Origin of the sequence: Pseudomonas sp. NPDC086112 (genome assembly GCF_044746425.1) — a bacterium.
Classification (GTDB): Bacteria; Pseudomonadota; Gammaproteobacteria; order Pseudomonadales; family Pseudomonadaceae; genus Aquipseudomonas.
In genome coordinates this window covers 1-52,656 of the sequence record NZ_JBIVCD010000009.1, presented here as the reverse complement: position 1 = coordinate 52,656, position 52,656 = coordinate 1, and the positions used below count along the sequence as shown (strand labels likewise).

At 56.3% G+C, this 52,656-nt stretch carries 51 protein-coding genes; 12 read left to right on the top strand and 39 right to left on the bottom strand.

Annotated elements, in window-relative coordinates; genetic code table 11:
• On the top strand, positions 1 to 96 hold a 96-nt coding region (locus ACIPLA_RS09130; RefSeq protein ID WP_401173017.1), incomplete at its 5' end, for an alanine-zipper protein.
• Between the two features lie 123 nt (positions 97 to 219).
• Here ACIPLA_RS09130 and ACIPLA_RS09125 read toward each other — a convergent pair.
• The 3 genes from ACIPLA_RS09125 to ACIPLA_RS09115 all read right to left on the bottom strand — a co-directional run bounded on the left by ACIPLA_RS09125 (position 220) and on the right by ACIPLA_RS09115 (position 2,386).
• The gene (locus ACIPLA_RS09125) at positions 220 to 1,191 is read right to left on the bottom strand and encodes a L,D-transpeptidase family protein (protein ID WP_218397523.1); all 972 of its coding nucleotides are present in this window, start codon (positions 1,189 to 1,191) and stop codon (positions 220 to 222) included.
• Positions 1,192 to 1,430: 239 nt separating this feature from the next.
• A complete protein-coding gene (locus ACIPLA_RS09120) occupies positions 1,431 to 1,724 on the bottom strand; it encodes a hypothetical protein (RefSeq protein ID WP_008075246.1) in 294 nt (97 codons plus the stop codon).
• Positions 1,725 to 1,780: 56 nt separating this feature from the next.
• On the bottom strand, positions 1,781 to 2,386 hold the full coding sequence (locus ACIPLA_RS09115) for an arylesterase (protein ID WP_192344074.1): 606 nt from the start codon (positions 2,384 to 2,386) through the stop codon (positions 1,781 to 1,783).
• A gap of 10 nt (positions 2,387 to 2,396) precedes the next feature.
• On the opposite strand from ACIPLA_RS09115, the gene ACIPLA_RS09110 reads away from it, so the two are divergent.
• The 4 genes from ACIPLA_RS09110 (at position 2,397) to ACIPLA_RS09095 (ending at position 7,163) form a co-directional block, all read left to right on the top strand.
• A complete protein-coding gene (locus ACIPLA_RS09110; protein ID WP_007899869.1) occupies positions 2,397 to 3,080 on the top strand; it encodes an ABC transporter ATP-binding protein in 684 nt (227 codons plus the stop codon).
• Positions 3,080 to 5,584, top strand: a complete 2,505-nt coding sequence (locus ACIPLA_RS09105; protein ID WP_401172984.1) for an ABC transporter permease — start codon at positions 3,080 to 3,082, stop codon at positions 5,582 to 5,584. Before ACIPLA_RS09110 ends, ACIPLA_RS09105 begins: the two co-directional genes overlap by 1 nt.
• A gap of 45 nt (positions 5,585 to 5,629) precedes the next feature.
• Positions 5,630 to 6,127, top strand: coding sequence for a transcription elongation factor GreB (gene greB / locus ACIPLA_RS09100; RefSeq protein ID WP_123501220.1), 498 nt, complete (start codon positions 5,630 to 5,632; stop codon positions 6,125 to 6,127).
• Positions 6,128 to 6,299: 172 nt separating this feature from the next.
• Positions 6,300 to 7,163, top strand: a complete 864-nt coding sequence (locus ACIPLA_RS09095) for a hypothetical protein (protein WP_401172983.1) — start codon at positions 6,300 to 6,302, stop codon at positions 7,161 to 7,163.
• A gap of 14 nt (positions 7,164 to 7,177) precedes the next feature.
• On the opposite strand, the gene ACIPLA_RS09090 is transcribed toward ACIPLA_RS09095, so the two are convergent.
• The 3 genes from ACIPLA_RS09090 to ACIPLA_RS09080 all read right to left on the bottom strand — a co-directional run bounded on the left by ACIPLA_RS09090 (position 7,178) and on the right by ACIPLA_RS09080 (position 9,706).
• On the bottom strand, positions 7,178 to 7,486 hold the full coding sequence (locus ACIPLA_RS09090; protein WP_052964043.1) for a hypothetical protein: 309 nt from the start codon (positions 7,484 to 7,486) through the stop codon (positions 7,178 to 7,180).
• A 260-nt stretch (positions 7,487 to 7,746) separates the two neighbouring features.
• A complete protein-coding gene (locus tag ACIPLA_RS09085; protein ID WP_123723181.1) occupies positions 7,747 to 8,181 on the bottom strand; it encodes a DoxX family protein in 435 nt (144 codons plus the stop codon).
• A gap of 103 nt (positions 8,182 to 8,284) precedes the next feature.
• Positions 8,285 to 9,706, bottom strand: a complete 1,422-nt coding sequence (locus ACIPLA_RS09080; RefSeq protein ID WP_401173016.1) for a transglycosylase SLT domain-containing protein — start codon at positions 9,704 to 9,706, stop codon at positions 8,285 to 8,287.
• Between the two features lie 236 nt (positions 9,707 to 9,942).
• Between ACIPLA_RS09080 and ACIPLA_RS09075 the strand changes: the two genes are divergently transcribed.
• From ACIPLA_RS09075 to ACIPLA_RS09065, 3 genes are all read left to right on the top strand, one after another.
• Complete coding sequence (locus tag ACIPLA_RS09075) at positions 9,943 to 10,752, top strand: TatD family hydrolase (protein ID WP_038982195.1); 810 nt, start codon at positions 9,943 to 9,945, stop codon at positions 10,750 to 10,752.
• Between the two features lie 206 nt (positions 10,753 to 10,958).
• On the top strand, positions 10,959 to 12,440 hold the full coding sequence (locus ACIPLA_RS09070; protein WP_218397536.1) for a methyl-accepting chemotaxis protein: 1,482 nt from the start codon (positions 10,959 to 10,961) through the stop codon (positions 12,438 to 12,440).
• Between the two features lie 202 nt (positions 12,441 to 12,642).
• A complete protein-coding gene (locus ACIPLA_RS09065; RefSeq protein ID WP_008071687.1) occupies positions 12,643 to 13,011 on the top strand; it encodes an Mpo1-like protein in 369 nt (122 codons plus the stop codon).
• On the opposite strand, the gene ACIPLA_RS09060 is transcribed toward ACIPLA_RS09065, so the two are convergent.
• The 3 genes from ACIPLA_RS09060 to ACIPLA_RS09050 all read right to left on the bottom strand — a co-directional run bounded on the left by ACIPLA_RS09060 (position 13,012) and on the right by ACIPLA_RS09050 (position 15,130).
• Positions 13,012 to 13,809 carry an acyl-CoA thioesterase II gene (locus ACIPLA_RS09060; RefSeq protein WP_218397539.1) on the bottom strand — a complete coding sequence of 266 codons (798 nt, stop codon included), beginning with the start codon at positions 13,807 to 13,809 and terminating at the stop codon, positions 13,012 to 13,014.
• Between the two features lie 230 nt (positions 13,810 to 14,039).
• The gene (locus ACIPLA_RS09055; RefSeq protein WP_401172982.1) at positions 14,040 to 14,807 is read right to left on the bottom strand and encodes a CHAD domain-containing protein; all 768 of its coding nucleotides are present in this window, start codon (positions 14,805 to 14,807) and stop codon (positions 14,040 to 14,042) included.
• Between the two features lie 44 nt (positions 14,808 to 14,851).
• On the bottom strand, positions 14,852 to 15,130 hold the full coding sequence (locus ACIPLA_RS09050; RefSeq protein WP_123357718.1) for a hypothetical protein: 279 nt from the start codon (positions 15,128 to 15,130) through the stop codon (positions 14,852 to 14,854).
• A gap of 219 nt (positions 15,131 to 15,349) precedes the next feature.
• Here ACIPLA_RS09050 and ACIPLA_RS09045 point away from each other — a divergent pair, with 219 nt between their 5' ends.
• Positions 15,350 to 16,399, top strand: coding sequence for a patatin-like phospholipase family protein (locus ACIPLA_RS09045; protein WP_401172981.1), 1,050 nt, complete (start codon positions 15,350 to 15,352; stop codon positions 16,397 to 16,399).
• A 130-nt stretch (positions 16,400 to 16,529) separates the two neighbouring features.
• On the opposite strand, the gene ACIPLA_RS09040 is transcribed toward ACIPLA_RS09045, so the two are convergent.
• The 6 genes from ACIPLA_RS09040 to kdpF form a co-directional block, all read right to left on the bottom strand.
• On the bottom strand, positions 16,530 to 17,228 hold the full coding sequence (locus tag ACIPLA_RS09040; RefSeq protein WP_008006017.1) for a response regulator: 699 nt from the start codon (positions 17,226 to 17,228) through the stop codon (positions 16,530 to 16,532).
• A 48-nt stretch (positions 17,229 to 17,276) separates the two neighbouring features.
• The gene (locus ACIPLA_RS09035; protein ID WP_401172980.1) at positions 17,277 to 19,928 is read right to left on the bottom strand and encodes an ATP-binding protein; all 2,652 of its coding nucleotides are present in this window, start codon (positions 19,926 to 19,928) and stop codon (positions 17,277 to 17,279) included.
• Between the two features lie 143 nt (positions 19,929 to 20,071).
• Complete coding sequence (gene kdpC / locus ACIPLA_RS09030; protein WP_401172979.1) at positions 20,072 to 20,617, bottom strand: potassium-transporting ATPase subunit KdpC; 546 nt, start codon at positions 20,615 to 20,617, stop codon at positions 20,072 to 20,074.
• A 155-nt stretch (positions 20,618 to 20,772) separates the two neighbouring features.
• Positions 20,773 to 22,830 (bottom strand): potassium-transporting ATPase subunit KdpB, encoded by a 2,058-nt coding sequence (gene kdpB / locus ACIPLA_RS09025; RefSeq protein WP_401172978.1) that lies wholly within the window; start codon positions 22,828 to 22,830, stop codon positions 20,773 to 20,775.
• 10 nt (positions 22,831 to 22,840) lie between these two features.
• Positions 22,841 to 24,547, bottom strand: a complete 1,707-nt coding sequence (gene kdpA / locus ACIPLA_RS09020; protein ID WP_401172977.1) for a potassium-transporting ATPase subunit KdpA — start codon at positions 24,545 to 24,547, stop codon at positions 22,841 to 22,843.
• A gap of 8 nt (positions 24,548 to 24,555) precedes the next feature.
• Complete coding sequence (kdpF, locus tag ACIPLA_RS09015) at positions 24,556 to 24,645, bottom strand: K(+)-transporting ATPase subunit F (protein ID WP_007899818.1); 90 nt, start codon at positions 24,643 to 24,645, stop codon at positions 24,556 to 24,558.
• Between the two features lie 390 nt (positions 24,646 to 25,035).
• Here kdpF and eat point away from each other — a divergent pair, with 390 nt between their 5' ends.
• Together eat and ACIPLA_RS09005 are read left to right on the top strand one after the other, a co-directional pair.
• Entirely contained in the window at positions 25,036 to 26,400 is a 1,365-nt protein-coding gene (gene eat, locus ACIPLA_RS09010; RefSeq protein ID WP_008071671.1) for an ethanolamine permease, read from the top strand.
• Between the two features lie 143 nt (positions 26,401 to 26,543).
• Entirely contained in the window at positions 26,544 to 26,711 is a 168-nt protein-coding gene (locus ACIPLA_RS09005) for a DUF2897 family protein (protein ID WP_008006000.1), read from the top strand.
• A 242-nt stretch (positions 26,712 to 26,953) separates the two neighbouring features.
• Here the strand turns inward: ACIPLA_RS09005 and ACIPLA_RS09000 are convergent, their stop codons facing one another.
• The 15 genes from ACIPLA_RS09000 to ACIPLA_RS08930 form a co-directional block, all read right to left on the bottom strand.
• Positions 26,954 to 27,805, bottom strand: coding sequence for an urea carboxylase-associated family protein (locus ACIPLA_RS09000; RefSeq protein ID WP_401172976.1), 852 nt, complete (start codon positions 27,803 to 27,805; stop codon positions 26,954 to 26,956).
• 15 nt (positions 27,806 to 27,820) lie between these two features.
• Positions 27,821 to 28,474 (bottom strand): GntR family transcriptional regulator, encoded by a 654-nt coding sequence (locus tag ACIPLA_RS08995; RefSeq protein WP_401172975.1) that lies wholly within the window; start codon positions 28,472 to 28,474, stop codon positions 27,821 to 27,823.
• A 71-nt stretch (positions 28,475 to 28,545) separates the two neighbouring features.
• On the bottom strand, positions 28,546 to 29,820 hold the full coding sequence (gene fabF, locus ACIPLA_RS08990) for a beta-ketoacyl-ACP synthase II (protein ID WP_218397574.1): 1,275 nt from the start codon (positions 29,818 to 29,820) through the stop codon (positions 28,546 to 28,548).
• A 32-nt stretch (positions 29,821 to 29,852) separates the two neighbouring features.
• Positions 29,853 to 30,647, bottom strand: a complete 795-nt coding sequence (locus ACIPLA_RS08985; protein ID WP_401172974.1) for an SDR family NAD(P)-dependent oxidoreductase — start codon at positions 30,645 to 30,647, stop codon at positions 29,853 to 29,855.
• A gap of 358 nt (positions 30,648 to 31,005) precedes the next feature.
• On the bottom strand, positions 31,006 to 31,353 hold the full coding sequence (locus tag ACIPLA_RS08980) for a ComEA family DNA-binding protein (RefSeq protein ID WP_401172973.1): 348 nt from the start codon (positions 31,351 to 31,353) through the stop codon (positions 31,006 to 31,008).
• 194 nt (positions 31,354 to 31,547) lie between these two features.
• A complete protein-coding gene (locus ACIPLA_RS08975; protein WP_401172972.1) occupies positions 31,548 to 33,680 on the bottom strand; it encodes a glycosyltransferase family 61 protein in 2,133 nt (710 codons plus the stop codon).
• 5 nt (positions 33,681 to 33,685) lie between these two features.
• Positions 33,686 to 35,542 (bottom strand): hypothetical protein, encoded by a 1,857-nt coding sequence (locus ACIPLA_RS08970; protein WP_401172971.1) that lies wholly within the window; start codon positions 35,540 to 35,542, stop codon positions 33,686 to 33,688.
• A 176-nt stretch (positions 35,543 to 35,718) separates the two neighbouring features.
• Positions 35,719 to 36,462, bottom strand: coding sequence for an ABC transporter ATP-binding protein (locus tag ACIPLA_RS08965; protein ID WP_401172970.1), 744 nt, complete (start codon positions 36,460 to 36,462; stop codon positions 35,719 to 35,721).
• 11 nt (positions 36,463 to 36,473) lie between these two features.
• Complete coding sequence (locus tag ACIPLA_RS08960) at positions 36,474 to 37,274, bottom strand: ABC transporter permease (RefSeq protein WP_401172969.1); 801 nt, start codon at positions 37,272 to 37,274, stop codon at positions 36,474 to 36,476.
• A 109-nt stretch (positions 37,275 to 37,383) separates the two neighbouring features.
• Positions 37,384 to 38,457 carry a glycosyltransferase gene (locus ACIPLA_RS08955; protein ID WP_401172968.1) on the bottom strand — a complete coding sequence of 358 codons (1,074 nt, stop codon included), beginning with the start codon at positions 38,455 to 38,457 and terminating at the stop codon, positions 37,384 to 37,386.
• A complete protein-coding gene (locus ACIPLA_RS08950; RefSeq protein ID WP_401172967.1) occupies positions 38,454 to 39,413 on the bottom strand; it encodes a glycosyltransferase family 2 protein in 960 nt (319 codons plus the stop codon). The genes ACIPLA_RS08955 and ACIPLA_RS08950 overlap by 4 nt, the downstream gene beginning before the upstream one ends.
• Entirely contained in the window at positions 39,406 to 39,873 is a 468-nt protein-coding gene (locus ACIPLA_RS08945; RefSeq protein ID WP_401172966.1) for a MaoC family dehydratase, read from the bottom strand. The genes ACIPLA_RS08950 and ACIPLA_RS08945 overlap by 8 nt, the downstream gene beginning before the upstream one ends.
• A complete protein-coding gene (locus ACIPLA_RS08940) occupies positions 39,870 to 40,541 on the bottom strand; it encodes an acetyltransferase (RefSeq protein WP_401172965.1) in 672 nt (223 codons plus the stop codon). The genes ACIPLA_RS08945 and ACIPLA_RS08940 overlap by 4 nt, the downstream gene beginning before the upstream one ends.
• Positions 40,542 to 40,566: 25 nt before the next feature.
• Complete coding sequence (locus tag ACIPLA_RS08935; RefSeq protein WP_401172964.1) at positions 40,567 to 41,649, bottom strand: DegT/DnrJ/EryC1/StrS family aminotransferase; 1,083 nt, start codon at positions 41,647 to 41,649, stop codon at positions 40,567 to 40,569.
• A 223-nt stretch (positions 41,650 to 41,872) separates the two neighbouring features.
• Positions 41,873 to 43,867, bottom strand: a complete 1,995-nt coding sequence (locus ACIPLA_RS08930) for a polysaccharide biosynthesis protein (RefSeq protein ID WP_401172963.1) — start codon at positions 43,865 to 43,867, stop codon at positions 41,873 to 41,875.
• A gap of 242 nt (positions 43,868 to 44,109) precedes the next feature.
• On the opposite strand from ACIPLA_RS08930, the gene ACIPLA_RS08925 reads away from it, so the two are divergent.
• On the top strand, positions 44,110 to 45,138 hold the full coding sequence (locus ACIPLA_RS08925; RefSeq protein ID WP_401172962.1) for a glycosyltransferase family 2 protein: 1,029 nt from the start codon (positions 44,110 to 44,112) through the stop codon (positions 45,136 to 45,138).
• A 65-nt stretch (positions 45,139 to 45,203) separates the two neighbouring features.
• Here the strand turns inward: ACIPLA_RS08925 and ACIPLA_RS08920 are convergent, their stop codons facing one another.
• The 9 genes from ACIPLA_RS08920 to ACIPLA_RS08880 all read right to left on the bottom strand — a co-directional run bounded on the left by ACIPLA_RS08920 (position 45,204) and on the right by ACIPLA_RS08880 (position 52,223).
• The gene (locus tag ACIPLA_RS08920; protein ID WP_401172961.1) at positions 45,204 to 46,214 is read right to left on the bottom strand and encodes a glycosyltransferase family 4 protein; all 1,011 of its coding nucleotides are present in this window, start codon (positions 46,212 to 46,214) and stop codon (positions 45,204 to 45,206) included.
• Positions 46,214 to 47,173: a UDP-glucose 4-epimerase family protein gene (locus ACIPLA_RS08915; protein WP_401172960.1), complete on the bottom strand. Its 960-nt coding sequence runs from the start codon at positions 47,171 to 47,173 to the stop codon at positions 46,214 to 46,216. The genes ACIPLA_RS08920 and ACIPLA_RS08915 overlap by 1 nt, the downstream gene beginning before the upstream one ends.
• Entirely contained in the window at positions 47,170 to 48,093 is a 924-nt protein-coding gene (locus ACIPLA_RS08910; protein WP_401172959.1) for a glycosyltransferase, read from the bottom strand. Before ACIPLA_RS08910 ends, ACIPLA_RS08915 begins: the two co-directional genes overlap by 4 nt.
• A 56-nt stretch (positions 48,094 to 48,149) precedes the next feature.
• Complete coding sequence (rfbA, locus tag ACIPLA_RS08905) at positions 48,150 to 49,040, bottom strand: glucose-1-phosphate thymidylyltransferase RfbA (RefSeq protein WP_401172958.1); 891 nt, start codon at positions 49,038 to 49,040, stop codon at positions 48,150 to 48,152.
• Positions 49,037 to 49,930, bottom strand: a complete 894-nt coding sequence (gene rfbD, locus ACIPLA_RS08900) for a dTDP-4-dehydrorhamnose reductase (protein WP_401172957.1) — start codon at positions 49,928 to 49,930, stop codon at positions 49,037 to 49,039. The genes rfbA and rfbD overlap by 4 nt, the downstream gene beginning before the upstream one ends.
• Positions 49,927 to 51,003 carry a dTDP-glucose 4,6-dehydratase gene (rfbB, locus tag ACIPLA_RS08895; protein WP_192344042.1) on the bottom strand — a complete coding sequence of 359 codons (1,077 nt, stop codon included), beginning with the start codon at positions 51,001 to 51,003 and terminating at the stop codon, positions 49,927 to 49,929. The genes rfbD and rfbB overlap by 4 nt, the downstream gene beginning before the upstream one ends.
• Before the next feature lie 227 nt (positions 51,004 to 51,230).
• Entirely contained in the window at positions 51,231 to 51,470 is a 240-nt protein-coding gene (locus tag ACIPLA_RS08890) for a LapA family protein (protein ID WP_192344041.1), read from the bottom strand.
• 27 nt (positions 51,471 to 51,497) lie between these two features.
• Positions 51,498 to 51,794 carry an integration host factor subunit beta gene (ihfB, locus tag ACIPLA_RS08885; RefSeq protein ID WP_007899751.1) on the bottom strand — a complete coding sequence of 99 codons (297 nt, stop codon included), beginning with the start codon at positions 51,792 to 51,794 and terminating at the stop codon, positions 51,498 to 51,500.
• Positions 51,795 to 51,944: 150 nt separating this feature from the next.
• Positions 51,945 to 52,223 (bottom strand): hypothetical protein, encoded by a 279-nt coding sequence (locus ACIPLA_RS08880; RefSeq protein ID WP_008071618.1) that lies wholly within the window; start codon positions 52,221 to 52,223, stop codon positions 51,945 to 51,947.
• Between the last annotated feature and the right edge of the window lie 433 nt (positions 52,224 to 52,656).

Sequence of the window (52,656 nt, the reverse complement as noted above, 5' to 3'; positions counted from 1 at the left end):
GATGACGCGCGGGCGGCTGCTCAAAAAGCACAACAGACTGCTGACGAAGCTAACGAGCGTGCTCTGCGCATGCTGGAAAAAGCTAGCCGCAAGTAATAGTCCTTCGGGATTGTTATCAAGCCGACCCATTTTTTGGGTCGGCTTTTTTATTGCCCGCTGTTTCTGCAGGCCATAAAAAACCCGCCGACGCGGCCTGCGTCGGCGGGTTCCTTTAAAGCGTTACTGCTGCAGGTCGATCGGCGCACTCGTTACCATCGACGCCGATGCATTCGGCACGGCGATTTCCACCGGCAGGCCATCTTCAGCGGCAACCACGTCACGCACCACATCCCAGTTCATGCGCAAGTTGTTGGTGATGTCCTCACGCTTGAGCATCGCATTGATCACTGCGGTGTGCTTGTCGACCACCGAAGGGTTGCCCGAATCGTCCAGCGGCGTGTGCGCTTCCAGATAAACCTTGCCGGCGCTGAGGCCGAACTTGTATGGATCGTTGATGATCCGCACCGACGTCCCGACCGGCACCATGCTGGCCATTTCCAGCACGTTGTTGTTGAACATGCGGAAGCAGCCGTGGCTGGTGCGCATGCCGATACCGAATTTCTTGTTCGAACCGTGGATCAGGTAGCCCGGAGTGCCAAGCGTGAACTTGAACGGCCCCAGCGGGTTGTCTGGGCCGGCCGGCACCACGTTCGGCAGTGGATCGCCATCAGCGGCGTGCTCGGCCTTGATCGACGCTGGAGGCGTCCAGGTCGGGTTTGGCGTCTTGGCGGTGATGGTGGTATGGGCAATCGGCGAGCCCCAGCCTTCACGGCCGATACCCAACGGAAAGGTGTACACCACGTCCCGGCCTTTCGGGAAATAGTAGAGACGGTATTCAGCCAGGTTGATGACGATGCCTTCACGGGGGCCCGGCGGCAGGATGAAACGCGTCGGCAAGACGATTTCGGTCCCGGCGCCCGGCAGCCATGGATCGACCCCAGGGTTGGCCGCGACCATTTCCGAGTAGCCCAGATCGTAGGTGGTGCCAAGGTCGGCGAAGGTGTCTTCGTACTTGGCCTTGATCACTTGCACCTGGCCGATGATGTCTTCACCGGGAGGTGGCAGGGGTAGCTCCAATGCTGCTACCGGACCCGCGACACAGAGGGCGGCAAGAGACAGGCAGCGGGTGACGGCGGGAAAGCGCGGCAACATCCGGAAAATCCTTCGCATGATCGACAAGGGTATAAAAACGGGATTGTACACCGCTGCCCGTTATTTCGGGGAGGTCGAGAAGTGACAGGCGATGCAAGGCACTTGGGGGGCGCAATTTCCGCAAATGGATTTTTGCCCACACCCTTGAGGTGCATGGGGAGCCGCCTTCGCGAGCAAGCCCGCTCCCACACGTTCACTGAACATTTTAATGTGGGAGCGGGCTTGCTCGCGAAGGGGCCCTAAAGCTCGAACCGCAACTCAGGCCAGATCGGCGAGGTGCCGCGTTTTTGCGACTCCAGAATGGCCCGGCACAGCGAGCACAGGCGCTGGTCCTGGAACACGGTACGGTCGACGCTCGACCAGCGCGGCTGCGCCGGCAACAGGCTGCCGCACAAGGTTCGGTCCACCGAGCCGCCCAACTCCAACTGACGAGTCACCAGATGCACGCGCACTTCCTGGCAGGCGAACAGATCCAGCTGTTCGTCAGGCTCGATCAGTTGGTAGGCAAATAGGGACCAGGCAGGACGCGGCATCGGGGGCTCCAAATCGGGGGCGCCACCTTAGCCGAAACACCGCCGCTAGAAAAGCGTCAAAGCAGCGGTTTCAGTGTCGGCCAGACATTTTCCAGCAACTTGTCCTGAGCCGCCGCAGCCGGGTGCAGGCCGTCGCCTTGCATCAGGTCCGGATGACCGCCCACACCGTCGAGAAAAAACGGCACCAGCGGGATCTTTTTCTCATCGGCCACCTTGGTGAAAACCTCGGCAAAGGCCTGGGTGTAGCGCACGCCATAATTGGGCGGCAATTGCATGCCCAGCAACAGCACCTTGGCGCCACTGACGCGGGAGCTGTCGATCATCGACGCAAGATTTTGTTGCAATTGTGTTGGCGGCATTCCGCGCAGGCCGTCATTACCTCCCAACTCGAGGATAACCAGCTCAGGCTTATGCTCTGCAAGCAGCGCCGGCAGGCGCGCCCGGCCTCCGGCGCTGGTGTCGCCGCTGATGGATGCATTGACCACCTTATCGTCGAAACCTTCGCGCTTGAGCCGTTGCTCGAGCAACGACACCCACCCCAAGCGGGTATCCAGGCCGAAACCGGCGCTGATACTATCGCCAACGATCAGGACTGTACCCGCCGCTGCGTTCTGGGCCATGCACATCAAGGCCAGGCCAGCACTCAAAAACCACACACGCATCGGATTCTCCATGGGCGCAAGCATTCTCACCGCGAAGAACCTCAGCAAAGTGGTTCCGAGCGCGGAAGGTGAACTGACTATCCTGCACGAACTCAGCCTGGAACTGAACAAGGGCGATAGCCTGGCCATCGTCGGCGCCTCCGGTTCCGGCAAATCCACCCTCCTGGGCCTGCTCGCTGGCCTCGATCTGCCGAGCAGCGGTGAAGTCACCCTCGCCGGGCAAGGCCTGAGCAATCTCGATGAAGACCAACGCGCACGCATCCGCGCCGAGCATGTGGGGTTTGTTTTTCAATCATTCCAGCTGCTCGACAGTCTCAACGCTTTGGAAAACGTCATGCTGCCGCTGGAACTCGATGGCCGCAAAGACGCCCGTGAGCGCGCCACCGAACTGCTGCAACGGGTCGGTCTGGGCCAACGCCTGACCCACTCGCCGCGCCAGCTATCCGGTGGTGAACAGCAGCGCGTAGCGATTGCCCGGGCCTTCGCCGCCGAGCCCGACGTGCTGTTCGCCGATGAGCCCACCGGCAACCTCGACAGCCACACCGGCGAGCGCATCAGCGATTTGCTGTTCGAACTCAACCAGGAAAGCGGCACGACCCTGGTGCTGGTGACCCACGATGAACGCCTGGCACATCGCTGCCGGCGCCTGATCCGCCTTGAAGCCGGCCTGCTGGTCGCCCCTCTGGAGCCTTGATGGCACGCTTGCCGCTGTTGCGCCTGTTCAGTATCGCCCTGCGCCAATTATGGCGCGATGCCCGTGCCGGTGAGTTGCGCGTTTTGTTCTTCGCCTTGCTGGTGGCCGTGGCGGCGAGTACCGCAATCGGTTACTTCGGTGCCCGCCTGAACGGCGCCATGATGCTGCGCGCCACCGAATTTCTCGGCGCCGATCTGGTGCTCGACGGCAGCTCACCGGCGCGACTGGAACAGATCAGAAGCGGCACGGAGTTGGGCCTTGAACACGCTCAAGTGGTGGAGTTTTCCAGCGTCATCGCCACCGACAACGGCATTCAGCTGTCCAGTATCAAAGCCGCCGATGACGTCTACCCATTGCGTGGCGAACTGAAAAGCGCCCCCGCGCCCTTCGCGCCGGAAGAACCCGGTGGCGGACCGAAACCCGGCGAAGCCTGGGTCGAAGCGCGACTGCTGACCGCATTGGACTTGAAGATCGGCGACAACATCGACGTCGGCATGAAAACCCTGACGCTGGCGAGAGTGCTGACCTACGAGCCGGATCGCGCCGGCAATTTCTACAGCCTGACGCCACGGGTGCTGATCAACTTCAGCGACCTTGAGGCAACCGGCGTGGTGCAACCCGGCAGCCGGGTCAGCTACCGCGAACTCTGGCGCGGCAACGCCTCGGCGCTGGAAACCTATCGGCAGCTGATCAAGCCAGGCCTGGCGGCCAACCAGCGTATCCAGGATGCTCGCGATGGCAATCGGCAGATCGGCGGCGCCCTGGGCAAGGCTGAACGCTACTTGAACATGGCCAGTCTGGTGGCTGTGTTGCTGTCCGGCGTGGCGGTGGCGTTGTCGGCGACACGCTTCGCCACCCGCCGCTTCGATGCCAGCGCATTGCTGCGCTGCCTGGGCCTGTCCCGTCGGGAAACCATGGCGCTGTTCAGTCTGCAACTGACCGTACTCGGATTGCTCGCCAGCGTCAGCGGCGCCCTGCTCGGCTGGCTGGCGCAGCTCGGGCTGTTTGCATTGCTGCATGATTTATTGCCGACCGATGTTCCACCGGGTGGCCTGCTGCCGGCCATTGCGGGGATCGGCACCGGGCTGGTGGCGCTGGCCGGTTTCGCCCTGCCACCATTGGCCGCTTTGGGTCGAGTGCCACCGTTGCGCGTGTTGCGTCGCGACATGCTGCCGATTCCGTCCAGCAGCTGGATAGTTTATGGCGCGGCATTGGGCGCCCTCGGCCTGATCATGTGGCGCTTGAGCCTGGACCTGTTACTGACTTTCGCCCTGCTCGGCGGCGGTGTGATCGCGGCACTGGTGCTGGGCGGCTTGCTGTTTCTGCTACTGAAAAGCCTGCGCCGGATGCTGGCGCGCGCCGAATTGCCATGGCGCCTCGGGTTGGGCCAACTGCTGCGCCATCCACTGGCGGCGGCCGGTCAAGCCCTGGCCTTCGGTTTGATTCTGCTGTCCATGGCACTGATCGCTTTGCTGCGTGGCGAGTTGCTCGACACCTGGCAAAACCAGTTGCCAAAAAATGCCCCGAACTACTTCGCCCTGAACATTCTGCCGGCGGACAAGCAGGCCTTTACCGATCGACTGATGGAGTTGTCGGCACAATCGGCGCCGCTGTATCCGGTGGTGCCGGGACGGCTGATCAGCGTCAATGGCGAGCCGGTGCAGGACATCGTCAGCAAGGATTCTGCCGGTGATCGAGCCATTCAACGCGACCTGAGCCTGACTTGGGCGGCCGACCTGCCGGAGGGCAACAAACTCACCGCCGGCAACTGGTGGGATCAGCAACCATCGGATGAAATACCGGGAGTATCGGTGGAAGGTAAAGTCGCCGAAAGCCTCAAGCTCAAGCTCGGCGATCACATGGTATTCACCGTTGGCGGGGTCAATCGGGAAGCGAAAGTCACCAGTCTGCGGGAAGTCAACTGGGACAACTTCCAGCCGAACTTTTTCATGATCTTCCAGCCCGGCACCCTGAAGGACTTGCCGGCGACCTACCTGACCAGTTTCTACCTGGCGCCCGGTCACGATCAGCAGATCGTCGATCTGTCCCGAAGCTTTCCGGCAGTGACCATTCTGCAAGTCGAAGCGTTGCTGGCGCAGCTGCGCAGCATTCTCGGCCAGGTCACCCTGGCGGTGGAATACGTGCTGTTGTTTGTGCTGGCGGCGGGCATGGCGGTGCTGTTCTCCGGTTTGCAGGCAACGCTGGATGAACGCATTCGCCAAGGTGCATTGCTGCGAGCGCTGGGTGCCGAACGACAGTTACTGGTCAGGGCTCGGCGGATCGAGTTCGGCCTGCTCGGCGCGGTCAGCGGATTGTTGGCGGCACTGGGTTCGGAACTGGTGAGCCTGGTGCTCTACCGTTATGCCTTCGACCTGCCTTGGCATCCGCATCCATGGCTGTTGGTGTTGCCGCTGATCGGCGCCGTGTTGATCGGAGGCGCCGGTGTATTCGGTACACGCCGCGCTCTTAATGCCAGCCCCCTGACAGTCTTGCGCGAGGGTTGATAAACTCAAGCGCTCTGATCACGTATTCAACCACAAGAAGTCGCCATGAGCCGTTATCGCCCTCCCCGCACCGCTGGCACCGCGCTGATCACCCCCGAAGGTGAAGCGCGGATGCGGGCCGAGTTTCATGAACTCTGGCATGTGCGCCGACCGCAAGTGACGCAATCGGTCAGCGAGGCGGCGGCACAGGGCGATCGCTCGGAAAACGCGGAGTACACCTACGGCAAAAAAATGTTGCGCGAGATCGACAGTCGCGTGCGTTTTCTCACCAAACGGCTGGAAGCACTGAAGGTCGTCAGCGAGAAGCCCAGCGATCCGAACAAAGTCTATTTTGGCGCCTGGGTCACCATTGAAGATGAAGAAGGCAAAGAGTCGCGCTATCGCATCGTCGGGCCAGATGAACTAGACTTGAAACAAGGGCTGATCAGTATCGACTCGCCGCTGGCCCGCGCCCTGATCGGCAAAGCGCTGGATGCCGAAGTTCGAGTGCAAACACCGACTGGCGAACAGTGCGTTTATATTATAGACATCAACTACCCGTAACACCCCACCTACAACTTCGAAACAATAAGCTGCAAACATCCCCGCCTTCCAACTTGACTTAAAAACAACAAAGAGCAACTATCAAGCCGCCAGACAACCCGACAACTGACAATCTTGTTGACGGATGCCTGCTTCACTTACTCAGTTAACTTTATTCAAAGGAATGAATAACATGCTTGATCGCTGGATGAACAATACGCTACATATCGGCAACTTGCGTATCGACGAACTTATTCTGCCGGGGTCGCATGACTCAGGCTTTGACAAAAAAGCGACGAACGCATTTTTTCCTCAAGAGATCACACAAGATGTCAGCCCTCAGGAGCAAGTGGCCGCCGGCGTACGGGTGCTGGACCTAAGGGTAGAGTTCTATAGCGACAAGCCTATCGGCCGGGCACACCGCTTCCAGATTTTCCACAAGACGTCGTCCGGACGCACGGTCAGCGTCGATATCCTAGACATGGTGAATGACTTCTATGATACGCCTTCAACCAAATCGGCCCGGGCGCGGGAAATTTTCATTCTGGACTTTCACGAGTTCAAGAACTTTACCCCACAGGCTCATCAGGAGTTGCGTGAACTTATCAATAGTAAAATCGGTGACAGATCCATCTCTAAAGATCTGCGCCATTTGACGCTTGACCAACTATGGAATCAACACCCAGGAAAAACGGTCGTCGTTGCTTATAATCATTTCATTCAAAACTCCGACTTCTGGCCCGGAGTGGAACAAAAATGGTCTGGCGACAATGTCATGACCACCCAACAACTTAAAGCCTTTATGGACGAGGTCGCCACGCAATACAAACCTTCTTATGTGCTGCGTTCAATACAATGCGCCAAATACGTTTTACCACTCTTTGTACCCGACGATTTCAGTAACAAAATAGATACTTGGTTTGAATCGAATGACGAAAATAGTTATATCCAGAAGTTCTTCATTATCAATACCGATTGGACAACCCGCAGTCGAATTATCCTGAACTGCTTGCACGCCAATCAATTTCGCGGCAGGCAAAAAAAACGCCCACAATGACACGCAGGCCTCTTTCAGCGGCGAGTAATCAACCCTTGGCGAGCCACGCGAGTCAGCTGCCTGATCACTTCAGGCGCATCCTCGGCGTTGGGTGCCAGAATCACCGCCAGATCGAAACTGTCGTTGGCAAACCGTGCCAGTGACTCGCCGTCGTCGACAAACTGAATCAGGAAGGCAGCAGGCCCACCGGTACGACGTGGCCAGCCATCGAGGTAACGCAAAAGCGTCGGCTGATGTTTACCGCCAAGCAGGATTTTTGGATTGCGCTGAGTGAGGTGTGCCGTGATCGGCGCGGGGCGTATAACGGGGCTTAATGCATTCATTGTGTCGTGTCTCTGCCTCAAAAGTCTGCATGGCAGGTGAGAGGCAACACCGAACCAGCGCTTTAGCGGTATTTCGAAGCCTGTTTCAAGCTTCTATCGGCAACTGAATGAGTCACCTGGCGCCCCGCAAGTAGCTGTTTAAATCGGCGCATGGGCAGCATCCTAGAGAAGCTGACCAGACAGTGTCAAGAATCACGCACAACAAAAAAGGCCTGCACAGTGCGTCGCACAATGCAGGCCTTTTCGTCGAGCCAGGGCGGTCAGTCGGTGATGGCGCGGTCTACCGACAGCTTGCCTGCCCCTTCGATCAGTACCGCGAGGCTGCCACCGAGCAAAGCCAGGGCGAACTCATAACCGTTGTTAGCCATGAACAGACCGTTGCTGATGTGCACCGTGAAAATGGCCACCAGCGAGAGGAAGGTCAGCCCCAGCGCTGCCGGGCGCACCAGCAGACCGATGATCAACGCCAGGCCGCCGAAGAACTCGGTACCACCCGCCAGGATCGCCATCAGGTGACCGGGTGCCAGCCCAATGCTTTCCATGTACTGCGCGGTGCCGGCAATGCCGTAGCCGCCGAATGCACCGAAGAGTTTCTGAGAGCCATGGGCCGCGAAGATGATGCCGACGAAAATGCGCAGAATCGTCAGACCGTAGCCCGCGCGAGTGAACAGTACCTTGTTGATCAGAGTGCTCATGCTGTGTCATCCATTGTGAGTGTGTGTTGGTTGGCCGCTATATTAATCAGTAAAACTCATGTTAAAAGCGCAAAAAACGCACCATAACAATCAGATTAGTCGATCATTTCCGTGAGACCACTTTTTGCCCCTGGGGCTCCAACGACTCCCGCTCCCGATCGAACGCCAAGTAATACTTGTTCACGCTATTAACATAGCTGACAGCCCCCATTCCCACCTGCTCCATGGCAATGCGCTCGACCTGGAAGAACCACTGATTAGGATTCAAGCCGCGCCGCCGGGCCTCAGCGCGCATGCCTTGAACCCGCTCCGGCCCCATGTTGTAGGCCGCCAGCACGAACGCCATGCGCTCGCGCTCATTGAGTTTGGGGCTGGCAAAAAACTTGCGGCGAATCATCGCCAGGTACTTGGCGCCGGCCTGCACATTGGCGTCGAGGTTTTGAATATTACTCACGCCAACCCGTTGGGCGGCGGACGGGGTGATTTGCATCAGGCCGGTGGGGCCGCTACCGCTTCTGGCGTTGGGTTGCAGCGCCGACTCCTTGAAGGCCAGCGCTGCCAGGTTCAGCCAGTCCATGCCTTGGGCTTCAGCGTGTTTCTGCAACACCGGGCGAAGTTTTTCCAGGCGCTGCCGATCGGTCTTGGCCAAGGGATAGTGCACTTGATACAGGCGTCGATAGATCCGCAGGAACGCCGCATCCTGGTCCGACGGTTTCTTGTAAGTCGTCAGGAAGCGATCGATGCTCGAACGCAGCATTGAAGCGTCGCGGCGCACAAACCAGTATTCCTCGCCTGGCTCGCTTATAAGGACCTGTCGATCGAAGCGTAATTTGGGCAGGATCTTGCCCCAACGTTCGGCAATCGGTTGCTCGACAATCGTCAGATGAAAGATCCCGCCCTGGACCATTTCCAGCACGTCCTCGACCGCCAGGCTGGGATCGACCCACTCGATCTTCACCGGAGGCAGTTTGTGCAGCGCGAGCTTCTGATTGATCTGACTGACCGCATCCCCGGCGGCACTGCCGGTGGGCAGCGCGAGGGTTTTGCCCGAGAGTTGTTCGAGACGGGTGTAACGTCGTTCGCCTTTAATCCCCACCAGCAGCAACGGCACGTTACTGGCAATCGGCTGACTGGTACTGACGGCGAGGCCCGATTGCGGATCGAGTAATTCCCCCGGCGCGACCAAGTCACCCTCCCCGCGCTGCAACGCGCCGAGCAGTTGATCCTTGGCTTTGGGAATGATCTTGAGGGTGATTTCCTGGCCATCGCGGGCATGGCCATTGAGGTATTGTTCGAAAGCGCGCAGGCGGTGGTATTCAACGCCGATGGCCTGGCCCTGGACTTCACCGGAGCTGTTGCGGCTCTGGTTGACCAACACCCGCAACACGCGGCTGCTGCGAATCTCCGCCAGGTCGCGGACCTTGGCCGCCGGCACGGCTTGCAACGGCCCGGCCAGACGTGCAACCGCCGGCATGGGCAGTAGCAACGAGCAACACAGCAGTAACAAAACCGAGGGACGAATCATCCACTCTCCGGAAAGAATACAGGTCGACTTCATGGATGATTTCATGACGTCGAGCGACAGGAACAGAGCGCCTGAAGCGCTGGCAAAGTGCGTGAGAGTGGCACAGTGATGGCAATTCTACCAACCCGACCTGTCTCGCGGCCTCAACAGACAGCTTTAACTGGTTGTAGTTCTTGGCTTTTCTTATAAATCTACAGCTCTGATATGCTTTCCGGCCTTTGGTCCGAGGTAGCACCATGCAACTCATCGATATCGGCGTCAACCTGACCAACCCCAGTTTCGCCGACAAACACCAGGCTGTACTCGACCGTGCCTATGCTGCCGGGGTCTGCCAATTGGTGCTCACCGGGACCAGCGTCGAGGGCAGTGAACAGGCGCTGGAGCTGTGCCAGCAACTGGACGAAAGCGCTCAACGGCTGTTCGCTACGGCAGGTATTCACCCACATTCGGCCAGCGACTGGAACGCCGACAGTGATCAGCGTCTGCGCAGTTTGCTCAAGGAGCCGAACGTGGTGGCCGTGGGTGAATGCGGCCTCGATTTCAATCGTGACTTCTCGCCCCGCCCGCAACAGGAAAAAGTCTTGGAAGAACATCTGGCGATGGCGGTCGAACTGCAATTGCCGGTGTTCCTGCATGAGCGCGATGCCAGCCAACGATTGCTGGAGATCCTGCGTGATTACCGCGACCAGTTGCCAGCCGCCGTGGTGCACTGCTTCACCGGTGAAAAGAAGGCGCTGTTCAGCTACCTCGATCTGGATCTGCACATCGGCATCACTGGCTGGATTTGTGACGAGCGCCGGGGCACGCACCTGCATCCACTGGTCAAAGAGATTAAACGCGGGCGCTTGATGCTGGAGAGCGATGCGCCGTATCTGCTGCCCCGCAGTTTGCGCCCCAAGCCGAAGAATGGCCGCAACGAGCCGGCGTATCTGACTGAAGTGTTGCGTGAGGTGGCGTTGCATCGCGGGGAAACGGTGGAAGATTTGGCTGCACACAGCACAGCCTGTGCGCGGGCGTTCTTCGGGTTGCCCTCAATCCCTCAATAACCACACATCCCCTGTGGGACCGGGCTTGCTCGCGAAAGCGGCCTGCCAGTCACATTGATGTTGGATGTGCCGCCGTCTTCGCGAGCAAGCCCGCTCCCACATTGGGACTGCGGAGGATGTTGACCCATATCAAGAGTCGCCCCCCTGAGTAGCGGCACACTAATGGCACCTTGCCAAAACTGTTTCCGCTATCAGAGAAGACCTCCATGGGTGCCTGGCTTAGCAACATCTCGCTGAAATACAAATTCTGGGCGGTCAACGCCGTTGCCTTCGTCACCACCCTGTTGCTGGTGCTGTACGCCGTGCAGCTTGAACAACAGGCCCGCAGCCACGCCGCCCAGGCTTCGGCTCAGGCCCAGGCGCGATTGCTCAATGCCTGGCCTGCCGGGCAACCGCTGCCCAAGGCCGATAACCTGTTGACCTTCAATCGCGGACAGGCGCCGTTACTGAATGGGCAACCGCTGCTGGAGCTGACCGATACCAATGGTTGGGTCGAGATCAACGCTATGCCGCTGTTCGGTGAAAACCCGTTGATGGGCGCCGAGGTACTCACTCGCCCCGATGGCCAACAAATCGCGGTGATTGCCCATGGCCCGAGCCTGAGCCAAGTGTTCGGCGAACGCTTCACCCACTATGCGGTAGCGGTATTCATTCTGATGCTGGCAATGCTCGGCGCGTCGCAACTGTTGATCCGCTTCCTGCTCAGCCAGCTCAATACATTGAAAGACGTGATGCTCCATGTCGAGAAAAGCGGCGACCTGTCGGCCCGTGTGCCGCTGGCTTGCAAGGATGAAGTCGGACAGATGGCCAATGCCTTCAACGCCATGCAGGCCGGTTACCAGCGGGTGGTCAACACTGTCGCCAGCACTGCGCGGCAACTGGATGTCGGCGCCGCGCGGCTGGCCTCGAGCATGAACGAGGTGCGTCACGGCATGCTCGGTCAGCAAAGCGAAACCGATCAGGCCGCCACAGCGATCAACGAAATGACCGCCACGGTCCATCACATCGCCCAACACGCCGGCGCCACCCGCGACCTCTCGCAAACCGCCGATACCCTGGCCGGCAGCGGCCAGGAAGTGGTCACTCGGGTGCAGAAATCGATTGGCGGGTTGTCCACCGGCGTGCAGCAAACGGCCGAGATGATTCAGCGTCTGGCCGAGGACAGTCAGAAGATCAACGGCGTGGTCAGCGTGATCCACAGCATCGCCGAACAGACCAACCTGCTGGCCCTTAACGCCGCCATCGAAGCGGCCCGGGCCGGGGAAATGGGCCGCGGGTTTGCGGTGGTCGCCGATGAGGTGCGTAACCTGGCCAAGCGAGTCCAGGCGTCCACCGACGAGATCACCACCATGGTTTCAGCGCTGCAGGCCGGCACTCGGGACGCCGTGGATTTCATGCAGGAAAGCTCGTACAAGGCGGACGACTGCATGCAGCAGGCTCAGGAAGCCAGTGTGGCCCTGGCCGAAATCACCGGAGCGGTGGCGCAGATGCGTGAAAGCAATACGCAGATCGCAGTGGCGGCCGAGCAGCAGAGCCATGTAGCGGAGGAAATGAATCGGGCGGTGGTGAGCATTCGCGACGTCACCGAGGATACCGTGCAGCAGACCGTGAATTCGGCGATCACCAGCAATGAGCTGGCGATGCTGGCGGGGGAATTGAGCAAGGCCATTGGGCAGCTCAAGCTTTGAGGGCCTCTTCGCGGGCAAGCCTCGCTCCTACAAGGGCGCCGCTGTACCTGTAGGAGCGAGGCTTGCCCGCGAAGGCGTCAGACCGAGCAACATCAATCCTGACCATCACACCTATTGCGCCGATAGCCAGCCTCGATTCGCCGACGGCTTTCGCCCGGCCTATTCTTTGTTCAAGAGCCTCATCGAACCAAGGATAAGCATCATGGGCAAACGTCACCCCAACCTTCCCGCCTGGCAATGGCGAGCGTACCCGCATAATCACCAGCACCCGACCAATCTGGTGTTGCACCTGATTGCCGTGCCGCTGTTCATCGTGGCGTTTTTGCTGATGGTCTCGGGGGTGTTCAGCCTGGATCTGGCCAGTATCGCGATCGGCGTTATCGGCCTGATCGCCGCCCTGGGTCTGCAGCGCCAAGGTCATCGCCTGGAGGCGCAAGCCTCCGAGCCCTTCAGTGATCGCAAAGATGCGGTATCACGCTTGTTGGTCGAGCAGTTCCTGACCTTCCCACGGTTTTTCTTCAGTGGCGGCTGGTGGCGCGCCTGGCGTGAACGCCACCGCCGTCGTCACTGATCAGGCGAAAATCGTGACGGTCTGCCGGCTCATGGCGATCAACTGACCGTCTTCGCTCCACAGTTTCGCGGCGGCGTGCCCGTAGCCGTCAGCGGCATACTCGACTTCCACCAGGTACTTGCACCAGTCCAGTGTGCTCAACGCGAGCAACGGCTGGACGAATTCGATGGTCCAGGTCAGCGTGCTGCCTGCCGCCGGCTTCTTCAGATGCGACAACAAGGACGGCGGCCAGGCGTCGACCAGCGCCAGAATATGCGCCTCGCTGACCACCTCGTCCTTCCCTTCTCCACGCAAGCGCACCCACCCTCCCATGTCGCGGGAAGTGTTGCCGGTGAACGGCAGGCCACCGACACTCCAGCGCATTGCCAAATGACGCATGAATTCCGGGGTCACCCCTTTGATATAGGGCATTTCCTGGCAGTCGTCCCAGTGCTTCATCTCGGGCGCGGCGTTAGCCGTCACCGCCACTTCGGAAGGTCGCGAGGCGCCGAAGCTGCCCTGGACCAACGTCACCACTTGCCCCTTCTGTATCGCCCGGCCCAACACCTGGCTGACAGCTTTGCCTTCGCGCAACACATCGACTTCAAAACTGACTGGCACATCGGCTTCGACCGGGCCGACAAAGGTGATTGCCAGCGAACGCACCGGACGATCCGCCGGGACTTTTGCGCGCATGGCTTCGTATTGCAAGGCGGCTATCAGCCCGCCAAAACTCGCCCGGCCCTGGCCCCATTCCGCCGGAATAGACAGCTCCTGCGGCTGACTGCGCACAGCGTCGAGCAGATCGGAAAAGTGCATGGGAACCTCAGAGGCAAGAAAATGGATGGAACGATCTTAACCAGCACGCAAAGCCGATACAGCGCTTATTCCGGCCAAAATCACTGACAGATGAGCCGTGCCAACATTGAACACACAAACTAATGTGGGAGCGGGCTTGCTCGCGAAAGCGGTCTGACATTCAACATTTACGTTGATTGTTATGCCCTCTTCGCGAGCAAGCCCGCTCCCACATTTGATCTTTAGTGTGTTCAGGATTTGAAGCAGGCGGCGCTGAGTTTGTCGAGGACGCGGTCGGCGCGTGCTTCGGCCTCGGCCAAGGTGGTTTTCCAGACCGCGACACAAGGCTGCAAATCGGGCTCTTCTTTGGCGCGGTCCAGCCACTGCCAACTGTCGTGCCAATCGCCCAAGGCTGCCTGCGCCGATTTCAGTCTGGGCAGGGCCGCTTCCGGCAAGCGATCCAGTTCGGGGTAGGCTTCGATGCCATAGCGCACGCGCTTGATCAGCAGGCGCAGGCGATGGCGGTCATGGGCGGGATCATGCAAAGCCTGGTCGAGTTTCTTCCACTGTTTGCCCAGGCGTTTTTCAATGCGCTTGCGCAAGCCCTTGAGCAAACCCTGACGCTGAGAAGCGCGCAGGAAACGCGGAAAGGCATCGAGGATCATCAGCATCTGCGCCACTTCCGGGCTCGCCGCGACGACGGGATAAGCCTCGTCCATCCGCGCCATGCGCCGGTGCGCGGCCTCGGGTTGATCGTGCTGCAGCAGGTACGCCGCCAGCACTTCGCGATCGCGCAACGGCGTGGTCAGGTCACCAACCCGGGATGCCGCCGCTTCCAGTTGCTCGACCCCAGGCAAACCGCGCAAGGGTCGCAGAAGGCTGCGCAAACGCCGCACAGTGGTGCGTAGATCGTGCAGCGCTTCAGAGTCGGTTCGGGCACTCAAGCGTGCCTGACAGGCGAGCAGGCGAATGTCCAGGCTCAGAACGTGAGCCACCAACCGATCAACCAAGGCAGACATCGCTTGCTCCCTGAATCGAATACCCCCATTGGCTATAGCATGCTTCAACGGCCGGCGCGAGACTCACGAATGTAGAAGCGCGCCTTCTCGGCTTTCTTGGTACAACCCTCATAGGCTTCGAATTGTTGCTGGGTCTTGGCGCCGGTCAGCAACGATAGCGCCTTGGAGTAGCTGACTGTCCCGGCAAAGCCCTCGACCTTGGCCAGGTCCAGCTCATGCCAGGCGGCGTCGAGCTGGCTCCCGCAGCTGTCACGGTAAGCGGTTTTACCGGCACAACCGGCGAGTGCCAGGGCAATCAACGGCACACAGATCCAGGCTTTCATCACTCACACCTCAAAGATAATAAACAGTCGTGCAGCTAAGACGGCCTGGCGCGTGAAAAGTGCCTTGGACCCGCAGTGGAAACTATAGCGCTCGCGAGGATACCCATTCGCCTTTATTGAGTGTCAAAAAACGACGCTATTGCCCCGTCGAACGACCATAGCGATTGAAGCGTGCCCCTCGATGGGTGCATTGTTGAACCTTGTCAGAGAGGTCGATTCATGAAAAAGCGTGTCGCACTGGTGTTGGGCTCGGGTGGCGCCCGGGGCTACGCCCATATCGGCGTCATTGAAGAGATCGAACGGCGCGGCTACGACATTGCCTGCATCGCCGGTTGCTCCATGGGCGCAGTGGTCGGCGGGATCTATGCCGCCGGTAAACTCAAGGATTATCGCGACTGGATCGAGAGCCTGGATTACCTCGACGTGTTGCGTCTGGTGGACGTCAGCTTTCGCCTGGGCGCGATTCGCGGGGAAAAGGTCTTCGGGCAGATCCGCAAGATCGTCGGCGAGATCAACATCGAAGACCTGCGCATTCCCTACACGGCGGTGGCCACGGACCTGACCAACCAGCAGGAAATCTGGTTCCAGGAAGGTTGCCTGCACCAGGCCATGCGCGCCTCGGCGGCGATCCCCAGCCTGTTCACGCCGGTGATGCAGGGCAATCGAATGCTGGTGGACGGCGGCATCCTCAACCCGTTGCCGATCGTGCCGGTGGTGTCGAGCCATTGCGACCTGATCATCGCGGTCAACCTCAACTCCACCAACCAACGCCACTATCAACTGCCAGTGATCCAGCGACCGGCGGCGTTCAGGACCCGCTTCGACAGCCTGATCAACTCGTTGGGTTCGAAAATGCCCTTCCGCCGCAAACAGGCGGAACAATTGCTGCTGCTGGAAAAGGAAGCGCTGATGGCCGAAGCCGCCGATATCAATCCGTGGATCGAATCCGCCGAGCCCGAAGGCCAGCAACCGGCGGCGGCCCCGGAAAGCAACGGCGCACCGAAATCCGCCACCGGCTCGTTCATCATCGACAACGTCGGGCCGGCGTCCTTGCTGGACCTGATCAACCAGAGTTTCGAGGTGATGCAGACCTCATTGGCGCAGTACAAGATTGCCGGGTATCCGCCGGATATCCTGATCAACGTGCCCAAGCGGGTGTGCCGGTTTTTCGAGTTCTACAAGGCGCCGGAATTGATCGCGCTGGGGCGCGAGATTGCGCGGGATACGCTGGATCGGTATGAGAATGAGCGAAATGAAGATGGGCGGTGACTGATCTGACGCTTTCGCGAGCAAGCCCGCTCCCACAGTGGATCTTCAGTGTTCACACAATTTGTGCTCAGCATCGAACCCATGTGGGAGCGGGCTTGCTCGCGAAGACGCCGGATCAATCAATACAGAACTAAAGGCTACCCTCACTCAACAACCGATACCCAACCCCCGCCTCAGTAACGATAAACCGCGGCTGAGTCGGATCATCCGCCAGTTTCTGCCGCAAGTGCCCGACCACGATCCGCAGATAGTGGCTGTCTTCGGTGTGTGTCGGGCCCCAGATGTCCTTGAGCAATTGCTGCTGGGTGATGACCCGCCCCGGATGCCGCGCCAGTTGCGCCAGTACGGCGTATTCCTTGCGCGTCAGCGCCACTTCGGCGCCGTCCAATAGCACCCGGCGATAAGCCAGGTCCACGGTGAGCGGGCCGAAACTGAGCGCCGCTTCCTGAGCCTCACCCGTCGGCGCCTGACGCAGCAAGGCGCGCACCCGGGCCAGAAACTCCTGGATGCCGAACGGCTTGGTCACGTAGTCGTTGGCGCCGCCATCCAGGGCTTGGACTTTCTGCCCTTCGCTGGCGCGCACCGAGAGCACCAGTACCGGCACCGTCGACCACTCGCGAAACTCGCGCAGCACCTGCTGGCCATCCATGTCCGGCAGGCCGAGGTCGAGCACCAGCAGGTCGGGTTTGTTCAATGCAGCCTGGGCCAGGCCTTCCGTGCCGGTGCCGGCCTCCAGCACTTTGTAGCCTTGGGAGGCGAGGCTGATGCGCAGGAATTTGCGGATCTGCGGTTCATCATCGATGACCAAAATGGTCGCGGTCTGGCTCATGAATTCATATCAACACAAAGAAGTGGCAAGAGAGTAGCGCAGGCGAGATCAGGCTTCACTGTCCAATCCCGGTTGAGTCTGCAACGGCAGGTGCAGCGTGATGCAGGTGCCGCGCCCTTCGATGCCGTCGGCGACGCTGATCCGCCCGCCATGGGCACCGACCATGCCCTGACAGATCGCCAGCCCCAACCCGGTGCCCTGCCCGCCGCGATCACCACGAGCGGCGGTGTAAAACATGTCGAAAATCTTCGCACGGTCCTCCTCGGGAATCCCCGGCCCTTCATCGCTGACGGAAAAAAACAGCTCGCTGTCAGTGGCTCCGGCACGCAACTCCAGTCGGCCGCGGGGCGGCGAGAAACGCGCGGCGTTTTCCAGCACGTTGACCAGTGCTTGTTCGATCAGCGCGGCATGCACATAGAGCAGCGGCAACTCGGCCGGCACTTCGGTAATGACCTGCAACGATACCAGCACCGCGCGCAGACGATTGAGCGAACTGCCGACGATGTCGGCCGGCGACACCCAATCGCGCGCCAGCTTGAGGGCACCATGCCCGAGGCGGGTCATGTCCAGCAGATTTTGAATGTAGCGATCCAGCCGTTCGGCTTCATCGCGGGTGCCTTCGAGCAGTTCGCGGCGGTCCTCCAAGGGAATCGCCTCGCCAAGCGCCAGCAGGCTGTCGATGCTGCCGCGCATGGAGGTCAACGGCGTGCGTAAATCGTGGGACACCGAGGCCAACAGTGCGCTGCGCAGTTGCTCGGTTTCGCCATGCAAGCGCGCCGCCTCGAGGTCATCGGCCAGTTGCGCGCGAGCCAATGCCTGGGCCAGCGGTTGGCTCAACGCGGTCAACAAGCGCCGCCGCTGGCCGCTCAGGGTCTGACCTTCCTTGGCGCACACGCCGAGCAGCGCCAACGGCCCATCGTCCACCGACAATGGCCACCACCACCAGCGCCCGAACGGCAACGTACCGGTGCCTGCGCCGGCCGGTTGGTCGTGTTGCCAGGCCCAATCGGCAGCAGCGCGCTCGGCTTCGGAGAACTCCAGCGGCCCGCCGGTTTCGACTTTCCAGCCACTCTGGCCATCGCGATTGAGCAGGCACAGTTTCAGGTCGCTCCAGCCATTGAGGTGCTGCGCCGCAGCGCTGACCACGGCCTGACGGTCGGTGGCAGCGGTGAGTTTGCGCGACAGGTCGAGCAGTTCGCTGGTTTCTTCCTGGGTGTCGCGCAGGGCCTGCAATTGTCGCCGTTGTCGCGCCGCCAGGTTGCCGGTGAGGGCCGCCATCAGCAGGAAGAACAGCAAGGTCAGCACGTCTTCTTCGCGCTGGATGCTGAAAGAGAACGTCGGTGGAATGAACAAAAAATCATAGGTCAGAAACGACAGCGCCGCGCAGGCCAATGCCGGGCCGAGACTGCTGCGCACCGCCACCAGCAACACCGCCGCGAGGAACACCAGGGAAATGTTGGGCAGCGGCAAGGCACTCGACACCGCCCAGGCCAAGGCACTGGCAAGCACCGTTGCCACCAGCGCCAACGCGTAGTCGAACCAGACCAGCGATTGCGCCGAGCGTTGGCGCGGCTGATACTGTTCGTGATCGCTGTCAAGCACGTTGATTTCCAGCCCGCGAGCATCGCGCAGCAAACGTGAGGCCAGACCGCCACCGAACAACCGTCGACGCAAACGCTGGCGCGACTGGCCCACCAGCACCAGGCTGGCGCGGCGTTCAGCGGCGTGCTGGATCAAGGTTTTCGCCACCTCGCCAGCCCGCAGCAACACCACTTCACCACCGAGGCGTTCGGCCAGTTGTTGAGCGCTTTGCAGGCGCAGCCGCGATTGCTCGTCGCGCACACGGCCGTTGTCCACATGCACCAGGCTCCACGGCAGATGCCGACGCTGGGCCACACGACTGGCGTGACGCACCAGGCGCTCGGCCTGAGCATCGCCGTCGACGCCCACCAGCAAGCGACCGCGCACAGCCGGCGCGGCCTGCCCCAACTGGCGATACCCCTGGGCCAGATCGTTATCCACCTGAGCGGCGGCGGTTTGCATCGCCAATTCGCGCAAGGCAGTGAGGTTGGTCTGGGTGAAAAACGCATCGATGGCCGCCCGCGCCTGCTCCGGCACGTAGACCTTGCCATCGCGCAGTCGCTCCAGCAGCTCACGCGATGGCAGGTCGATCAGCAGCAGTTCGTAGGCTTCTTGCAGCACCCAGTCCGGCAGGGTTTCGCGCACCTGTACGCCGGTGATGCCGCGCACCTGATCGTTGAGACTTTCCAGATGCTGGACGTTGACCGTGGTGAACACGTCGATGCCGGCAGCCAGCAATTCCTGAATGTCTTGCCAGCGCTTGGCGTGTCGACTGCCGGGGGCGTTGCTGTGGGCCAGTTCGTCCACCAGCACCAGTTTCGGTTTAGCGGCAAGCAGACCGTCGAGGTCCATTTCTTCGAGCATCACGCCGCGGTATTCCGAGCGCACCAACGGTTGCTGCGGCAAGCCAGCCAATAGCGCTTCGGTTTCGGCGCGACCGTGGGTTTCGACCACCCCGGCCATGACTTTCACGCCTTGGCGCAGTTGAGTGTGGGCGGCTTGCAGCATGGCGTAGGTCTTGCCGACCCCCGGGGCGGCGCCGAGGAACACTTTGAGCCGGCCACGGCCATCGCGGGGCAGGTCTGCTAACAGCGCGTCGGCGCGGCCGGAGTCACTCATGCTTGGGGATCTCTTTTTTTCAGATGTTGATGTGGTGATTGTTCAGCCGCCTTCGCGAGCAAGCCCGCTCCCACAAGGGATCTTCAGTGTTACGCAGATCCAGTGTGGGAGCGGGCTTGCTCGCGAATAGCGCCACCACCGGTCTACAGTTTTTCCAGCGCCATATTCAGCGCCAACACATTCACCACCGGCGGTCCTACCAACGGCTGCTCGATGTGCGCATCCAGCAGTTGCTCAAGCGTAGACACTGGCAGATTGCGCGCCGTCGCGACACGCGCCAGTTGATAGGCAATCGCGGCCGGTGGCAAGTGCGGATCGAGGCCGCTGCCGGAGGTGGTCAGCATCGCCAACGGCACCGGGCCCTGGCCAGCTACTTGCAATTTACTGGCCTCGTCGATCACCCGAGTGGCGAGCGCCGGATTGCTGGGCGAGAGGTTGCTGGCGCTGCTCGACACGGTGGCAAAGGCACCGGCCGATGGCCGTGGGTGGAACCAGCCATCACCAACGAAATCCTGGGCGATCAGCGACGAACCGCGAACCTTGCCGTCGGCGTCGCGCACCAGGCTGCCATTGGCCTGGTCCGGGAAGGCGACTTGGGCGACACCGGTGACCACCAAAGGGTAGGCGACGCCGGTGATCAGGGTCATCAGCAACAGCAGGCTCAGGGCCGGACGTATCAGTGTGGACATTTCAAAATCCTCGAATTCAGAGAACAAATACAGCGTTCAGTCAGATGGACCGTGTCGAGTCCTTCGCGAGCAAGCCCGCTCCCACAGGGGAATGCATTTCAACGTGTGGGAGCGGGCTTGCTCGCGAAGGCGGTGTGCCTGGCATACCGCGCAGGTCAAACCAAATGCAACGCCGTCAACAACATGTCGATCGCCTTGATGCCCACGAACGGCACCAGAATCCCGCCCAGCCCATAAATCAGCAGATTGCGCCGCAGCAACGCCGCCGCGCTCACCGCTTGCACCCTCACACCACGCAATGCCAAAGGAATCAGCACCACAATGATCAAGGCGTTGAACACAATCGCTGACAGAATCGCGCTCTGCGGGCTGCTCAGGTGCATGACGTTGAGCACACCCAGTTGCGGGTAGATCGAGGCGAACAGCGCCGGCAGGATCGCGAAGTACTTGGCCACGTCGTTGGCGATGGAAAAGGTCGTCAGCGCACCACGGGTCACCAGCAATTCCTTGCCGATTTGCACCACGTCCAACAGCTTGGTCGGGTCGCTGTCGAGGTCGACCATGTTCGCCGCCTCCCGTGCCGCTTGCGTACCGTCGTTCATCGCCATGCCGACGTCCGCCTGAGCCAGGGCCGGGGCGTCGTTGGCACCGTCGCCGCACATGGCGACCAGGCGACCGTCGTTCTGCTCGTGACGAATGCGCGCCAGTTTTTTCTCCGGTGTGGCTTCGGCCAGCACGTCATCCACGCCCGCTTCGGCGGCAATCGCAGCGGCGGTCAGCGGGTTGTCGCCCGTGACCATGACCGTGCGAATCCCCAGCTTGCGCAACTCGGCGAAACGCTCGCGGATGCCGGGCTTGACCACGTCCTTGAGGTGAATGACACCGAGCAATTTGCCGTCGACGCAGACCAGCAGAGGCGTGCCGCCACTCTGGGCGATCTTGTCGATTTCCCGGGACAGAGGCGCGGCCAGATCGGCGCGTTTCAGGCCGACGAACGTCAGCAGCGAATCCACCGCGCCTTTGCGATAGACCCGGCCCTGATAGTCAACGCCAGACAAGCGGGTCTCAGCACTGAACGGCACAGCAGTCAGCACCTCGGCCGACGGCTCGGGTTGCGGATGAAGACCGCGCAGGTACTCGACGATGGATTTGCCTTCAGCCGTGTCATCGGCCAAGGAGGCAAACAACGCGCCTTCGGCCAGTTCCTTGGCAGTGACACCCGGCGCGGCATAGACCGCGGAGCAGCGACGGTTGCCGAAGGTGATGGTGCCGGTCTTGTCCAGCAGCAGGACATGAACGTCCCCCGCTGCTTCCACGGCGCGACCGGATTTGGCGATCACGTTCAGGCGCACCAGACGGTCCATCCCGGCGATACCGATGGCCGACAACAAACCGCCAATGGTGGTCGGAATCAGCGTGACCAATAACGCCACCAGGAACACCAGCGGCAGGCTGCCATTGGCGAAGTGGGCGAACGGTTGCAGGGTCACCACCACCAGCAGAAAGATCAGGGTCAGGCCGATCAGCAGGATATCCAGTGCCACTTCGTTCGGGGTTTTCTGGCGTTTGGCGCCTTCGACCAGCGCGATCATGCGGTCGAGGGTCGACTCGCCGGGGTTGGCGGTGATGCGCACCAGCAGCCAGTCGGATACCAGTCGAGTGTTGCCGGTGACCGCCGAACGGTCGCCACCGGACTCACGAATCACCGGCGCCGACTCACCGGTAATCGCCGCTTCGTTGACCGCCGCGATGCCTTCGATCACCTCGCCGTCACCGGGGATCATCTCCCCCGCTTCGACGCGCACCACATCGCCTTTGCGCAGGTTGGTGGCGGGCACCACCTGAAAGCTGCCATTGGCGTTTTTGCGCCGGGCACTCAAGCCTTCGCTGCCGGCCTTGAGGCTGTCGGCACGGGCCTTGCCGCGACCTTCGGCCAGCGCTTCGGCGAAGTTGGCGAACAGCACGGTGAACCACAGCCACAAGGCGATTTGTGCGGCGACGAAAGTCGGCACAGCGCTGTCGGGAATGAAGCACAGCACGGTGGTCAGAATCGCGGTCAGTTCCACCACCAGCATCACCGGCGCACGTTGCAATTGCCGTGGGTCGAGCTTTACGAACGCTTGCACCAGCGCCGGGCGCCAGAGTGCTGCGATCGCGGTTTTCGGTTGTTCCGGCGCCTTGACGACGGCGGCTTTAGTTGCGGGCATATTCATCATTGACTCCTTAGAAGCCCAAGCTCAGATGTTCGGCAATCGGGCCCAGCGCCAGGGTCGGCAGGAAGGTCAAACCACCCACCAGCAAAATGGTCACGGTCAACAGGACCACGAACAGCGGGCCGTGAGTCGGGAAGCTGTTCTGGCCGATCGGCGCGGTTTTCTTCATCGCCAGGCTGCCGGCCAGGGCCAGTACCGGGAGGATGTAACCGAAGCGACCGATCAACATGCCCAGCCCCAGCATCAGGTTGTGGAACGCGGTGTTGGCACCGAAGCCACCGAACGCCGAGCCGTTGTTGGCACTGGCCGAGGTGTACGCATAAAGCAACTGGCTGAAACCGTGAGCACCGGGGTTACTCACCGCCGCGACCGGGCCAGGCAGGCTGGCAGCAATCGCACCGAGCACCAGCACGCCGACTGGCATCACCAGCAAGGTCACCACCAGCAACTGGACTTCCCTGGCTTGCAGTTTCTTGCCGAGGTATTCCGGCGTGCGGCCGATCATCAGCCCGGCGAGGAATACCGCGATCAGCACGTTGAGCAACATGCCGTAGAGCCCGGCCCCGACGCCGCCGAAAATCACTTCGCCGACCATCATGTTGACCAGCGCGACCATGCCGCTCAGCGGGTTGAGGCTGTCGTGCATGCCATTGACCGAACCGTTCGACGCCGCCGTGGTGGTTACCGACCACAGCACCGTGGCGGTAGTGCCGAAACGCGCTTCCTTGCCTTCCAGCGGTGCGGTCTGTTCGACGGCGACGTTGGCCAGGGTCGGGTTCGGTTGATATTCAGCCCACAGCGACGTCGCGCCGCCGATCAAAAACAGCGCCAGCATGCAGGCGATGATCGCGCGGCTCTGACGCAGGTCTTTCACGTAATGGCCGAAGGTGAACACCAGCGCCACCGGGATCAGAATGATCGAAGCGACTTCAAACAGGTTGCTCCACGCCGTCGGGTTCTCGAACGGGTGCGCCGAGTTGACGCCGAAGAAGCCACCGCCGTTGGTGCCCAGTTGCTTGATCGCAATCTGGCTGGCGGCCGGGCCGAGCGGGATGACCTGATCGACGCCCTGCATGGTCACAGCGTTCACGTACTGGGCGAAGGTTTGCGGCACGCCCTGCCACACCAGATACAGCGCCAGCAGCAGGCACAGCGGCAGCAGGCCGTAGAGGGTGGCGCGGGTCATGTCGACCCAGAAGTTGCCCAGGGTTTTGGTCGTGCGACCGATGCCGCGCCCCCCTATACCTCGACAGAGTGCAACCAGTACCGCCAGGCCAGTGGCGGCGCTGACGAAGTTCTGCACGGTGAGGCCGACCATCTGACTGAGGTAGCTGAGGGTCGCTTCGCCGCTGTAGGACTGCCAGTTGGTATTGGTCATGAAGCTGACGGCGGTGTTGAACGCTTGCGTCCATTCCTGACCCGGCAAATTTTGCGGATTGAGCGGCAAATAATTCTGAAACAGCAGGATCGCGAACAACAGCAAAAAACCCGCGAGGTTGAAGGCGAGCAAGGCCAGGGTGTATTTCTGCCAGCTCTGCTCAGCCAGTGGATCGACGCCGGCCACCCGATAGCAACCACGCTCCACCGGCCCAAGGATCGGCGACAGCCAGGTGCGCTGCCCTTCCATCACCTTGTAGTAGAAGCGCCCAAGAAACGGTGCCGGGATCAGCACCACGGCGAAGAAGGCGATGATCAGCCAATAGTCATAACTGTGCATAGCCGCTCCTAGTTCCGGTCCGCGCGCAACAGCGCAACCAACAGATAGATGAACAGCCCCACTGCCAATAGCAGTGACACTCCGTCCAGAACGCTCATGGAAATTCTCCGTGTTACGGCGTATTGCCGCGTGTGGAGTGATTGTCGGGAGGGAGGCTGTAAAGGCGCGAGATCGAGGGGGGTGGCGGGGCATAAATAAAGCGTAAAGAGTGGGTTATGCGGTGGCAGTGCCGGCCTCTTCGCGAGCAAGCCCGCTCCCACAGGGATCGGTTGTACGGGTAAACGCATTCCAAATGTGGGAGCGGGCTTGCTCGCGAAGGCGGCAGCACAGACGACACCGCCCCCAACTGGCGCACAAAAAGCGCGCATCCAGCCGCGAACATCCCCGATACGACAGCTTTCAGCGCTTTACGACGCCCACCTGAAAAATGGCACGCCCACTGCACACGCCCTCCCCCGAGCTTTTCCAAACCGTTCAGGGAGCAAGGCATGAACACACAACTCAAACCCACGCTGGGCACGCTGCACCTGTGGGGTATCGCGGTCGGGCTGGTGATTTCCGGTGAGTACTTCGGCTGGAGTTACGGCTGGGGCGTGGCTGGGACACTGGGCTTCCTGGTGACCTCATTCATGGTCGCCACGATGTACACCTGCTTCATCTTCAGTTTCACCGAACTGACCACCGCGATTCCCCATGCCGGCGGTCCCTTTGCCTACAGCCGCCGCGCCTTTGGCGAGAAAGGCGGTTTGATTGCCGGGTTGGCGACCCTGATCGAATTCGTCTTCGCCCCTCCGGCGATTGCCCTGGCAATCGGCGCCTACCTGAATGTGCAGTTTCCCGCCCTCGACCCGAAACACGCGGCGGTCGGTGCCTACATTGTGTTCATGGGCTTGAACATTCTCGGCGTGAAACTGGCCGCGACCTTCGAACTGGTGGTCTGCGTATTGGCGGTCGCCGAATTGCTGGTGTTCATGGGCGTGGTCGCTCCGGCGTTCAGCTTCAGCAACTTCGCCCTCAACGGCTGGGCCGGTTCTGATGTGTTCGGTGCGCCCGCGATTGCCGGGATGTTCGCGGCCATTCCGTTTGCCATCTGGTTCTTCCTCGCCATCGAAGGCGCGGCCATGGCTGCCGAAGAAGCCAAAGACCCGAAACGCACGATTCCCAAGGCCTACATCAGCGGCATCCTGACCCTGGTGCTGCTGGCCATGGGCGTGATGTTCTTTGCCGGCGGCGTCGGCGACTGGCGCACCCTGTCGAACATCAACGATCCGCTGCCGCAAGCCATGAAAGCCGTGGTCGGCGAAAGCTCCGGCTGGTTGCACATGCTGGTGTGGATCGGTTTGTTCGGCCTGGTGGCGAGTTTCCACGGGATTATTCTCGGCTACTCGCGGCAGTTCTTTGCGCTGGCCCGGGCCGGTTACCTGCCGGCATCCCTGGCCAAACTGTCGCGCTTCCAGACCCCGCACCGGGCGATCATCGCCGGTGGCGTGATTGGTATCGCGGCGATCTACAGCGACGGCTTGATCAACCTCGGCGGCATGACGCTCACGGCGGCGATGATCACCATGGCGGTATTCGGCGCGATCGTGATGTACATCATGAGCATGCTCAGCCTGTTCAAACTGCGTAAAACCGAACCGAACCTGGAACGCACCTTCCGCGCGCCCTGCTACCCGCTGGTGCCGTTCATTGCGTTGATGCTCGCGGTGGTTTGCCTGGTGGCGATGGCCTGGTTCAACACCTTGATCGGGTTGATCTTCCTCGGCTTCATGGCCGTGGGTTTCGTGTACTTCATGCTCACCGCGCAATTGCGGGCCGATGCGCCGGCGGATGCGATGTTGACCGGGCTGTAAACAGTCGCGGTGTTGCTGTCAGTTCAGGCATAGAATGGAATCATAGCGAATGGAACCACTGCGAAACTCCATCGCTCAAAAGTGGTAGGCACGATCGGTTGGCGAAACCCTCGCCCACCGGCCTGCCCTTAAGGAGAAACCCTATGCCCTGGTATGCCTGGTTGATTCTGATCGTTGCCATCGGCTCGATCGTTGGCGGCTTGATGATGCTGCGCGACACCGCCAACAAGGTCGAATTGACCGAAGAGCAACGTAAACGCGTCGCCGAACGCAATGCGGAAGCGGATGCCAAGGATGCGCAGGACCGCTGACCGAAACTGCGGTGAGGGCTTGCCCAGTAAGTTAAGGCGTAATGCGATCTGTAGCAGCTGGCGAAGCCTGCGTTCGACTGCGCAGCAGTCGTGAATCCGGCCAACGCGATTTCCTGGTGCACCGCCGTTTCTGATTTCGCGACTGCTACGCAGCCGAACGCAGGCTTCGCCAGCTGCTACAAAGAATGCGTCGCGGCTTAAATTACCGGCATCAGGGCGTGCTTCCTGCCACAAAAGCCTTTTTACTTTTCCCAATCGGCCTTGGCAATGTGCAGGCCATGCAGCCCTTTATAGGCCGCACGTTCCGGCTGGCTCCAGCCTTCAAGTAACGACTCCTCCAACCGGTAAATCTCAACGCCTAATGGGCGACACACACTCAATGGATCCTGTGCATCCGGCCCCCACATGGCCAGTGACAAATCCCCACCCGGGCAGGTCGACAACGCACACAGCAGATCAATTTCGGCAAAGAACTCCAAGTAATCACCCTTCTGCGCCGGGCAGGCTTTCATGAAGTACATGTCGTCGTGGTTCAGACCAGTGCACTGGAAAATGTTCAGCACATCATGCACGTCAAACTCGGTCAGGCCATGGGGTAACACGGCGCGCGTCAAATTCGAGTGGCAGTGATGATGGAAGTCCTCGCCGGTGAGCATTTTGTTTACATACGGATCGCAGCGCGTCCCCAGCAAGTCGTGCAAACGCCCGCCATGTTCGTCGATGCCGTACCCGGCCAGGCTATCGTCGGTGATGGTCACCAGCGGCCGCAAAAATGGCAGGTTCGACCAAAGCCGGTCATGAATGCTGACATGAGCACCCTGCAACTGCCGGGTCCGCGCCGCCCATAAGCGTTCGCGCGGGTCATGGGCATTCCAGACATTGAAATCCCCGACTTGCGGGCCAACCGGGGTTGTGACCCTGAACACATGCCCGGCCGGCACATTCCAGGCGCGGCCAGTGCGGATCGGCACTTCGAACTGTTCGATCAGCGTGCGCCCCTCTTTCTTGTCCCGGACTCTCTCGTAGAAAGCCGTGTCCACCTGCAAGGCCGAGCCTTTGCTGACTTGATAGGCCGCCGGATAGTCTTTGTACATGGCACAAATCCTCGATCAGTGATGGGGAGAAGGGGCAAGCATCTGCAACAGGAGGTGTTCGGAGTCGTCGAGATAAAGGCTCATGGCGTCCCCGGCCGCGGGTTTGTCGCCGTCGGCCAGCAAGTCATGTATCTGCCGGTCACGCGCCAGCCAAGGCGCCTGAAATCGTGATTCATCGGGAGCGGTGCAAAACACCAGGCGCAGTTGCGCGACGACATTGGTGAAGAACTCATCGAACAATGGACTGCGCAGCAATCCGACGATGTGTTGATGAAACGCCAGGCTGTGGGTGCCGACGGCGCGCCAGTCCTCACGCTCCCGGGCCAGCTCGGCGGCCTCCAGGGCTTCGAGCATTCGGTCGGACTGATATTCGCGTAATGGCTGACTGGCGCTGATGGCTTGCAGCTCCAGGGTGCGACGGACCTTGAACAGATCGCGCACATCCTCGACACCCAACCGGCGTACCATCACACCCTTGTTACGGACATAACGGGTCAGCCCTTCCTGACCCAGACGGTGCAACGCCTCGCGAATCGTGTTTCGCGAGGCGTTGTAAGCCGACACCAGATCGTTCTCCACCAATGCCATGCCCGGCAGCAAACGACCGCCGATGATGTCAGCGCGTAACTCCAATGTGATGTGGTCGGCCAAGGACAGTCCGCTGCTCATACTCAATGCCTCGTGATTGTTCAACAATCGTCAGCGAGTGAGTAATCACTATTCGTGCCATCTGCCTTGAACTACTCATCCCAGTATTTGAACAACACACTGGCATTGACACCGCCAAATCCGAAGCCGTTGGATAACGCGTAATCGATGGTCATTGGCCGCGCCTGACCGTGAACGATGTCCACACCTTGCGTTGCCGGGTCCGGGTTATCGAAGTTGAGCGTGGCCGGCACCACCTGATCGCGGAGCGCCAACAGCGTAAAGATCGCCTCGATCCCGCCGGCAGCGCCGAGCAAATGCCCGGTGGCCGATTTGGTCGACGTCACCGCTATCTTGTTGTCCGAGCCGAACAACGATTTGATGGCCGCCAACTCCCCCAAATCCCCCACCGGGGTCGAGGTTGCATGGGCGTTGAGATGCTGCACCTGCGCCGGCGAAATACCCGCCTGGGCCAACGCCAGCGACATCGCCCGACGCGCACCGCTGCCATCTTCAGGCCCCGCGGTCAGATGATAGGCATCGGCACTGGTGCCGTAACCGACCAGCTCAGCCAACGGCTGAGCGCCGCGCGCCAGGGCATGTTCCAGGGATTCGATCACCAACAGGCCCGAGCCCTCGCCCATCACAAAACCGTCACGCCCACTGTCGAACGGTCGCGAGGCGCGTTCCGGGGTGTCGTTGTAACCGCTGGACAACGCCCGAGCCGCCGCAAACCCGGCAAGGCTGACACGATCGATTGCCGCTTCCGCCCCGCCACACACTGCAATGTCCGCCTCGCCACATCGAATCAGCCGCGCCGCGTCACCAATCGCCTGAACCCCGGCTGCGCACGCCGTTACCGGAGCGCCCAAAGGGCCCTTGAAACCATGCGCGATCGACACATGGCCCGCCGCGAGGTTGACCAGAAACGACGGAATGGTGAACGGCGACAAACGTCGCGGGCCACGGCTGTCGGTGGTGCGCACCGCATCGGCAATCGCGCCGAAACCACCCACACCCGAGCCGATAATCGTGGCAGTGCGCTCCTGGGCGTTGACGTCCTGCGGATGCCAACCGGCCTGCTCCAGTGCCTGACGCGCCGCCTCCATGGCAAACATAATGAAGCGATCCATCTTCTTCTGCTCTTTGGGCGGCGTCGCCCGGTCCGGATCGAAACCCGCCTCGGGATCTTCCGCTAGCGTCTGCACCGCGCCACCGACCTTGGCCGGCAGATCGGCAACCACCTCGTCCGGCAACGCCCGCAACCCGGAACGCCCGGCCAACAAACGTGCCCAAACCGCTTCGACGCCACTACCCAACGGCGACACCAGGCCCATGCCCGTGACCACCACTCGACGATTACTCATAACGCAAATACCTCAAGCCGATTCATGGCGCCTCACTTGTAACGCGTGGCGGCCGTGCTTCTAGACAGATTCGGCGCCATCGCATGACGCGCCGCCATAAAGGCCTCCCACTCGGAGGCATTCGGTAACGAAGGAATGGTGATCAACTCACCCTGGTCCAGACCCGACAATGCCGCGTCGACCATCTCCCCCGCTTCCATGATCATGTCCGCCGGAATCTGAGACGCATCGATACCGGAGCGTTCCAAAATCTCGGTGCGTGTTACCCCCGGCAACACCGCTTGAACCTGAACCCCGGTGCCCTGCAGTTCGGCGTTCAACGACTGAGTCAGGCTCAACACATAAGCCTTGCTCGCGCTGTACGTCGCATTGAACCGCTCCGGAAACAACGCCACCACCGAGGCAATATTGATGATCGTCCCGCGACCGGCCTTGGAAAAACCGGCCGCCGCTGCCGAAGCCAGCCGCGTCACCGTGGTGACGTTCAGCTGAATCAAACGCTCCAGCTCATCCAGATCCGCATTGGCAAGCAAACCATCCGCCGCGACACCGGCGTTATTCAGCAACAGGCTGATACTCGAATCGCTACGCAGGCGCTGCTCAACCTTTAACACATCATCCTTTTGCGTCAGATCCGCCTTCAGCACCTCCACCTGAACACCATGCGCGGCCCGCAACTTACTCGCCGCGGCCTCCAGCCGTTCCTGATCACGGGCCACCAGCAACAAATCAAAACCACGCGCCGCCAACCGCTCCGCGTAAACCGCACCGATGCCGGAAGAAGCACCGGTGACGAGGGCCGTACCTTGGTTCTGGACAGAATTCATGACTGTGCTCCAAAGGGGATTGCGTGAGAGAAAGGCCAGCGCTTGGACGTCAGTGCGCTTCAGCGAATCGAAGATATTATAGGCATAATCAAATCACCATATGATAGCCGTAATTTTTCCCGAACCGATGAAAGGCGCCAGATCGCCTAATGCCGGTCAGTTAAGCGAGCAAACCGCTTTTCGTAGGAGCCAGGCTTGCCGGCGAAGGCGTCCTTAAGTGCGCTTTCGCCGGCAAGCCTGGCTCCTACAGGTGCATTAGCCGGATCGCCCTCTTCGGTGCTATGCATTCGGTACTCTGCATTCAGAACTATGCAAAAAGGCCGGTCAATGACCGGCCTCTTGGTGTGGATCTATAAGCTTAGTTCACTTCCAGCTTCTCGCGATTCTTGTCCAGAATAGCCTTGCCAATCCCCTTCACTTCCAGCAATTCGTCGACCGACGAAAACGGCCCATTACTCTCACGATACGCAACAATGGCCTTGGCCTTCGCTTCACCGATCCCGGACAACTCGCGCTGCAGAGTCGGCGCGTCAGCTCCATTGAGATCGACCTTGGCGGTTTGAGCCTTGGCGACAGCATCCAGCATCAAGGGTGCCTTGGCAGCCTCTGGCGCAGCCGTCTGTGTAGCCGTCGGTGCAGCAATGGCCGCAATAGAGGCGCTGGTGAGCAGGGCAAAAACCAGAGAGTAGAAATAGCCAGTACGCATAAATGAAGCTCCATGACATCGATTTGAGAAAGCAACTTTTCCTAAGTTGCACACTGAAACCTAGGCGACATTCGATACATGTCAAAAATCGGGTTGTTACCAAATATATAACAATTCAGTTCAGCGCCCATCCCATGGGCACATCGCCAACCGCTACCTCTCATCGCCTTAGCGGGCCATCACCAGCCTGTATGTCACTCATGAAGCGCCCACTGAATTGCCTTGGAAAACGCTTCAGTCGAAATAACATAACTACGATGATAGCGATGTACTGAAGCCTGATCCGGACATGACGTCCCCCGGACAAACATGATCTCGGCACCACCGGCCTCGATAAAGCTCGCATAACCGCGAAAATTGAAATCCAGGCAATCATTGATCAGAGCGACGATGCGAGCCCCGGCATTGCAGAAAATCGCATTCGTAAGCGCCGAACTACACGAGCCAACCACAATGGCAGCAGATTGAAATGCATCGACTTGTTCGGAGAAGCTCATCGTTTCTGGGTAAATTGTTGTGAATCCAAAGTCGTGGAGTATTTTTACCAGCTCGACCTCATTCACCAACTGTCGACTGCTGAAACCACGTCTGGAGAGAAATAAGCGCGTCGGTTTTTCAGAAAATATAAAGTTTTCCCTTTCCAGCCCTTCAAGAATTTTCGTTTTCAACTGGGAGAAGATATCAAGCGGCCAAACTGTGTCATAAGCAACCCCCTCTTCCACGTCCAATGGAAAAAAGGCAGGAACCGGCGCCACAGCCAGCTTGGAAAACTCGACGGTGGTATTAGCCGGCAAGACAACAACGGGTCGTTTCCTTGAGTTCAGCAGAGAGAGCGAATCCAGATGTGACTGGGGCATGTTCGCATCCACCACAATTGAAAAACTCTCATCACAGAACTCACTGTCGAAAGCCAGCATTCTGGGCAAATACTCAAGAAACCAATGCCCATAATTGCCGCTTTGGACACCAAACATTTTCAATCCGTGGTCGAGCACCTCGGGTTGTCTATTTGGCCACTGCACCAACGCTTGCTCCCCATTTCTTGAGAGCACGACTTTTTCTTTGTCGTACATGTCACCCAATCCCGAACGGTGAAAAACGGGATGCGTAATGCCATCTAAAACAACCTGCTTATTACTAATAACGACATTACATTTGGAAATACCAACCGCCCTTTCCATAAGTGCAATATAAAATGGTGGTGCCAAAAGGTCGCCGGCCTCAGAAGTAAGCGGTGAGCCTTCTTCAAGAAAGTGCAAGGACAGTTCCGCAATCGGGCGTGATGGCAGAATCTCGTAGTATGAATAATCAAACTCAATACAATGGCTTTTGACCGAACGCATAGGCATGATGTGCGTCCCGAGCTCTCCCTTTTTGACCTTACTTTCACCGATTAAACGTAACGCTTCAGGCGCCATACCCTGATTAAAATACTGTCGAGCCAGCTTTATCAAAGCATGTCCTGCCAGCTCATATCCACGCTGGTTAGCCAAGGAATAATTTCTATAAGCAAGATCGCTATCCCCCCGCCCTTCTGCAATTTCCCCTGCCTTCGTCAGCGCATACGAATACAGATTATCCGAATCTAGGATTCCAGGACTTTGCGATAAACCCTCGAAAATACGCTGGGCACTCAAAAAGCGTCCAGCCAAACAGAAACATATACCTACTATTTTCAAGTAGAGTGGCGCCGGGACATAATCTTTGGCAAACCGAAGAAGCTTTATGGCGTGACGAAAATTCTTTAGCGACGCACTATGTATGGCTTGATATGCCATAGAGAATTCATTTTGAATACTACCGGATAAGCTATCGTCGAAATGAGGGCCCAACACAAGCTCTACAATCGACAGCGATTCACGCCCCTCATGAATGCCAGAATGCATGAAATGTAATAGAGGATTTACACTGGCTTCTTTAATATCGGGATAGGTATCATAATAGTAGCGCGTTGAGAAAAAAGGCGAAGGATCAAGGCCGGCGGCTGCCCCCTCCAGAACATAATGTTCTAAAAGAGTGATATTCAACCATTGCACACCCGGCAATTGCGCCAAGTAATACTCGCTATCGAATAATGGATGAGGGTTACTATCCTTGCTGAACCCTTTGCTAACAAAATCAACGACAGGCTCACCTGAACTACCCGCATTGCCTTGATGGCAACGCGACCAGTAACCAGAGTCAAAATACGGTAAAACAAGCTCAAGTCGAGTATCAAGATTATCAATTGTGCTTTTTGCTTGAGGAACCGAAAGCTTTGCAAGCAGCCGGCGCAGGCACGATTTGCTTATCGAAAGACAGTTAGCAAACAAAGATTTCACCATCATTTACCTCAAGAAATAGCAGAAAGGTAATGGTTGAGCAGCTCAATCCGAGGGCGCATCTGCCCCTCATAACTGAACTCTCTCAAGATGGCGCGCCTCCCGTTTTGCCCCAGTTCAATCAATGCCTCTCGATCGGAGAGATAGCCGTAAATCAATTGACTGATTGAATCAGGATCCCTGTCAATAATCTTCATCTCGTGATCTTTAAAAATGGCACTGCCATCGAGATGAAAATTCATACCTTTGAAATCGGTCAGGAAGACAGCAACCCCTTTCAAACCGGCCTCTACTACAGCGGTTGTTGGAAAACCATCAAACGATTCCGGCTGTGAAGGATCCAACGCACTGACATGGATATTGGGAGACAATATCAAATCCATTGTTGTGTAAAATTCGTCGAAGAAACCTGCGGATTGCGTCCCATAGAACGTGATATTACGAATATCACCGAGTTCTATGGTTTTTTCATCAAATCCACCAACGACGTGAAAACGGATATCTGCTGAGTTCGCAAACTTTTTGACGATATCGACAAATACGTCGTACCCCTTTTCAGCACCGGTTGCCGAATATTTCTGAGCGACAAAACATACATCAAGGGGCTTATCCAGACTCTTCGCTGTCGGCAACTGATCGTTCAACGTATAAATATTTGGAATGATGCCGCCGTATATATGTTGAATACGGTCTGGCTCACAAAAACCACCCTCGACCAGATATCGATAGGAGACGTTTTGCGTTGTAATAATTTTGGACAGCTTTGGGTTATCACAAAGTCTGCGAAGTTTCTGATCCGAAACCCTGTCATTCAAATTGAACCCTCCGCCCGGATAAAGTGTAAACAAGAGGTGCTCGGCAGATGGCAGACCTATCTGAGTATAAAAGTAATCCGCCAGGTTCAAGAAGACGCAATAAGCGAGTTTGGGATCGCCAATAAAGTCAGCATCAAAATACCTGATTCGATTCGACGCCAGCCCGCTCGCTTTTTTGAATTGATCTACCTGTGCATGAAACGGCAGTGGTTCGCCGTATTTTGACAAATTATCCGGCAGCACCTGTATTGAACACTCGGCAATCTCTTCCAGGTAGCTCTTGAACTCACCATAACGAAAAGAAGATATCTTGGACGGAAAGGACGAATCCAATAGCAGGATCTGCGACTCACAAGGCAGGTCTGTATTGACTTTTTTTGCTTCGGCAATAGTCATTGCCGCTTCCGAAACCAAACTTTCAAAGACTGGAGGTATCTCGGATAACTCTGCGAGGGCGTTACCCGCCTTCTCGAACCGACCAAGCCTGAATATGCAAAGAGCGAGTGCCGTTTTGATCTGATTCGATTCCGGGAGCAGGTCCAGAAACTCACCTAGAACGGAGTGCATCTCAGAAAACTTATTTGAACTTCGATATTGATTGATGAGTAGCGCGACTGCTGCATCCTCAATCAATTGACGATGCAAATCGATCATTTCAGGCGTTGCCACCCCACCCTTATACCACGCCAGTCCACGTCTTATTGTAGCCAGATCCGGCGCACCCAGAGTTAACATCAAGTTTAACTTTACAGCCATGCTGTTCAACGGATCAAACTCAAGAGCCTTTTGAATTCGAAGCCCGGCATCAGCACTGGTAATTGAAAGCGGCCAACGCCCCTCTGCAAAACCACATTCGGTGTAATGAGAAAGGGGGTCGGCATTGGCGGCAGCAATGTCAGGATACCTTTCCAGGTAGAAATCCTTATCAAGCAACTCCTTGCATGCCATTTTAACCGCGTCGAGCTTTTCAGGCTCCTTCTTGACAATCTTAAAAAGATAATTACGGGCAACAGACTTCAAATACTCGATCATATTATTTATTAATTTTCGCATTCTAAAATCCCCAAGGGCCCAGAAAATCTAGTCCCTTCCTTTTTAGACAGCTCACTGGCATGCCTGCACCGGATCAGCATAGCCCTTTAAACTTTGGATCACATAAACCAAAAGCCCACCCTGAGAAAGGGTGAGCTTTTTCAACACTAAAAACTCAACTGCGCAATTATAAAAAACTACATACCAAAATAAGCGGTCGCGACAGAAGCCGGATCTCCGTCCATTTTTATCTTTCCGTGTTCCAACCAGATAACCCTATTACAGGTGTTCAGGACAAGCTCACGTGAATGAGTCGCCACCACCAGTATCTTGGTAGAGTTTAGTATGTCAGTCATCCGCGCCTCTGCTTTATGCTGGAAATTTGCATCGCCTACAGACAACCATTCATCCATCAGAAGAATCTCTGGAGAAATGATTGTAGAGACGGAAAATGCCAAGCGCAGATGCATACCGGAAGAATAAGTCCGCGTAGGCATATCGATAAAATCCCCCAGTTCTGAGAATTCTACGACTTCGTCAAATCTAAGTTCGATTTCAGACTTGCTGATACCTAGAAGGGCTGCTCGATAATAGATATTTTCTCGCCCGGTCGCCTCGTGATCGATGCCAAGCGAGATATCAATTAACGAACCAATATCACCTTTGATACTGGCAACACCTGAAGTGGGCACAAAAACGCCGGACAACAGGCGCAATAAAGTACTCTTACCCGCTCCGTTATGCCCTAGCAAGCCGACTCTATCGCCATCCTTGAAGGAAAAATTGATATCCTCCAAAGCGCGAACGACTACGTGCCCCCGTTCGTCTGCTGACAATTTTCCGCCCGTAGCGACCTGAATAAGCCGTTTTTTTAGGGAGCGCCCATTAGCATTGTAAATGGGAAATTCGGCAGTGACGTTATTAAAATCAATAGAAGCCATACAATATTCCATTAAAGCCAGTAAGGGATACGGCGCATATACCGATTATATATAACAATTGCCAACAACCAGCCGAACACTGCCATAGCGATCGCGAAGATCCAGCTCTCCGGAGCAGGCGTAGTACCCAATACCGGCCCACGGGTAATTTCCAACAAATGATAAATCGGATTTGAATTGAGCAAGTAGGCCGCATGCCGCGAGGGAAGCAATGACGGCGCCCACATAATGGGCGTCAGGTAAAATACAACTTGGGTAGCGTTTACGATGATCTGAGTGATGTCACGGAACCTGGTGCTCAATACCCCAAGAACCAGAGAAATCCAGAGCAGATTTATAGACAGCAGAATGATGCCTGGCACAAATAGCAGCATCGTCAGGGTCAGTGGTTTGCCAACAATCAAGAAGACAATCGGCACAATGACAATATTATGCCCCAACACAATCAAGTTGCGCCAGAAGCACCGAAGCACATGAACAAAAAGAGGAATATTTAACTGCTTGATAATCGCTTCAGCAGAAGTAAATGCTACGCAACCTTCGGTCACATTGGACGAGATAAACCCCCAAAGGACGATACCCAAAGCAAGGAATGGCAAGTATTCCTGCATCGGCGTATTAAATATCTGGCCGAATACCAAACCAATAGAGGCAATCATTACCCCCATACTGACGGTTAGCCAAAACGCGCCTAATGCAGAACGTCTGTATCGCTGCTTGATATCCGCCCATCCCAGCATGCCGACGAGTGGATAGCGCTTTGCTGACGAAACTATGTCAGCCAGTGCGTTAAATATTGAGTTACTTGTCATTAATTACGCCATACTTAGTTAAAATCAACCCTGGTCGGGCATCGCCCGGACCAGGTATTTCATCAATCGGCGAATATTTAATAAACGCCAAACACACGTTCTCGAAAACTCAAGAACGGGAGAGTCTGGTCAATACCCGCTGCCAGACCCCGATAGCTCTTGATTTCTGTTGACTCATCACCGCAACGACTTTTGGACGAAGCACATCGATCTCCCCCAACTCCTTCTGGAACCAACGATCATCCAGACCATAATCCTCAACAATGACTTTGTGATGAGCTGGACTGTTCAGCAGCTTGTTCAGCTTCAGCATACCAATCATCTGATAGGGTTTCCCCAGCCACTGATTATAACTCCAGTACAAAAGCGCCTTTTCGATATCAAGATGAACATCGGAAGCGATCGTCTTCAACTTGATCAAGTCAGAAAACCCATCTTCCAACTGTTTCGCAGTCACATCGTCAAAGAATTCATCCGCAATCAGATAATGCTCATTGATGGTACGAATCGAATTGGAAACGGTTTGACTGCTGGCGTTCTCACCAGGCATCAATCGAAAGGTAATCAATTCTCTATCGGATATATGGATCGGATAGTGCTTGACCAAGCGAATCCACATTTCCATATCCGGTAACTGACGCAGCCGATTACTGTACATGCCCAGATGATCGTAACAACTCTTGCGAATCAGCATTGTAGGATGGCAGATGCAGTTTCCCAACTCGAAGAAGCGCCTCAACCAAGCACCCTGCGAACGATTCTCTTGGTCGAATACGTCCGATGCTTTACCCATGGAGTTGCCATCTTTATCGACAAAACGCGCCCTGCCGAAACAGGCGCCAACCTGAGGATTGTCTCGCATGAACTTGACTTGATAAGCAAGCTTATCGGCATCGCACCAGTAATCATCCGAATTTATGAGCGCGATAAATTCACCCGATGAACGCGCAATTAGCTCGTTGGTAACAACACCCGCACCTCGGTTCACTTCATTGGGGAAAAACTTGATTCGCTCATCCTTGATTGAGGCGACCACCTCTCGGGTCGAGTCCGCAGAGCCGTCATCCGAAATCAAGAACTCAAAATCCACATCCACTTGCCCGAGCACGCTCTGGATTGCTTGCTCGACAAAACTGGCGTGATTATAAGTCGCCATGATGACGGATACTGTAGGGTTTTTCATACCGAACGACTCCGCTTAACGACTCTGGCAAGTAGATTCATGACGGCAACGGGAACAAGCAATTTGATAAACATTATAAAAACGGGTGGCATTAAGCTCACAAGTGTCGGAATTACACGAAACACCGGCTTCCCAACGGACTCGGCAACGTGTCCGAGCTGTGAGACAGTAATTACATGACGTAAGTGGCTGGAGAGCCGCTCAAAGTCCTCGTGAAAAACATTATCTGTCAATGCGTCATATGCGGGCAGAATGGCCAACTGGGTTTTCAACTTATCGATATGCGGGGTTTGTGTCCAAACGCCACCACCGTGAAGACGGTATACCGACATTGGTTCTTCCAAAAATCCAATCAAGCTGGTTTTGGCCAAAACAATATTGGTGATCCAGTCATATGATTTGATATCAAACAATCCTTCGGGGAGTCGAATCAAGGCGCTCCGCCTGTACATACAGGTTGAAAAGTTGCCCACAACATTATCAGCAATCAATTCTCTGGCAGAGATAAACCGATGCCCGGTGGAAGCCGGAACTCTCGGTGAAAGTTGTGCACGATCTTCTTCATAAACATAATAATTGACAGAGCATACATCTGATTCCCAATGCTCTGTCAGAAAGTCTACCTGGCGTTGCAACTTCCAGGGACTGATCCAGTAGTCGTCCCCCTCAAGCACCGCCACGAATTTCGAGGTACAAGCTTCAAAACCGCGCTTGTAGTTTTTCGTGATACCCAAATTTTCACTATAGTCCAGGTATTTGAATGTAAAGCGCGGATCAACGCCTTCATATTCTTTAACAATCGAAAGCGTGCTATCGGAAGATTTATCATCCGCTACGACCAATTCGATCGGCCCATCAAATACCTGTCCAAACAGGGAATTCAGCGCCTGGCGAATATGTTTTTCGTGGTTGTATGCAACCAACAGAACCGATATGCCAACCGCCTCTTTAAGCACTGGTCACCCCTTCTTCTGATTTTGGTTTTTTAGGGATAAAAATTTCCGCTTCGCCGTCAATGACCAACTGCCCCTTGACAGTGCAGTAAGTCCTGAACGTTACCACTCGCTTACGAGTGCTCACTGCTTTTACACAAACAGTAGCTTCAACCGTATCCTGAAGATAAACGGGAGCCTTAAAAACGAGGTTCTGCGAAATATAAACACAACCCGGACCTGGCAGCCGCGTTCCAAACATTGCAGAAAAGAAACCAGCCGAAAACAGACCATGCGCAATACGCGCCTTGAATCTCGAGTTCTGTGCGTACTCGTCACTCATGTGGACCGGGTTATTGTCTCCCGACAATCCAGCATACGCTTTAACATCGGCGTCCGTTACTGTATGAGAATACGAAACCTGCATACCGACTTTAATTTGTTCAATCGTCAATTCAGTCGGAAATAAATTGATCGTTGTCATTTACGCATCGCCTCTCGAGTGAGAGGGCGAGCCGGATTCCCCACAACTGTAGCGCCCGGAGGAACACTCTTGGTCACCACAGCGCCCATGCCAACGATCGCACCACGACCGATGGTCAGCGGCCGCGAGGCCTTGCCCTGAATAATGGAAGCACCTGTACCAATATAGGCGTGATCTTCAATAACAACATTACCATTACATTTGACACCAGGTGCAAACGTAACAAAGTCACCAATTACACAGTCATGGGCAACATAAGAATAGATATTCGCATGAAAGTGCTTGCCAATTTTCGCATTTGAAGTGACCGTCACAAATGGCGAAAGCACCGCACCTTCCGCGATATCATTGCTATCAAGGATCACAACATTTTCAGCGATGACCGAGAAAGGTTTCGCCCCCCGACTTTCACAGACGGCAGATATACGCTCCCGCGCGTCGGATGCTCCAATTGCGATACTGAATAGTATCTCGCCCGGCAAGGCTAGAAAACAATCGAGCGAAATAACTCGATAACCATTGATAGTTTCTTCCCCGACTTCGCCCTCGACAACAAAATACAGTTCCGCGCTATCGCTCGCAAGGAGGTCGTCCACCATAGCCTTGGCGAGGGGGATTACTTCACGGCCATATCCACCAGCGCCGATGATCCCAAAATACTTTCTCATACAGCCTCCTGAAAACCCATACAATTCAATATCTAATCGAGCGCTTGATAATCCGGCATATCATGTCTATTTCTTCACGCGATAGCGTATGGTAGAGCGGCAGGCAAATAATACGCCGTGAAACATCTTCAGAGATTGGGGAGTGTTGCTCGTGGACGTAAGGCAGGTCAGAAAGCGAAGGGTAAAAATAACGACGAGGATAAATATTATTCAGATTCAGCTCTGCCATAACGTGCAGGAGCGTCTTCTCATCTTCGAATATGACGGGGAAGTAAGAATGGTTGTAATCAGTATCTTTGGTGATTTTCTGGAAACGAATAGGAAGCTCGGTGAGCTCGGACTTGTAGTGCTCGCACAACTCTTTGCGAACTTTTAGAATCTCTTCAACATACTTGAGATTCGTCAACCCCATGGCAGCATGTACCTCGGAATTTTTGCCATTCACGCCTACGCCACCGAATTCAGTGAGTGACGAATGACCAAAGTTTCGCATCATTGCCATATTTTTCAGTATATCAGGACTGGACGTAATTACAGCGCCCCCTTCAATGGTATGAAAAAGCTTGGTGGCGTGAAAACTACAGGTCGCGACATCGCCATAGGCCAATAACGAGCGATTCTTATATTGAGTGCCGAACGCGTGAGCGGCATCATAGATAACGCGCAATTGATGTTTTTGTGCAATCTTTTCAATCGCTTCGACATCACACGGATTGCCGAATACATGGGTTGCCAAAATAGCGGAAGTGCGCGACGTAATGGCTTGCTCGATCTTTTCAGGGTCGATATTCAGAGTATCAGGACAAATATCAACCATAATAGGTTCACAACGTTCCCAGACGATGCTGGAAGTAGTCGCAACATAACTGAACGGAGTGGTGATAATTTCCCCTTGCAAATCGAGCGCTCGAATTGCAATTTGGAGCGCGATAGTACCATTACTGAGAAACAGCAAATGGTCGACATCAAGCTTTTCCTTGAGCTTTAATTCAAGCTCGTTCACCAACGGACCATTATTGGTAAACCATTCACGCTCCCAAACCCCAAGCAGATATTTTTGAAACTCACCAAAGGGAGGGACAAACGGCTTCGTAACTGTAATATTCATGAACGCCCCGACAAGCAAAACGACTACTTAGTTCTGTTAAAAATGATTGTATTAATACTACGAAGAGCTGAGTATCTCTCGAACGAACAAGCCGCGAGCCCTGACAGCTGGAAATTCGACTCCCTTTCCGAGGCAAACAGGGCACCTTAAACGCCGGACGAGGATACCGTAAAATGCCACCGAAGCATACCGCCCCCCCCTTGCCAGGCGCGGTCGAAGGGCCTCAGGAATCGAGCCTGCGCTGCTGATAAATCCAGTCCACAATCTCTCCATCGGGCGTGTAGCCACTCACCGTTTCCCGGAGAAGCTGACGAACACGCGAGTAGTCATCTTCCTCTACGGCAACCAGTAACTCACCCAAGCGTGTCTTCAGCACATCCCACGGCACATGATCTTCATCCGCACTCATGATCATTGGGTGAGGAGTGGCTGAAACATTGTCACCTATCAGTAACTCCTCATAGAGCTTCTCACCTGGGCGAAGACCGGTGAACTCAATAGCGATGTCCCCCTGAGGACTTTTATCCGATCGAACGCTCAATCCCGACAGATGAATCATTTTCTCTGCCAGCTCGACAATCCTCACCGGCTCCCCCATATCGAGAACGAAAACGTCCCCCCCTTGCCCCATCGACCCCGCCTGGATGACTAATTGGGCTGCCTCGGGAATTGTCATGAAGTATCGAGTGATCTTCGGATGAGTGACCGTCAAGGGTCCACCCGACTTGATCTGACTGTGAAAGAGGGGTATCACGGAGCCTGACGAGCCGAGTACATTGCCAAAGCGCACCATCGTAAAGCGGGTTTTGTTCACCCGTGAGATGTTGCCTTTGTCGCCAAACAGCACTGGCGCGACTTCACGACTCAGCGCCTGCAAAATCAGTTCCGCGAGACGCTTTGTACCTCCCATCACATTCGTTGGACGGACGGCCTTGTCGGTGGAAATCAGAACGAAGTTCGACACCCCCGTTTGCAGAGCCGCCTGCGCAGTGTTCAAGGTTCCAATGACGTTATTGAGCACACCCTCGGCGATGTTATGTTCCACCATCGGTACATGCTTATACGCCGCTGCGTGATAAACCGTGTCAACTTTCCAAGTCCTCATTACATTCTGAAGTTTATGGGGATGACGGATAGAACCCAGGATCGGAAGCAAGCGAATCGAGATGGACTCACGGTCTATTCGGCGCTCGAGCTCAGACAAAATGCTGTAGAGATTGAACTCGCCATGATCAAACAACAACAGCGCGGTGGGGCCCAATGAAAAGATCTGACGGCAAAGCTCTGAACCGATCGAGCCACCGGCCCCCGTCACCATTACAACTTTGCCTTTTATACAATGGGTCAGCAAATCCGCTCGAGCCGGCACGGAATCACGTCCTAGGAGATCAGCAATATCAACCTCCTGAATATCGTCTACTTTCACTCGACCACTGGCCAGATCGGTGAAATTTGGAACACTTCTGATATGCAGCGGAAAGCCTTCAAGGAAGTTGAGAATTTCGCGACGACGTGCTCGCGTTGACGAAGGAAGCGCAAGGAGTATTTCCTGGGCCCCCGTCACATCAATCATTTGCTGTATATGCTTTGGTTTATAAACTTGAAGCCCGGAAATAGACCGATCTGCAATACTGGGATCATCATCAATGAAAGCGACCGGCCGCATTACCCGCCCCATGCGCAAAGCAGCGACCAGTTGATTGCCGGCCACTCCAGCTCCATAAACAGCAACTTTTGTCAAACCATCGTCGCGATTTGTGAAGGGCATGTGCTGGGCAGCCGAGAACCAATCCCCCATGAAATACTGGCGCATGCACAGGCGCAATCCACCAATAATCACTAGACTTAACCACCAGTAATTGAAAATAATTGAACGAGGCACCACGCTGGCGTGATTGCTGTACCAATAAACGACCACCGCGAGTATCAGTGACGAAAGGCTTACAGCCTTGACAATGGCAATAAGGGCATCATTGCCAAAATACCGCATCACAGCACGGTACATTCCGATACGTATGAAGAGCGGGATTGCAACAATTGGCGCGCTCACGAAGAGCCATGCATGCACCCTGATCGGGTTGTACATGTCATCAATGCCCAAGCGGACGATGAACGCTAACCAGAGTGCCAGCCAGACCAGCACAATGTCGCTGCCAACCTGTAGCAGGCGCTTCTGCCTGCGTGGCAACCCCAGAAGAAATGAACGTAATTTATCCATCGATTCGCTCGATCACCGCTCTGCTCCCTGAACCTATTAACCGTCGCATTGTATCCCTTTTTTTCGGGGAAATACGACCACTGAACGGAAGGCCGAAGCGTGCCCCCCCCCCCCCCCACGCCCCGCCATTCGCCACCAAGCCACCTATGCTGTTAAACTGGCGCAAAGCCCATCCGCATTCATTACTGCAACTTGCCTAAAATATACCTCAAAATGTACGCGACTCTTAATAAATTGAGCACATGCGCTACATGACCCAGGTGCGAGAGCTTTCAATCATGACAGAACAAACGAAGGATAACTTCCACTTGGATTCCGATCCATCGACGATACTTGGGCCCTCGATAGAGAGCAAAAAAGTCGCAATACTTGTTTGCACTTACAATGGAGAACGCTTTCTCAGGGAACAACTGGATTCCTTCATTAGCCAGACCCATAAAAACTGGTCAATCCATGTATCGGATGACGGCTCGACCGACTCGACACTGGAAATTCTTGAGGAGTACAAGAAACAACTAGGCGATGAAAAAATCGTCATCTTGCAAGGCCCTCGCCAAGGCTTTGCAAAGAACTTTCTGTCACTGATTAAAAATCGAGAAATTGTCGCCGATTACTTCGCATTCAGCGATCAGGACGACATTTGGCTTGAAGACAAACTGAGTCGAAGCATCGCCCTGATACCCCAAGCCCCCATCAACAAACCCCATCTGTACTGCTCAAGAACAAAGCTGGTCAACACCGACCTTGCACCATTGGGTTTTTCTCCGCCATTCAAAAAGCGCCCCTGTTTTGAAAACTCATTGGTTCAAAGCATAGCAGGCGCCAATACGATGCTGATCAACAATGCGGCTCGCGACCTAATGTGCCGGATCTCCGATGACTCCCCGGTCGTGGCTCATGACTGGCTTGCCTATCTGTTGGTGACAGGCTGTGGTGGTCAGGTTACCTTTGATCAAACCCCGACACTGCTTTATCGACAGCACGAGGCCAACCTGATTGGTGCGAATGCAACCTTCAGAAATCAGGTTATTCGAATCTTGAAAATGCTGAGCGGACGCTTCAGTGAGTGGAGCACTCAAAACCTGATCGTTCTGAACTCCATCAGAATGGAGCTCACAGAAGACAATAGACGCACGCTTGAACGATTCGAAGATGCCCGCAAAAATGGATTGCTTTCAAGGCTTCGCTTGATGAAGAAAAGTGGCGTTCACCGGCAAACACTCAAAGGCAACATCAGCCTGGTTGCCGCCGCGATACTCAATAAAATATAAAGACATCCGCAACACAACAAAACGCCTATCAGACAAATCTTCGGAGTAGTTTTCGCGACGCCTGGTCAGCCTGCTACTCCCGCCTCAAACTTCCATGCGAGCACTGCCAACGGAACAAACGCTATCAGACAACCCAGCCCGCCCCCCAGCCAACCCGCCCCCACCAACAATGCAATCGGCAACAGCCAAACAAGGTTGATCAAAACAACAAGAGAAGCCACCACCAGATGGCTTTGGTATCGACGCGAGGCGTGCTGATAGGCGTGACTCCTATGAGCCTGATAAACCTTCTCACCCCGAAGAAGTCGCCTCATCAGAGTCCAGGTCGCGTCAACAATGAAAACACCAAGAAGTATTATCCAGCACCAAAAGAGCTCAGGCCGAACCCAGGCAGACTCTAACGCTAATGCACCCAGAATGAACCCCAAGAAACCACTGCCGGCGTCCCCCATGAAGATTCGTGCTGGAGGAAAATTCCAGCACAAGAAACCTGCAACAGCCCCGATCAGGACCAGCGGTCCCCATATCAGGCTTGTAGCATCGAAGCACCAGTAAACCAGAGACATCCCCAAACACGCACAGATGGCCTCCGCGCTCGCCAAACCATCGATGCCATCCATAAAGTTGTAGAGATTGAGCATCCAAACCAGATAGAACGCTGCCAGTACGCTACCTATCACCGAAAGGTCGACTCTCTCACCAAACAATTGGATCGGTGCAAGACCGTTAAGCCAGTACAACGTCCAAGCTGCAGCTATAAAGTGACCGAGGAGCCGCCACTTGGCGTCGATATGCCCGTGATCGTCCGCGAAACCAATGATTGCGATAAGCAGCCCGCCACCCAACACCCCCAGTAACGACGCTCCTCCCAAGTAACCCATCCCCCCCAACACAGGGAGCGCCAGCGAACAGGCCACGACAATGGCGACGCCCCCGCCCCTGGGGGTCGGCACAGAATGAGAACTCCGTTCATTCGGGATATCCATCAGGCTTTTGGCCAACGCATAACGACGCAGTACCAAGGTCAACCCACAGGAGATTGCAAAAACCACACCTAACAACCACCAGACAATCATCAGTATTTTAAGTCCCGGTAATAATCTGCAGTTTGACGGAGCGCCTTCTCGACAGAGACTGGCGGAACCCAGCCGAGTACACGCCTGGTTTTACTGATATCGACTTGCAACGAGGCACACAGGCGCTGGGCAACACCTTGCTTTCCAAAACACGATGCCACAGCCTTCAGCAGCCATACCGGCAACGGTAAGAGCAGTGCTTTTTTACCAAGAGCACTTGCCATGTTATCGAGCAATTGAGTGGTGGACATATCTGCGTCATCACTAACAAGAAAGGTTTGCCCGGCCGCGGCAGGATGGTCAATGCAAGTGACCAGCAGGTCCACAAGGTTACCAATTGCCACCAGGCTTCGCCGATTACCAATCGCCCCCAAGGGCAGTACCACCCCCCTGTCGAGCCAGCGCATCATACTCAGGAAGTTCGCCTTGACACCTGGACCATATACGAGCGGCGGGCGAATAATGACCACCTCAATCCCTGTCTCTCTTGCGACTTCCCTCAGCGCTATCTCCGCCTCCATCTTCGAAATACCGTAAGGATCCATCGGCTGCGGTTTCAAATCCGCATCAAATGGTTTCCCTGGCTCCGTTGACTCACCATTGACTTTAATCGAGCTGATAAAAATGAAGCGCTTTACTCCGGCAGCAGCAGCACTTCGTGCAAGCCTGACAGTACCGTCGACATTGATACGCCGAAACTCGGCAACGGCATCGACTGCCTTGTCATTCATTACATGAACGCGAGCTGCGGCGTGCACAACCACCTCGATACCCATCATTGAAGTGATCGTGACTGCGTCCCCCAAGTCGAAGGGCACGACCTGACAAAGGCCGTCCAGTCGCGTTCTGCCACGTGAAGCGGCCACTGGAGTGAACCGACGCTCAAGAAGCAGTCTGTAAACAACAGCCTCCCCGACAAACCCACTCGCCCCCGTCACCAGTACTCGCGAGGCGCTCATTTGGCTTTACTTCCAATAACAGCGGTTGCCAAACATATAAAAAAGAAAAACATCTTGTCGCGAAACCTGCGCCGACACTTACAAGCGCTTAAAGACAACGCAAGCAACTCTTTCCGCCCCAACTTGAACCACCGACTAACAAATGGTGTCCCTGAAGCCCCCACAAGACTCGCTATCAATTTGACTTGGGAGAACCACCAGCCATCATGAATGGTTTTGTAACGAGCAATCAGCGGATTGATACCTGTATTGGCCCCAACCTGATTCCGATCGTGCTGTCGGTACTGCATTGAAGAATAAGGATCAATTAGCCATTTATAGCCATGACTGCGCGAAAAAGCATAGCAATACCAATCATGCAAACTGACATCCTGAATAGCCTGCCAGTTTTCAACAATTGAGGTCTTCAACACTCCAGCCAAATGGTGACTAAAGACATATGTACAGCCTGGCCCTGCTGCCTCAAACAAATAGTCCCACTCAACTTGAGCCTGAGCTTTATCAAGAAGGTGCGTTCTTCCATTCGACCAGAATGCCGTCACATTACTGGAGTAGGCATCAACATCTTGTCCGCGCAACATTCCGGTTGCTCTCTTCAGCTTATCCGAATGCCACACGTCATCTTGGTCAGCGAACGCAATGAAGTCATAAGCTTCAAAGTTTACGTCGCGCATCAAACGAAAAAAATTGCGGGAAGCACCACCAAATCGCCCCACCGATGGCAACACGGTTACATCTGAGTGTAAGGCCGCGAAAGACTCGCACCACGCCTCAGTGCCATCATTGGAGGCATCGATGCTGATATGGATACTGACGTCTACTGCAGACTGGCAGAGGATCGAAGTCAACTGTTCTTCGATCCACTGCATGCCATTGTAGGCAGCCAGCAAAACCGCAACTTTGGGATGTTTTACTGGCATGCCATTCCTGTCTGGACCGGTTAAACGCTACTGCTCGAAAGGTATGAGCCTTCGAATCAGTGGGAAGGCGAGTCCAGGAGCTTTTGCAGATACTGACCGTAGCCAGTCTTCTTCAAAGCATCAGCCTGAGTACCCAACTGCTCGGCAGTAATCCAGCCATTGTGGTAAGCAATCTCTTCCAGGCACGCCACCTTCAGGCCTTGGCGCTGCTCGATGGTGTGCACGAAGTGACTGGCTTCCAGCAGCGAATCATGGGTACCGGTATCCAGCCATGCAAAACCACGACCGAGCATTTCAACGTTGAGGGTCTTCTGCTCGAGGTATGCACGGTTAACATCAGTGATTTCCAGCTCACCACGTGGGGATGGCTTGATGCTCTTGGCGATTTCCACGACTTGGTTGTCGTAGAAGTACAGGCCAGTCACCGCGTAGCTGGATTTTGGCTTCAGCGGCTTCTCTTCGATGCTCAAGGCGCGGCCGGCAGCGTCGAACTCGACTACACCGAAACGCTCCGGATCCGATACGTGATAGCCGAATACAGTTGCACCGTGCTCTTGAGTACTGGCGGATCGCAGGTTTTCCGAGAAGTGCTGACCGTAGAAGATGTTGTCGCCCAGGATCAGGCAGCAAGGATCTTTGCCAATGAACTCTTCACCGATGATGAAGGCTTGCGCCAGACCGTCCGGGCTAGGTTGCTCGGCGTAGGTCAGTTTGATGCCGTACAGGCTGCCGTCACCCAGCAATTTTTGAAAACTTGGCAGGTCTTCAGGGGTGGAGATAATCAGGATTTCGCGCATACCGGCGAGCATCAGCACCGACAGCGGATAGAAGATCATCGGCTTGTCGTAGATCGGCAGCATCTGTTTGGACACGCCGAGGGTCAACGGGTGCAGGCGAGTGCCCGAGCCGCCAGCGAGGATGATGCCTTTACGATTTGTCGTGGTCATTTGTTCAGGACTTCCATAAGCATTCGGGTGACACCACTTTGCCAATCCGGCAAGTGCAGAGAAAAATTGTCGCACAGCTTCTGAGTGTTCAACCGTGAGTTCAGAGGGCGGCGCGCCGGTGTTGGGTAGGCGGTTGTGTCAATCGGATTGATCGCCGTGACGGCAAGCTCTTCACCGGTGGCCTTGGCAAAACCGATCACATGGCTGGCATAGCCGTGCCAGGACACTTCACCACTGGCCGCCAGATGATACAGGCCCGCCAGTTCAGGGCGTAGCTGGACCTGCTGAATGGCCAGTGCCGTTACATCGGCGATCAAATCTGCGCCGGTTGGGGCACCGATCTGGTCGGCGATGACGCTCAGGGTGTCGCGGTCCTTGGCCAGACGCAGCATGGTCTTGGCGAAGTTATTGCCGCGAGCGCCATAGACCCAGCTGGTGCGGAAGATCAGGTGCTTGCAGCCCGAGGCAATGATCGCTTGCTCGCCGGCCAGTTTGCTGGCGCCGTAGTGATTCACCGGGGCGACGGCATCCGTCTCTTGCCACGGCGTCAGGCCTTCACCGCTGAACACATAGTCGGTCGAGTAGTGAATCAGCCAGGCACCCAGGGATACGGCTTCTTCAGCCATGACTTGGCTGGCTTGACCGTTCACACGATCGGCCAGTTCGGTCTCGGATTCGGCTTTATCGACCGCGGTATAGGCCGCTGCGTTGACGATGATATCCGGCTTGACCTTACGAATCGTCGCGCGCAATGCATCGAGATCAGACAGGTCGCCGCTCAAACCATCGACCGGGTGACGATCGAGGGCGATCAACTCGCCAAGTGGTGCAAGGGAGCGCTGAAGCTCCCAGCCGACTTGGCCGTTTTTTCCCAACAGAAGGATTTTCATGCTTTGTCCGAACGATCCGTGTAGTTCTGATCGATCCATTGCTGGTAGCTGCCGCTCTTCACGTGAGCTACCCATTCAGTGTTGTTCAGGTACCACTCGACGGTTTTGCGGATACCGGTTTCAAAGGTTTCTTCCGGCGTCCAGCCCAGCTCGCGCTGGATTTTGCTGGCGTCGATGGCATAGCGCTGATCGTGGCCCGGGCGATCCTGAACGTAGGTGATCAGGCTGGCATGGGGGCGATGCGCAGAATCTGGACGCAGTTCGTCGAGCAGTGCGCACAGGGTATGCACCACTTCGATGTTTTGCTTTTCGTTATGGCCGCCGATGTTGTAGGTCTCGCCGATCACGCCTTCGGTCACGACTTTGTACAGTGCGCGGGCGTGGTCTTCGACGTAGAGCCAGTCACGGACCTGGTTGCCTTTGCCGTAGACCGGCAGCGGCTTGCCTTCCAGTGCGTTGAGAATGATCAGCGGGATCAATTTCTCTGGGAAGTGGCAAGGGCCGTAGTTGTTCGAGCAGTTGGTGACCAACGTCGGCAGACCGTAAGTGCGAGCCCAGGCGCGAACCAGGTGATCGGAACTGGCCTTGCTGGCCGAATATGGCGAGCTTGGCTGATACGGTGTGGTTTCGGTGAAGAGGTCTTCCGGACCTTCGAGGTCTCCGTAGACTTCGTCGGTGGAAATATGGTGGAAGCGGAAGTTGGCTTTACGCGCATCATCCAGCGCTGCCCAATAGTGGCGTGCAGCTTCCAGCAAGGTGTACGTGCCGATGATGTTGGTCTGGATGAATTCAGACGGACCGGAGATCGAGCGGTCAACGTGGGACTCTGCGGCCAGGTGCATGATGGCATCTGGTTGGTGCTCACGCAGAACACGGTCCACTTCATTACGGTCGCAGATGTCGACGCGTTCGAACACGTAACGCGAGTTCTGGCTGACTTCGGCCAGCGACTCAAGGTTACCGGCATAAGTCAGTTTATCGACGTTAACGACAGAGTCGGCAGTGTTGGAGATGATATGACGAATGACTGCCGAGCCGATGAACCCTGCGCCGCCGGTAACTAGAATTTTCACGCGAAACCATACCCTTAAGTTGCTGACAGGGCCGCCAACCGCGCACTGTCTAATCCATGAATGCAAAAGCCATCAAGTCAGCCGTGGCTTCTGACAGAGTCAGTCTGAACCGATTCGGGAACGCCCTATCGACCAAGCGCAGCATTTTACAGCTTAATGAAGGTTTTACTAATGGATATGGACAAGCCATGACGCAAATTCGACGCGTGCAACGGGTTTGTCGCAAATCAGACAAGGCGCTTGCGTGAAGCTCTGGACGTACGTCCCAGAAACCAGCCGAGAATCGGCCCGATCACCATGCCAATCAGCAGCGCAATCACCATGACCAGCGATACTGGCAACTGCGGGCCCGCCCAGCCCAGGAACAGCAGTGACACGCTTTGCTGGTTCTCAAGTACGAACGCCAGGATCGCGAGAACGAGCAACAGGACAACTATAGCGAGAAGTACGCGCTTGAGATTACGCATCAGCGATTCCTTGAAGTGCAGCAGCTGTCAAAGCCCCTCCTCCTCTTCCTCGTTCACGCGATCGCGCAGTTCTTTGCCTGGCTTGAAATGCGGAACGAACTTGCCGTCGAGGCTGACGGACTGACCGGTTTTCGGATTGCGGCCTACGCGCGGTGCGCGATAGTGCAAGGAGAAGCTGCCAAACCCACGGATCTCGATTCGATCACCGGTGGCCAGACATTGGGACATTTGCTCAAGCATGGTCTTGATGGCCAGCTCCACATCCTTGGATGAGAGCAGCCCTTGATGGGTGACAATTCGTTCGATCAACTCCGACTTCGTCATATTTTTCCCTTCTTTTTCAAGCAGCTAGGAAAAGCGCTTCAAAGGTTTTAGCATGCCCGGAGAAATTTGAACAGCCTGAGTTTTGACATATCCTTCCTCGTAATGAGGTGCCCGATTTAAGAACATCGGAACATTGCTCTAACCCGGCATTCATCTACAGATAACCAGCATGGTGCGCGTCAGATAACCCGCGGGATTGAAGCCGAAAGGGAATACATCCTCTTCCTTGGCATCATCGGACCTGACGACGACTTTATAACCTGCGCCCTTGCATTCCTTTGCAGCTCGCTTGTGGCACTTTTCCCAGCCGGAGCCCAACCCGGAACAATCGATCTCTATGCCACTGACTCCGCGCACTGCATGAGTCTTGGCGCTAGTGGTACAACCTGCCAATGTCAGTACTGCTATCACGACAATGAGCTTGTTCATTCGCTTCCTTATGCCGGGCGCAATGCCCAGCGGTCGTTCACTTCAGACTAAGCCTAGCCTCGAATAGATGATTGACCTGTATGAAGTTACAGACAACTTGTGTAGATCATTGGTTTCACGAAAGAAATAAGGCGGCGGGCAAACTGCCTTTCGTAGGAGCCAGGCTTGCCGGCGACAGCGTTTTTGCGGACGCCTTCGCCGGCAAGCCTGGCTCCTACGAAAAGCAGTGGTGTCAGCCCTCCTTGGGATTCACCAAATCGCAGACACAAAAAAGGGCGACCGAAGTCGCCCTTTTTTATGGTCTGTCAGAACTTAGTTCTGCTTTTCCATTTGTGCACGCAACAGGTCGCCCAGAGTGGTAGGACCAGCAGCGATGCTATCCGAAGGCTTGTCTTTCAAGCTCTGGATGGCTTCTTTCTCTTCAGCATCGTCT

Excerpts from the sequence above, each read along its gene's own strand:
- ACIPLA_RS09125 (WP_218397523.1), bottom strand. The coding sequence starts at position 1,191 with ATGTTGCCGCGCTTTCCCGCCGTCACCCGCTGCCTGTCTCTTGCCGCC.
- ACIPLA_RS09120 (WP_008075246.1), bottom strand. The coding sequence starts at position 1,724 with ATGCCGCGTCCTGCCTGGTCCCTATTTGCCTACCAACTGATCGAGCCT.
- ACIPLA_RS09115 (WP_192344074.1), bottom strand. The coding sequence starts at position 2,386 with ATGCGTGTGTGGTTTTTGAGTGCTGGCCTGGCCTTGATGTGCATGGCC.
- ACIPLA_RS09110 (WP_007899869.1), top strand. The coding sequence starts at position 2,397 with ATGGGCGCAAGCATTCTCACCGCGAAGAACCTCAGCAAAGTGGTTCCG.
- ACIPLA_RS09105 (WP_401172984.1), top strand. The coding sequence starts at position 3,080 with ATGGCACGCTTGCCGCTGTTGCGCCTGTTCAGTATCGCCCTGCGCCAA.
- greB (WP_123501220.1), top strand. The coding sequence starts at position 5,630 with ATGAGCCGTTATCGCCCTCCCCGCACCGCTGGCACCGCGCTGATCACC.
- ACIPLA_RS09095 (WP_401172983.1), top strand. The coding sequence starts at position 6,300 with ATGCTTGATCGCTGGATGAACAATACGCTACATATCGGCAACTTGCGT.
- ACIPLA_RS09090 (WP_052964043.1), bottom strand. The coding sequence starts at position 7,486 with ATGAATGCATTAAGCCCCGTTATACGCCCCGCGCCGATCACGGCACAC.
- ACIPLA_RS09085 (WP_123723181.1), bottom strand. The coding sequence starts at position 8,181 with ATGAGCACTCTGATCAACAAGGTACTGTTCACTCGCGCGGGCTACGGT.
- ACIPLA_RS09080 (WP_401173016.1), bottom strand. The coding sequence starts at position 9,706 with ATGATTCGTCCCTCGGTTTTGTTACTGCTGTGTTGCTCGTTGCTACTG.
- ACIPLA_RS09075 (WP_038982195.1), top strand. The coding sequence starts at position 9,943 with ATGCAACTCATCGATATCGGCGTCAACCTGACCAACCCCAGTTTCGCC.
- ACIPLA_RS09070 (WP_218397536.1), top strand. The coding sequence starts at position 10,959 with ATGGGTGCCTGGCTTAGCAACATCTCGCTGAAATACAAATTCTGGGCG.
- ACIPLA_RS09065 (WP_008071687.1), top strand. The coding sequence starts at position 12,643 with ATGGGCAAACGTCACCCCAACCTTCCCGCCTGGCAATGGCGAGCGTAC.
- ACIPLA_RS09060 (WP_218397539.1), bottom strand. The coding sequence starts at position 13,809 with ATGCACTTTTCCGATCTGCTCGACGCTGTGCGCAGTCAGCCGCAGGAG.
- ACIPLA_RS09055 (WP_401172982.1), bottom strand. The coding sequence starts at position 14,807 with ATGTCTGCCTTGGTTGATCGGTTGGTGGCTCACGTTCTGAGCCTGGAC.
- ACIPLA_RS09050 (WP_123357718.1), bottom strand. The coding sequence starts at position 15,130 with ATGAAAGCCTGGATCTGTGTGCCGTTGATTGCCCTGGCACTCGCCGGT.
- ACIPLA_RS09045 (WP_401172981.1), top strand. The coding sequence starts at position 15,350 with ATGAAAAAGCGTGTCGCACTGGTGTTGGGCTCGGGTGGCGCCCGGGGC.
- ACIPLA_RS09040 (WP_008006017.1), bottom strand. The coding sequence starts at position 17,228 with ATGAGCCAGACCGCGACCATTTTGGTCATCGATGATGAACCGCAGATC.
- ACIPLA_RS09035 (WP_401172980.1), bottom strand. The coding sequence starts at position 19,928 with ATGAGTGACTCCGGCCGCGCCGACGCGCTGTTAGCAGACCTGCCCCGC.
- kdpC (WP_401172979.1), bottom strand. The coding sequence starts at position 20,617 with ATGTCCACACTGATACGTCCGGCCCTGAGCCTGCTGTTGCTGATGACC.
- kdpB (WP_401172978.1), bottom strand. The coding sequence starts at position 22,830 with ATGAATATGCCCGCAACTAAAGCCGCCGTCGTCAAGGCGCCGGAACAA.
- kdpA (WP_401172977.1), bottom strand. The coding sequence starts at position 24,547 with ATGCACAGTTATGACTATTGGCTGATCATCGCCTTCTTCGCCGTGGTG.
- kdpF (WP_007899818.1), bottom strand. The coding sequence starts at position 24,645 with ATGAGCGTTCTGGACGGAGTGTCACTGCTATTGGCAGTGGGGCTGTTC.
- eat (WP_008071671.1), top strand. The coding sequence starts at position 25,036 with ATGAACACACAACTCAAACCCACGCTGGGCACGCTGCACCTGTGGGGT.
- ACIPLA_RS09005 (WP_008006000.1), top strand. The coding sequence starts at position 26,544 with ATGCCCTGGTATGCCTGGTTGATTCTGATCGTTGCCATCGGCTCGATC.
- ACIPLA_RS09000 (WP_401172976.1), bottom strand. The coding sequence starts at position 27,805 with ATGTACAAAGACTATCCGGCGGCCTATCAAGTCAGCAAAGGCTCGGCC.
- ACIPLA_RS08995 (WP_401172975.1), bottom strand. The coding sequence starts at position 28,474 with ATGAGCAGCGGACTGTCCTTGGCCGACCACATCACATTGGAGTTACGC.
- fabF (WP_218397574.1), bottom strand. The coding sequence starts at position 29,820 with ATGAGTAATCGTCGAGTGGTGGTCACGGGCATGGGCCTGGTGTCGCCG.
- ACIPLA_RS08985 (WP_401172974.1), bottom strand. The coding sequence starts at position 30,647 with ATGAATTCTGTCCAGAACCAAGGTACGGCCCTCGTCACCGGTGCTTCT.
- ACIPLA_RS08980 (WP_401172973.1), bottom strand. The coding sequence starts at position 31,353 with ATGCGTACTGGCTATTTCTACTCTCTGGTTTTTGCCCTGCTCACCAGC.
- ACIPLA_RS08975 (WP_401172972.1), bottom strand. The coding sequence starts at position 33,680 with ATGATGGTGAAATCTTTGTTTGCTAACTGTCTTTCGATAAGCAAATCG.
- ACIPLA_RS08970 (WP_401172971.1), bottom strand. The coding sequence starts at position 35,542 with ATGCGAAAATTAATAAATAATATGATCGAGTATTTGAAGTCTGTTGCC.
- ACIPLA_RS08965 (WP_401172970.1), bottom strand. The coding sequence starts at position 36,462 with ATGGCTTCTATTGATTTTAATAACGTCACTGCCGAATTTCCCATTTAC.
- ACIPLA_RS08960 (WP_401172969.1), bottom strand. The coding sequence starts at position 37,274 with ATGACAAGTAACTCAATATTTAACGCACTGGCTGACATAGTTTCGTCA.
- ACIPLA_RS08955 (WP_401172968.1), bottom strand. The coding sequence starts at position 38,457 with ATGAAAAACCCTACAGTATCCGTCATCATGGCGACTTATAATCACGCC.
- ACIPLA_RS08945 (WP_401172966.1), bottom strand. The coding sequence starts at position 39,873 with ATGACAACGATCAATTTATTTCCGACTGAATTGACGATTGAACAAATT.
- ACIPLA_RS08940 (WP_401172965.1), bottom strand. The coding sequence starts at position 40,541 with ATGAGAAAGTATTTTGGGATCATCGGCGCTGGTGGATATGGCCGTGAA.
- ACIPLA_RS08935 (WP_401172964.1), bottom strand. The coding sequence starts at position 41,649 with ATGAATATTACAGTTACGAAGCCGTTTGTCCCTCCCTTTGGTGAGTTT.
- ACIPLA_RS08930 (WP_401172963.1), bottom strand. The coding sequence starts at position 43,867 with ATGGATAAATTACGTTCATTTCTTCTGGGGTTGCCACGCAGGCAGAAG.
- ACIPLA_RS08925 (WP_401172962.1), top strand. The coding sequence starts at position 44,110 with ATGCGCTACATGACCCAGGTGCGAGAGCTTTCAATCATGACAGAACAA.
- ACIPLA_RS08920 (WP_401172961.1), bottom strand. The coding sequence starts at position 46,214 with ATGATTGTCTGGTGGTTGTTAGGTGTGGTTTTTGCAATCTCCTGTGGG.
- ACIPLA_RS08915 (WP_401172960.1), bottom strand. The coding sequence starts at position 47,173 with ATGAGCGCCTCGCGAGTACTGGTGACGGGGGCGAGTGGGTTTGTCGGG.
- ACIPLA_RS08910 (WP_401172959.1), bottom strand. The coding sequence starts at position 48,093 with ATGCCAGTAAAACATCCCAAAGTTGCGGTTTTGCTGGCTGCCTACAAT.
- rfbA (WP_401172958.1), bottom strand. The coding sequence starts at position 49,040 with ATGACCACGACAAATCGTAAAGGCATCATCCTCGCTGGCGGCTCGGGC.
- rfbD (WP_401172957.1), bottom strand. The coding sequence starts at position 49,930 with ATGAAAATCCTTCTGTTGGGAAAAAACGGCCAAGTCGGCTGGGAGCTT.
- ACIPLA_RS08890 (WP_192344041.1), bottom strand. The coding sequence starts at position 51,470 with ATGCGTAATCTCAAGCGCGTACTTCTCGCTATAGTTGTCCTGTTGCTC.
- ihfB (WP_007899751.1), bottom strand. The coding sequence starts at position 51,794 with ATGACGAAGTCGGAGTTGATCGAACGAATTGTCACCCATCAAGGGCTG.
- ACIPLA_RS08880 (WP_008071618.1), bottom strand. The coding sequence starts at position 52,223 with ATGAACAAGCTCATTGTCGTGATAGCAGTACTGACATTGGCAGGTTGT.